The 57,671-nt window shown below is 39.2% G+C and carries 50 protein-coding genes (2 of these 50 cut by a window edge); 17 read left to right on the top strand and 33 right to left on the bottom strand.

Annotation, left to right across the window (positions count from 1 at the left end; translation table 11 throughout):
• The 5 genes from H5122_RS07580 to rppH form a co-directional block, all read right to left on the bottom strand.
• Window positions 1–821, bottom strand: partial view of a thymidylate synthase gene (locus tag H5122_RS07580; protein WP_024594909.1) — the 5' portion only. The gene continues 31 nt to the left of window position 1, outside the view; 821 of the gene's 852 nt are visible here — the first part of the coding sequence; the start codon lies at window positions 819–821; its stop codon lies beyond the left edge, outside the window.
• 13 nt (window positions 822–834) lie between these two features.
• Entirely contained in the window at window positions 835–1,638 is an 804-nt protein-coding gene (gene lgt / locus H5122_RS07575; protein WP_002958701.1) for a prolipoprotein diacylglyceryl transferase, read from the bottom strand.
• A gap of 13 nt (window positions 1,639–1,651) precedes the next feature.
• Window positions 1,652–2,461 carry a sulfite exporter TauE/SafE family protein gene (locus tag H5122_RS07570; protein ID WP_182681822.1) on the bottom strand — a complete coding sequence of 270 codons (810 nt, stop codon included), beginning with the start codon at window positions 2,459–2,461 and terminating at the stop codon, window positions 1,652–1,654.
• A 90-nt stretch (window positions 2,462–2,551) separates the two neighbouring features.
• Window positions 2,552–4,816, bottom strand: coding sequence for a phosphoenolpyruvate--protein phosphotransferase (gene ptsP / locus H5122_RS07565; protein ID WP_182681821.1), 2,265 nt, complete (start codon window positions 4,814–4,816; stop codon window positions 2,552–2,554).
• A gap of 30 nt (window positions 4,817–4,846) precedes the next feature.
• Window positions 4,847–5,365 carry an RNA pyrophosphohydrolase gene (gene rppH / locus H5122_RS07560; protein WP_002958704.1) on the bottom strand — a complete coding sequence of 173 codons (519 nt, stop codon included), beginning with the start codon at window positions 5,363–5,365 and terminating at the stop codon, window positions 4,847–4,849.
• 530 nt (window positions 5,366–5,895) lie between these two features.
• On the opposite strand from rppH, the gene mutH reads away from it, so the two are divergent.
• Window positions 5,896–6,567 (top strand): DNA mismatch repair endonuclease MutH, encoded by a 672-nt coding sequence (mutH, locus tag H5122_RS07555; protein WP_002958705.1) that lies wholly within the window; start codon window positions 5,896–5,898, stop codon window positions 6,565–6,567.
• A 193-nt stretch (window positions 6,568–6,760) separates the two neighbouring features.
• On the opposite strand, the gene eno is transcribed toward mutH, so the two are convergent.
• The 5 genes from eno to rlmD all read right to left on the bottom strand — a co-directional run bounded on the left by eno (window position 6,761) and on the right by rlmD (window position 14,259).
• Complete coding sequence (gene eno, locus H5122_RS07550; RefSeq protein ID WP_002958706.1) at window positions 6,761–8,059, bottom strand: phosphopyruvate hydratase; 1,299 nt, start codon at window positions 8,057–8,059, stop codon at window positions 6,761–6,763.
• A gap of 112 nt (window positions 8,060–8,171) precedes the next feature.
• Window positions 8,172–9,806 (bottom strand): CTP synthase, encoded by a 1,635-nt coding sequence (locus H5122_RS07545; protein ID WP_033020682.1) that lies wholly within the window; start codon window positions 9,804–9,806, stop codon window positions 8,172–8,174.
• Window positions 9,807–9,968: 162 nt separating this feature from the next.
• Complete coding sequence (mazG, locus tag H5122_RS07540; RefSeq protein ID WP_182672525.1) at window positions 9,969–10,766, bottom strand: nucleoside triphosphate pyrophosphohydrolase; 798 nt, start codon at window positions 10,764–10,766, stop codon at window positions 9,969–9,971.
• Between the two features lie 2 nt (window positions 10,767–10,768).
• Complete coding sequence (gene relA, locus H5122_RS07535; RefSeq protein WP_024594977.1) at window positions 10,769–12,925, bottom strand: GTP diphosphokinase; 2,157 nt, start codon at window positions 12,923–12,925, stop codon at window positions 10,769–10,771.
• Window positions 12,926–12,933: 8 nt separating this feature from the next.
• Window positions 12,934–14,259 (bottom strand): 23S rRNA (uracil(1939)-C(5))-methyltransferase RlmD, encoded by a 1,326-nt coding sequence (gene rlmD / locus H5122_RS07530; RefSeq protein WP_182681820.1) that lies wholly within the window; start codon window positions 14,257–14,259, stop codon window positions 12,934–12,936.
• A 109-nt stretch (window positions 14,260–14,368) separates the two neighbouring features.
• On the opposite strand from rlmD, the gene barA reads away from it, so the two are divergent.
• Window positions 14,369–17,143 (top strand): two-component sensor histidine kinase BarA, encoded by a 2,775-nt coding sequence (barA, locus tag H5122_RS07525; protein WP_182681819.1) that lies wholly within the window; start codon window positions 14,369–14,371, stop codon window positions 17,141–17,143.
• A gap of 81 nt (window positions 17,144–17,224) precedes the next feature.
• Here the strand turns inward: barA and pdxJ are convergent, their stop codons facing one another.
• The 10 genes from pdxJ to rpoE form a co-directional block, all read right to left on the bottom strand.
• Window positions 17,225–17,956 carry a pyridoxine 5'-phosphate synthase gene (gene pdxJ / locus H5122_RS07520; RefSeq protein ID WP_182681818.1) on the bottom strand — a complete coding sequence of 244 codons (732 nt, stop codon included), beginning with the start codon at window positions 17,954–17,956 and terminating at the stop codon, window positions 17,225–17,227.
• Window positions 17,957–17,978: 22 nt separating this feature from the next.
• Window positions 17,979–18,671 carry a DNA repair protein RecO gene (recO, locus tag H5122_RS07515; RefSeq protein WP_182681817.1) on the bottom strand — a complete coding sequence of 231 codons (693 nt, stop codon included), beginning with the start codon at window positions 18,669–18,671 and terminating at the stop codon, window positions 17,979–17,981.
• A 20-nt stretch (window positions 18,672–18,691) separates the two neighbouring features.
• A complete protein-coding gene (gene era, locus H5122_RS07510) occupies window positions 18,692–19,624 on the bottom strand; it encodes a GTPase Era (RefSeq protein WP_002958714.1) in 933 nt (310 codons plus the stop codon).
• Window positions 19,614–20,291 (bottom strand): ribonuclease III, encoded by a 678-nt coding sequence (rnc, locus tag H5122_RS07505; RefSeq protein WP_002958715.1) that lies wholly within the window; start codon window positions 20,289–20,291, stop codon window positions 19,614–19,616. Before rnc ends, era begins: the two co-directional genes overlap by 11 nt.
• A 2-nt stretch (window positions 20,292–20,293) precedes the next feature.
• Window positions 20,294–21,229 (bottom strand): signal peptidase I, encoded by a 936-nt coding sequence (gene lepB, locus H5122_RS07500; RefSeq protein WP_002958716.1) that lies wholly within the window; start codon window positions 21,227–21,229, stop codon window positions 20,294–20,296.
• A gap of 16 nt (window positions 21,230–21,245) precedes the next feature.
• A complete protein-coding gene (lepA, locus tag H5122_RS07495; RefSeq protein ID WP_002958717.1) occupies window positions 21,246–23,033 on the bottom strand; it encodes a translation elongation factor 4 in 1,788 nt (595 codons plus the stop codon).
• 275 nt (window positions 23,034–23,308) lie between these two features.
• Complete coding sequence (locus tag H5122_RS07490; RefSeq protein WP_182681816.1) at window positions 23,309–23,758, bottom strand: SoxR reducing system RseC family protein; 450 nt, start codon at window positions 23,756–23,758, stop codon at window positions 23,309–23,311.
• 20 nt (window positions 23,759–23,778) lie between these two features.
• Window positions 23,779–24,729, bottom strand: coding sequence for a MucB/RseB C-terminal domain-containing protein (locus H5122_RS07485; RefSeq protein WP_002958719.1), 951 nt, complete (start codon window positions 24,727–24,729; stop codon window positions 23,779–23,781).
• A 4-nt stretch (window positions 24,730–24,733) separates the two neighbouring features.
• Window positions 24,734–25,351, bottom strand: a complete 618-nt coding sequence (locus H5122_RS07480) for a sigma-E factor negative regulatory protein (protein WP_002958720.1) — start codon at window positions 25,349–25,351, stop codon at window positions 24,734–24,736.
• A gap of 1 nt (window position 25,352) precedes the next feature.
• Window positions 25,353–25,934: an RNA polymerase sigma factor RpoE gene (rpoE, locus tag H5122_RS07475; protein ID WP_002958721.1), complete on the bottom strand. Its 582-nt coding sequence runs from the start codon at window positions 25,932–25,934 to the stop codon at window positions 25,353–25,355.
• Window positions 25,935–26,179: 245 nt separating this feature from the next.
• On the opposite strand from rpoE, the gene nadB reads away from it, so the two are divergent.
• Complete coding sequence (gene nadB, locus H5122_RS07470; RefSeq protein WP_002958722.1) at window positions 26,180–27,790, top strand: L-aspartate oxidase; 1,611 nt, start codon at window positions 26,180–26,182, stop codon at window positions 27,788–27,790.
• On the opposite strand, the gene H5122_RS20205 is transcribed toward nadB, so the two are convergent.
• Window positions 27,765–28,121: a hypothetical protein gene (locus H5122_RS20205; protein ID WP_259395753.1), complete on the bottom strand. Its 357-nt coding sequence runs from the start codon at window positions 28,119–28,121 to the stop codon at window positions 27,765–27,767. The two genes, nadB and H5122_RS20205, sit on opposite strands and share 26 nt — an antisense overlap.
• Window positions 28,122–28,176: 55 nt before the next feature.
• Window positions 28,177–28,428, bottom strand: a complete 252-nt coding sequence (locus tag H5122_RS07465; RefSeq protein ID WP_002958724.1) for a succinate dehydrogenase assembly factor 2 — start codon at window positions 28,426–28,428, stop codon at window positions 28,177–28,179.
• A 164-nt stretch (window positions 28,429–28,592) separates the two neighbouring features.
• Here H5122_RS07465 and H5122_RS07460 point away from each other — a divergent pair, with 164 nt between their 5' ends.
• The gene (locus tag H5122_RS07460; RefSeq protein ID WP_002958725.1) at window positions 28,593–29,504 is read left to right on the top strand and encodes a folate-binding protein YgfZ; all 912 of its coding nucleotides are present in this window, start codon (window positions 28,593–28,595) and stop codon (window positions 29,502–29,504) included.
• A gap of 12 nt (window positions 29,505–29,516) precedes the next feature.
• Entirely contained in the window at window positions 29,517–30,002 is a 486-nt protein-coding gene (locus H5122_RS07455) for a peptidylprolyl isomerase (protein ID WP_002958726.1), read from the top strand.
• 42 nt (window positions 30,003–30,044) lie between these two features.
• Here H5122_RS07455 and H5122_RS07450 read toward each other — a convergent pair whose 3' ends face one another.
• From H5122_RS07450 to H5122_RS07440, 3 genes are read right to left on the bottom strand one after another with little or no spacing between them, the layout of a single operon-like run.
• On the bottom strand, window positions 30,045–30,527 hold the full coding sequence (locus tag H5122_RS07450; RefSeq protein ID WP_182681815.1) for a hypothetical protein: 483 nt from the start codon (window positions 30,525–30,527) through the stop codon (window positions 30,045–30,047).
• Window positions 30,528–30,552: 25 nt separating this feature from the next.
• Window positions 30,553–31,365 (bottom strand): DUF481 domain-containing protein, encoded by an 813-nt coding sequence (locus H5122_RS07445; protein WP_024597159.1) that lies wholly within the window; start codon window positions 31,363–31,365, stop codon window positions 30,553–30,555.
• A 42-nt stretch (window positions 31,366–31,407) separates the two neighbouring features.
• On the bottom strand, window positions 31,408–31,728 hold the full coding sequence (locus H5122_RS07440) for an HI1450 family dsDNA-mimic protein (RefSeq protein ID WP_002958729.1): 321 nt from the start codon (window positions 31,726–31,728) through the stop codon (window positions 31,408–31,410).
• Window positions 31,729–32,095: 367 nt separating this feature from the next.
• On the opposite strand from H5122_RS07440, the gene H5122_RS07435 reads away from it, so the two are divergent.
• From H5122_RS07435 to H5122_RS07405, 7 genes are all read left to right on the top strand, one after another.
• Entirely contained in the window at window positions 32,096–32,887 is a 792-nt protein-coding gene (locus H5122_RS07435) for a crotonase/enoyl-CoA hydratase family protein (protein ID WP_182673364.1), read from the top strand.
• 71 nt (window positions 32,888–32,958) lie between these two features.
• The gene (locus H5122_RS07430) at window positions 32,959–33,312 is read left to right on the top strand and encodes a CidA/LrgA family protein (RefSeq protein ID WP_010553207.1); all 354 of its coding nucleotides are present in this window, start codon (window positions 32,959–32,961) and stop codon (window positions 33,310–33,312) included.
• Complete coding sequence (locus H5122_RS07425; protein WP_169059746.1) at window positions 33,305–34,048, top strand: LrgB family protein; 744 nt, start codon at window positions 33,305–33,307, stop codon at window positions 34,046–34,048. The genes H5122_RS07430 and H5122_RS07425 overlap by 8 nt, the downstream gene beginning before the upstream one ends.
• 38 nt (window positions 34,049–34,086) lie before the next feature.
• Window positions 34,087–34,923, top strand: a complete 837-nt coding sequence (locus H5122_RS07420) for a mechanosensitive ion channel family protein (RefSeq protein ID WP_002958733.1) — start codon at window positions 34,087–34,089, stop codon at window positions 34,921–34,923.
• A gap of 167 nt (window positions 34,924–35,090) precedes the next feature.
• The gene (locus H5122_RS07415; protein WP_182681827.1) at window positions 35,091–38,345 is read left to right on the top strand and encodes a winged helix-turn-helix domain-containing protein; all 3,255 of its coding nucleotides are present in this window, start codon (window positions 35,091–35,093) and stop codon (window positions 38,343–38,345) included.
• 20 nt (window positions 38,346–38,365) lie between these two features.
• Window positions 38,366–38,746, top strand: coding sequence for a DP-EP family protein (locus H5122_RS07410; RefSeq protein WP_182681814.1), 381 nt, complete (start codon window positions 38,366–38,368; stop codon window positions 38,744–38,746).
• A 184-nt stretch (window positions 38,747–38,930) separates the two neighbouring features.
• Window positions 38,931–39,920: a sensor domain-containing diguanylate cyclase gene (locus H5122_RS07405; RefSeq protein WP_182681813.1), complete on the top strand. Its 990-nt coding sequence runs from the start codon at window positions 38,931–38,933 to the stop codon at window positions 39,918–39,920.
• 80 nt (window positions 39,921–40,000) lie between these two features.
• Here the strand turns inward: H5122_RS07405 and H5122_RS07400 are convergent, their stop codons facing one another.
• Window positions 40,001–40,483, bottom strand: a complete 483-nt coding sequence (locus H5122_RS07400; protein ID WP_024596882.1) for a winged helix-turn-helix transcriptional regulator — start codon at window positions 40,481–40,483, stop codon at window positions 40,001–40,003.
• A gap of 168 nt (window positions 40,484–40,651) precedes the next feature.
• On the opposite strand from H5122_RS07400, the gene putA reads away from it, so the two are divergent.
• Window positions 40,652–44,455: a bifunctional proline dehydrogenase/L-glutamate gamma-semialdehyde dehydrogenase PutA gene (putA, locus tag H5122_RS07395; protein ID WP_182673359.1), complete on the top strand. Its 3,804-nt coding sequence runs from the start codon at window positions 40,652–40,654 to the stop codon at window positions 44,453–44,455.
• 118 nt (window positions 44,456–44,573) lie between these two features.
• The gene (locus H5122_RS07390; RefSeq protein WP_182673358.1) at window positions 44,574–45,767 is read left to right on the top strand and encodes an HD-GYP domain-containing protein; all 1,194 of its coding nucleotides are present in this window, start codon (window positions 44,574–44,576) and stop codon (window positions 45,765–45,767) included.
• A gap of 53 nt (window positions 45,768–45,820) precedes the next feature.
• Here the strand turns inward: H5122_RS07390 and H5122_RS07385 are convergent, their stop codons facing one another.
• The 6 genes from H5122_RS07385 to H5122_RS07360 form a co-directional block, all read right to left on the bottom strand.
• Window positions 45,821–46,858, bottom strand: coding sequence for a general secretion pathway protein GspB (locus H5122_RS07385; RefSeq protein ID WP_182681812.1), 1,038 nt, complete (start codon window positions 46,856–46,858; stop codon window positions 45,821–45,823).
• Window positions 46,859–46,869: 11 nt separating this feature from the next.
• Window positions 46,870–47,787: an AAA family ATPase gene (locus H5122_RS07380; protein ID WP_182681811.1), complete on the bottom strand. Its 918-nt coding sequence runs from the start codon at window positions 47,785–47,787 to the stop codon at window positions 46,870–46,872.
• 165 nt (window positions 47,788–47,952) lie between these two features.
• A complete protein-coding gene (locus tag H5122_RS07375) occupies window positions 47,953–48,471 on the bottom strand; it encodes a DUF1566 domain-containing protein (protein WP_039484834.1) in 519 nt (172 codons plus the stop codon).
• A gap of 9 nt (window positions 48,472–48,480) precedes the next feature.
• The gene (locus H5122_RS07370; protein WP_182681810.1) at window positions 48,481–50,130 is read right to left on the bottom strand and encodes a DUF1566 domain-containing protein; all 1,650 of its coding nucleotides are present in this window, start codon (window positions 50,128–50,130) and stop codon (window positions 48,481–48,483) included.
• Between the two features lie 69 nt (window positions 50,131–50,199).
• The gene (locus H5122_RS07365) at window positions 50,200–50,532 is read right to left on the bottom strand and encodes a hypothetical protein (RefSeq protein ID WP_024596875.1); all 333 of its coding nucleotides are present in this window, start codon (window positions 50,530–50,532) and stop codon (window positions 50,200–50,202) included.
• A 22-nt stretch (window positions 50,533–50,554) separates the two neighbouring features.
• Complete coding sequence (locus tag H5122_RS07360; protein ID WP_024596874.1) at window positions 50,555–51,259, bottom strand: DUF2982 domain-containing protein; 705 nt, start codon at window positions 51,257–51,259, stop codon at window positions 50,555–50,557.
• Window positions 51,260–51,505: 246 nt separating this feature from the next.
• Between H5122_RS07360 and H5122_RS07355 the strand changes: the two genes are divergently transcribed.
• From H5122_RS07355 to msrA, 3 genes are all read left to right on the top strand, one after another.
• On the top strand, window positions 51,506–52,558 hold the full coding sequence (locus H5122_RS07355; protein ID WP_182681809.1) for an efflux RND transporter periplasmic adaptor subunit: 1,053 nt from the start codon (window positions 51,506–51,508) through the stop codon (window positions 52,556–52,558).
• Window positions 52,559–52,561: 3 nt separating this feature from the next.
• The gene (locus tag H5122_RS07350) at window positions 52,562–55,660 is read left to right on the top strand and encodes an efflux RND transporter permease subunit (protein ID WP_182681808.1); all 3,099 of its coding nucleotides are present in this window, start codon (window positions 52,562–52,564) and stop codon (window positions 55,658–55,660) included.
• 85 nt (window positions 55,661–55,745) lie between these two features.
• Window positions 55,746–56,282, top strand: coding sequence for a peptide-methionine (S)-S-oxide reductase MsrA (gene msrA / locus H5122_RS07345; RefSeq protein WP_024595951.1), 537 nt, complete (start codon window positions 55,746–55,748; stop codon window positions 56,280–56,282).
• 77 nt (window positions 56,283–56,359) lie between these two features.
• On the opposite strand, the gene H5122_RS07340 is transcribed toward msrA, so the two are convergent.
• Window positions 56,360–57,671: the 3' portion of a TonB-dependent receptor domain-containing protein gene (locus H5122_RS07340; protein ID WP_182681807.1), read on the bottom strand. Its footprint extends 515 nt past the window's final position; 1,312 of the gene's 1,827 nt are visible here — the last part of the coding sequence; the start codon falls outside the window, past its right edge — the gene reads right to left on this strand; the stop codon is at window positions 56,360–56,362.

Raw genomic sequence — 57,671 nt, 5'->3', positions numbered from 1 at the left:
TGACATTGATAGCCTGTTACTTCAAAGTCGTCTCGTGTTACCCACGTTTCTATGTCTTCTAATGATTTAATTTTTGGATTAATTTTTAACTGAGGTGATGCAAATGGCTCACGCGTTAACTGCACATCACGCATCAGCTCAAGTTGGTTTTCGTAAATATGTGCATTAGCAATTTTATGATACGCCTTACCCGCTTTGTGGCCGGTAATTTGAGCCACTAGCGCAAGCAATACAAAACACTGAATTTGATTAAAATTAAGGCCAAGTGGCACATCACAGCTTCGCTGGTATGACGTTAAATATAGCGTATCGCCAAGTAACGAAAAAGTGTGCGTATGCATACACGGGCGCAGGCAACCAAGCTCAAACTCACCTGGATTATAAAACGTAATTATTTCACCACGGTCATCAATGCCATTTTTTAAGTTATTAATAACTTTGGAAAGCTGATCGAGTGTTGAGCCATCTGGTCGTTGCCAACCACGGCCTTGTACGCCATAAACACGCCCCATGTCGTCCTCACCTTTACGGTTAGGATTATTAAGCCATGCATTGTTATCGTTTGCGTTAGCATCCCACGTTTTACAGCCAATTTCACGAAATTGCGCAGCGCTGTCGTACCCGCGTAAATAGCCTAGCAATTCAGCAATCGCTGCTTTGTAGTAACTTTTTCGTGTAGTGATCATCGGAAACTGATTATTAGCCACATCGTATTCTAAATCAGCATTGATAACGGTTAAACAACGCGTACCTGTACGTTTATTTTCGACCCACTGCCCTTCGTCAACAATACGCTGACATAATTCTAAATATTGTTTCATGCGTTACTTCTTATTATGCTTTAGCTGTGGTTATTTGTTTAGGTTGTTTATATGCCCAAATTAATAAGCCTAAACCACCTACAATCATAGGTAACGAAAGTATTTGTCCCATTGATATAAAGTCGGCAAATAAACCTAATTGTGCATCGGGTTGGCGGAAATATTCAATACAGAATCTAAACACGCCATAACCTAATAAAAATACACCGGCTACGCTGCCTGCTGGACGTGGTTTTTTAATAAACCATTGCAGGATTAAAAACAGCACTAAGCCTTCAAAAAATGCTTCGTATAATTGCGATGGGTGACGCGCAAGCGGACCGCCCGTTGGAAATACCATTGCCCATGGCACGTCGGTAACACGCCCCCATAATTCACCGTTTATAAAGTTACCAATACGTCCAGCTAAAAGCCCTACAGGAACCAGTGGTGCAACAAAGTCGCCCACTTGAAGAAGCGACTTTTTACGCGTCCACGAAAAAATTGCGACGGCAGTTATAACGCCAAGTGTTCCACCATGAAACGACATACCGCCTTGGTCTATTCTAAATAAATACAGTGGGTTTTCTATAAAGTAACTAAACTGGTAAAACAATACGTAGCCAATACGCCCGCCTAGTATTACCCCTAACATGCCGTAAAACAGTAAATCGCTTACTTGCTCTTTAGTCCAACCCGAATTTGGCTTCGATGCTTGACGATTTGCAAACCACATCGCAAATGCAAAACCTATTAAATACATTAAGCCATACCAACGTACGCTTAGCGGTCCAACAGAAAAAATAATTGGATCAATTTGAGGAAACTCAAGTGCCATAAAAAATCAACCTTTAGCTAAAAACCATTTTAATTGCGATAACTACAAGCAGCACCGCGAAAACTTTTTTAATTGTATTAACAGGTAAATAGTGAGTTGCTTTAGCGCCAATAGGCGCAACAAACCACGAGGTAATAACAATTCCAAATAATGCAGGTAAATAAACAAACCCAGCAAAGCCATGCTCTAAATCGGTAACATGCCATCCTGCGCTGATGTAACCAATAGAGCCAAATAATGCTATAACAATTCCGCACGCGGCTGCGCAGCCAATTGCTTTTTTTATATCAACCGAAAAATAATTAAGCATAGGTACTATTAAAGCACCACCACCAATACCAATTAAACCTGATAATCCGCCCATTATCGCAGAAAATCCACATAAAATAGGACCTGCCGGTAACGGTTTATCTGACATCGGTTTATTACGCGCGGATAGCACCATTCTTGCTGCAATAAATACAACACTTATAGCAAACACTGTACGCAATATTTGTTCAGGGATTAAACTTGCTGCAAAGCCACTAATAAGTGCACCTAAAGCCACACCCGACATAACCCATGGGGCAATATCCCAAGGCACGTTATCATTTTTATGATGAGCCAGCGCTGAAGACGTTGAAGTAAATAAAATAGAAGCGAGTGAGGTTGCAATAGCAATTACTAATACATGATCAGCTGACGTTACATTAAATGAGAGTAGCAGAGTGCTTAGAACTGGAACGATAATTAAACCGCCACCAATGCCTAGTAACCCAGCTAAAAACCCAACAATACAGCCTAGTAGTGCGCAGCTTGCGACTAACAAACCTAAGTCATACATAGTAATCTCAAATACCCTTTTAAGGTTTATATATTAAAGGATTATAAAACTAATAGCATCTGTGTATTGCAATTAATTAGGCGTATAAGCTTATTTGGGAGTGTAAAACAAATCACCTAATTTATGCTCTAGCATAAAGCTTCGCGTTAAACGTAGTACTTGTTTGGCTGTGGATTGCGCTAAGCATTCACTTAATAGTTGTTCCATGTCACTAACATTTAAACGCCTAAGTACCCATTTAACTTTATTAAGCGATGATAAGTTCATACTAAGGCGTCTGTAACCCATGGCAATAAGCAAAATAGCCCCTTCAGGATCGCCGCCTAGTTCACCACACAAACTAAATGGCAGTTCATATTGCTCACATTCGTGCGCCACTTTATTTAGTACTCTTAGTACACCTGGATGATAAGGGTTAAAAAGCTCGGCTACACGTGCGTTAGCTCTGTCTACTGCTAATAAATACTGTGTTAAATCGTTACTACCTACTGAGCAAAAATCGACTTTTTTTGACCACTCTGGAAGCATAAATACACTTGAAGGTACCTCTAGCATTATACCTATGTCGGGTCTTTCTATGGTTTGCTCTGGGTATTTTTCACTTAACTCAAAATAAGCCTGTTCAAATAACGCAAGTGACTCATCAACTTCTTCAGTGCCACTGATCATAGGGAGCATTATTTTTAAATTACCCAAACCAATATTTGCTTTAAGCATCGCTTTTAGTTGATCTAAAAATAACTCTGGGTGATCAAGGCTGATACGAATACCACGCCAGCCTAAAAATGGGTTTTCTTCGGTAATATTAAAGTAATCAAGTACCTTATCGCCTCCAATATCCAATGTACGCATAACCACAGGATTAGGATGATAGCTAGTTAGTACTTCTCGGTACCAATTTTCTTGCTCTAATTGCGAAGGAAACTGACCTTTTTGCATAAACCACGCTTCGGTTCGATAAAGCCCCACTCCGTCACAAATATGCGCGCTACTTTGCTCGGTATTAAGCTCAAGGCCTGCGTTTAATAATAAGCTAACATGCTCACCGTCAAGCGTAATTGATTCAGAGTCTTGCTCTGCTAAAAAGCGGTTATTAAGTAGGTTATCTTGATGCTGTAACTCTGTGTATTCATCCATCAACATTTGCGAAGGCGATATATATAAACGCCCAGCAAATGCATCTAAAATCATCGGTTTGCCATTAAACTGCAGTAGAGGTAAATCTTCTATACCCCAAATGGCAGGGATCCCCATCGCACGCGTTAATATAGAAGCATGGCTATTTGCAGAGCCATTTACGCTTACAACGCCTGTTAAGTGACCTTTTGGCACCTCAGCTAGCATGGCGGGTGTTAAGATATTAGCAATTAAAATAGTGTTGGCCGGATAATTTTTAACAGCGTGCTCGGTATTTACAAGATGGTGTAATACGCGAAGACCAATGTCTTTAACGTCAACAGCTCGCTCTTTTATATAAGGGTCTTGCATGGCATTAAATTGAGATATTAAACGCTCTATTACAATTTTTAGGGCGCTTTTAGCACACCAGCCTTCTTGTAATTGCATTTCAACATTATGCCCTAAACTTTTAGCGTCAAGCAGTTGTTGATACACATCAAATACCGCAAGAGCTTCGTGCGGAATAGAATCGCTTAGCGTCATAGATAGGGTATTAAATTCTTTGCGCGTTGCAGCTACAGCTTGTGTAAACAAACGGCGCTGCTCAGTAACGTCACTGTCTTTTAAAAGCTCAATAGATTTAAAATCGAGTTTTGGTAATACAACAAATGCTTGCCCTATACCTATTCCAGGCGCGCTCGATACGCCTTTTAAAACAGACGTTTGATGAGATGACTCATCTTGGCGGAGTATTTCTTTAATTTCAGCATGCGCTAACTGTGAAGCAAGCTGGGCAGAAAGCGTTATTAAAAACGACTCTTCGTCTTGGCTAAATACACGTGCCATTTTTTGTTGGACAACAATAACGCCCAGTACTTTTTTTTGATGAACAACGGGTACAGATAAAAAAGCGTTGTAGCCTTCTTCGTTTACTTCGGGGGAGAGCTTAAAACGAGGATGCGATTTAGCAAATGCAATATTAATAGGTTCTTCGCGTTGCGCTACTAGGCCAACTAAACCTTCGGTAAAACCAATTCTAAACTTACCTACCGCATCGGGGTTTAGCCCTTCGGTTGCCATAAGTACAAAATTGTCTTGGCTGTAATCTGCAAAATAAATGGAGCAGCACTGGGTTTTCATGGCATCTTTAACCATTTGCACAAAGCACACTAATGCGCTGTCTAAATTCGCTTGTCGCGATACAGACTCCGCAATAGATCTCAGTGTAGCCAGCATGTCCTGCTCCTTTATTTTATTCTGAATTAACTACCTTTTACTTCGCCAATGATCTTTATGTTGTTCTCTCTTATTAAAAGGCATGGCGAAAGGAGCAAACTCTTTCATTACTCGTCGATAAACATCCCGTTTAAACGATACAACCTGTCTTACAGGATACCAATAACTTACCCAGCGCCAATCATCAAACTCTGGATGATGGGTTTTAAGTAAATTTACATCTTCGTCTTTACAGCGTAATTTTAGTAAAAACCATTTTTGTTTTTGCCCAATACACACCGGACTAGAGTCTCGGCGGATTAATCGTTTGGGTAATTTATAGCGTAACCAATGTTTTGAGCTTGCGACTATTTCTACATCTTCTGGTCGCAACCCTACTTCTTCGTGTAATTCACGGTACATGGTTTGTTCTGCAGTTTCGCCATCATCAACACCACCTTGGGGAAATTGCCAAGAGTGTTGACCATAACGTCTGGCCCAAAAAACCTGTCCCTGATTATTGCAAATCACAATTCCGACATTGGCACGAAAACCTTCGGCATCAATCACCTTAGTGCCTCATTTGTAAGTCGATTTTTAATGATTGTTCCACATTAGCCGCAATACGGCAAATACTATTATACCCAAGCCAATTAGTGAGCTAAGTTTGAGCTTTTAGTATGTTGATAAATTAATAGAGAATAGGTAAATATTTAGAAAATAACTCAGCAAAGCTATTGCGGTTCTTGTTTTCCTCTAGTTACTCACAGTTTGTGCATAACTTTTGTAAAACACGCTCATTTTGCAAACAAATCCACAATATTAGATCTTAAAACTTAGCTTCTCCACAGATTCTGTGGATAAACATGTTCATATAGTTGTATTTATCCTTACAACTTTTAAATGGCTTAATCAAAACTGAACGTGAACATTTAAAAAAACCTGCAGAGTCAGTAACTTAAAGTAAAGTAGCTTAATTTCAATATGTGCAAAATTAACACAAACAACAGGCGGGCAAAAAACGTACAACCCTAAAGATATCCACGGCTTAGCCTATTTGCTATCATGACTATGGTATTTATACAACCGAAATTAAGAATATGCGACCTACAAAACCACACTCAATAAACGACTTAATGCAGCGCGTTAACAGTATTGCCGGATTAACACTTGGGCAACTTGCAAACCAGTACCATTTTAAAACGCCAGATGATTTACTACGTGAAAAAGGTTGGACTGGGCAACTCATTGAATACGTACTAGGCGCTACTGCAGGCTCCAAACCCCTCCCCGATTTTGAAGATTTAGGAATTGAGCTAAAAACACTGCCTATTTCTTATAAAGGTAGGCCACTGGAAACTACGTTTGTATCGGTTACACCTTTAATGAACGTAACGGGAATGACGTGGCATACCAGCTCTGTGCGTAAAAAACTAAATCATGTTTTATGGCTGCCAATTTTAAGCGAACGTGATATTGCGCCGTTTGACAGAACTATCGGCAGCGGCTTTTTGTGGCAGCCTTCACCTGAACAAGACGCTTTGTTACAACGCGACTGGGAAGAGCAAATGGAGCTAATTGCGCTAGGTAGAGTCGACGAAATATCAGGCCATTTAGGCGATGCTATGCAAATACGCCCCAAAGCTGCTCATAGTAAAATAGTCACTGATGCTATTGGCCCAAATGGGCAAATAATTAAAACCCTACCCCGTGGTTTTTATTTAAAAACCAGTTTTACAGGTGATATTTTAAAGCAGCAGTTTCAGCTATGAGTGCGTAAGAAGTTAAAGCATGAATAAAGCGTTATACTTTTGTGTTCCACTCTTTAGTGCTGCGGACATCAACAAGCTTAAAGCCTACAATTTATTTTCATCTCTTTGGAAAAAGTATCAGGCATAAAAAATCCCCGCATAGGCGAGGATTTTATCATCTAAAGTTAAAAGTTAGATTCTATATAAAATAGAATTACTGACCTTTAACTTCTTTAAGACCGTTGTACGGTGCTTTATCACCTAATTGCTCTTCAATACGTAGCAATTGGTTGTATTTTGCAACACGGTCAGAACGGCTCAATGAACCTGTTTTGATTTGACCTGCAGCCGTACCCACTGCTAAATCAGCAATTGTTGAATCTTCAGTTTCACCAGAACGGTGAGAAATAACAACAGTAAAACCAGCATCTTTAGCCATTTTGATTGCAGCTAAAGTTTCAGTTAAAGAACCGATTTGGTTAAACTTAATTAAGATTGAGTTAGCAATACCGTTGTCGATACCACGTTTTAAAATCTTAGTATTTGTTACAAATAAATCATCACCTACTAATTGGATTTTATCACCCATTAGTTTAGTTTGATGTGCAAAGCCATCCCAATCAGACTCATCAAGACCATCTTCGATAGAAACGATTGGGTACTGATTAGTAAGATCTTGTAAGAAGAAGTTAAATTCTTCAGAAGTGAATTTTTTACCTTCACCTTTAAGATCGTAGATGTTTGCTTCTTTGTCGTAAAACTCAGATGCAGCACAATCCATCGCTAAAGTAATATCTTTACCTAGCTCGTAACCTGCGTTTGCAACAGCTACTTTGATTGCAGCAAGAGCCGCTTCATTAGATGCAAGGTTAGGTGCAAAACCACCTTCATCGCCAACCGCTGTTGAATGACCATCAGCTTTAAGCACTTTAGCAAGGCTGTGGAATACTTCAGCGCCCATACGTAGGCCTTCACGGAAGTTTTTAGCGCCAACAGGTTGGATCATGAATTCTTGAATATCTACAGAGTTATCTGCGTGCTCACCACCATTGATGATGTTCATCATTGGAAGTGGCATAGAGTAAACACCTGGTGTGCCATTTAAGTCAGCAATATGCTCATAAAGCTCAACTTTTTTAGACTGTGCAGCTGCTTTCGCAGTTGCTAGTGATACAGCTAAGATTGCGTTTGCACCTAATTTTTCTTTATTTTCGGTACCATCTAAATCTAGCATCACTTTATCAACAGCGTTTTGATCTAATGCATTTTGACCAGCTAAAGCATCAGCAATTTCTTTATTAATATAACCAACTGCTTTTAATACGCCTTTACCTAAGTAACGTGATTTATCACCGTCGCGTAACTCTAATGCTTCACGAGTACCAGTAGATGCGCCTGAAGGTGCTGCTGCACGACCCCAAGAACCATCTGCTAAATGTACGTCTGCTTCAACAGTTGGGTTACCACGCGAGTCCATAATTTCGCGACCGATTACTTTTACGATTTCTGACATCTTGATTCCTCTATATTCCCAAAATGGTGAGTTCAGCTAACTTTACTACGTTTTATATAGCTTAGTCAGCCCTTAAAACAAAAAAGCCGTGCAATAAGCACGGCTTTTAAAATTACGAATTCGCTTTTTGGTGGATGTGCGCAGCTGCTACAAACCCTTCAAATAACGGATGACCATCACGTGGCGTTGACGTGAATTCCGGATGGAACTGCGCGGCAATAAACCATGGGTGATCTTTATTTTCGATAATTTCTACCAGTTTTTTATCTTCTGATAAACCAGTAAAGCTTAAGCCTGCTTTTTCAAGTATTTCTACGAAGTTATTATTTACTTCGTAGCGATGACGATGACGTTCAACAATTTCGTCGCTGCCATATACTCCATGTACTTTAGAACCAGGCGTTAAATGACATTTTTGTGCGCCTAAACGCATAGTGCCACCTAAATCAGATTTTTCGCTACGTGTTTCAACATTACCTTCAGCATCTAGCCATTCAGTAATTAAGCCAACTACAGGCGCTTCTGAATTTGCATTAAATTCTGTAGAGTTTGCATCCGTTAAACCTGCAACATTACGTGCATATTCAATTAATGCTACTTGCATTCCTAAACAAATACCTAAGTATGGTACTTTATTTTCACGTGCATATTTAGCTGCTAAGATTTTACCTTCAACACCACGTCCGCCAAATCCACCAGGTACTAAAATAGCATCTAAGTGTGAAAGTAATTCAACACCTTTGCTTTCTAAGTCTTGTGAATCTACGTATTCAATGTTGATTGTTAGGCGGTTTTTAAGACCCGCATGCTTTAATGCTTCGTTAACCGATTTGTACGCATCTGGTAATTCAATATATTTACCAACCATACCAATGGTCACTTCACCCGTTGGGTTAGACTCTTGATAAAGTACTTGTTCCCACTCAGCTAAATCAGCTTCTGGTGGATCTAAGTGAAAACGACGACATACAAAGTTATCTAATTCTTGTGTTTTTAATAACGCAGGAATTTTATAAATACTGTCTACATCGGGTAGTGAAATAACCGCTTTTTCTTCTACGTTTGTGAATAATGAGATTTTTGCACGCTCATTATTAGGTAGTTTACGGTCTGAACGACAAATAAGAATATCTGGTTGAATACCTACTGAGCGTAACTCTTTAACAGAGTGCTGAGTTGGTTTCGTTTTAACTTCACCGGCAGGGCCTAAAAATGGCACTAGCGTTAAGTGAATAAATAGCGCGCGTTCGCGACCAATTTCAGTACCCATCTGACGAATTGCTTCAATAAACGGTTGTGATTCAATATCACCTACAGTGCCGCCAATTTCTACAATAGCAATATCATAACCTTCAGCACCGTCGTATACACGTTGCTTAATATCGTTAGTGATATGTGGAATAACCTGAATAGTAGCACCTAGGTATTCACCACGGCGCTCACGACGTAATACGTCTTCATATACACGGCCTTGTGTGAAGTTATTACGACTAGTCATTTTGGTACGGATAAAACGCTCGTAGTGACCTAAATCAAGGTCCGTTTCTGCGCCGTCTTCTGTAACGTAAACTTCACCGTGTTGAATTGGGCTCATTGTGCCTGGGTCAACGTTGATGTAAGGATCCAGCTTTAAAATGGTAACATTTAAACCACGGGCTTCTAAAATAGCGGCCAGTGAAGCTGCGGCAATACCTTTACCCAACGAAGAAACAACTCCGCCAGTAACGAAGATAAATTTTGTACTCATGCGAACCCTAGAATATCAGGAATTAAAAGGAATATAACACCCAAAGAAGAGCCTAAGGGTATATCATCAAGACGGGGCGAAATTGTACCAAAACACTGCTTATCAATCCAGCTAAAATTAGCTAATACGCGCACAAAAAATGTGCACTATTTAACATTAAGCCTATTTTACTTTTTTAATCGCATCCCACGCACTATCCATCTCTTCAAAGGTTGCTGTATCTAAGCTTTTACCTTGCGCATGCAAATAAGCGTTTACCTTTTCAAAACGCGCTGAAAACTTATCATTAGCGCTACGAAGCAGTTGTTCGGGATCTCGTTTAACATGGCGTACAACATTAACAGTGGCAAAAAGTAAGTCGCCGAGTTCTTCCGCTGTATGATCAGATAGCGGGTCTTGCTCAATCGCTTCTTTTACTTCAAGCACTTCTTCACTCACTTTATCTAGTGCACCATGATACGTTGGCCAATCAAAGCCAAGGGAAGCCACGCGTTGTTGAATTTTTTTGGCTTTGCTTAAGCTTGGCATATTGCCAGGGATATCTTGCCAAAAAGAAGGGGATTCGATTTGCGCTTTAGCACTTCGCTCCTGTGCTTTGATTGCTTGCCACTGCTGCGATAATTGATCGTCTGTTAACTCTTTTTTTTCACCAAACACATGCGGATGACGACGGGTAAGCTTATCGTTTAATTGCTCTACTAGATCATTAAAATCAAATAGATTTTGCTCTTGTGCAAGCTGCGCATAAAAAACTATTTGAAATAACAAATCACCCAATTCACCTTTAAGCTCATCTAAGTTGCCTGATTCAATACAGTCAGCAACTTCGTACGCTTCTTCAAGTGTATGCGGCACAATAGATTTAAAATCTTGCTTGAGATCCCACGGACAACCGCCCTTGGGATCTCGCAGTGTTTTCATTATGCTAAGAAGTTGTGTAAGCGCTGTATTATCATTCATGATTAATGACCACGCTTGGCATCGTGTACACCTTCAATTTGGTGTAATTTAGAAAGAACACGGTTAGTACCCGATAAATCATGCACTTCTATTTGCATTGTAAATATAGCTAACTGATTATCTTCAACCGTATTTACGTTCATGTTTAAAACATTTACTTTTTCATTAGCAAGTACTGAGCTTATATCGCGTATCAGCCCTGAACGGTCGGTGGCTTCTATTTTAATACTTAGTGCGTACGAGCCGTTAATATCATCTGACCAACTTACCGAAATAACACGCTCAGGATGCTGGTTTTTTAAGTTATTAAACGAATCACAGTCTTCTTTATGAACACCTATTCCTCGACCTTGGGTTATATAACCTATTATTTCATCGCCAGGTACAGGGCGACAGCACTTGGCTACATGGCTCATTAAGCTGCCAACGCCATCAACCACAATGCCGTTTTTATCACCAGTTACTTTACTTGGTGCTTTAATGCGAATAACCGGCTCGTCTTCTGTCCGATCACTTACAAAGTTAAGCATTTGATTGAGGCGAACATCGCCCGCACCAATCGCAACCATTAAGTCATCCAGCTCTTTAAAGTTAAAACGCTTAATGGCTGGCTCTAAATCTTTGTATGTTAAATTGAGCTTTTGTAGCTCACTGTCGAGAATTTCTTTCCCCGCACTTAAGTTCTTGTCGCGGTCAAGCTGTTTAAACCAGTGATGGATTTTAGCTCTAGCACGGGATGATTTAATGTATCCTAATGACGGGTTTAACCAATCACGACTTGGATTTGGTTGTTTTTGGGTCAGTATTTCTACCTGATCCCCTGTTGTAAGTTGATGCGTAAACGGCACTATTTTGCCGAATATTTTTGCACCAATACAACGATGCCCCACATTTGAGTGAATATAGTAAGCAAAATCAAGCGGTGTAGCGCCAAGTGGTAAATCGATAATATCGCCGCTTGGGGTAAATATATATACGCGATCTTCTACTACTTGGTTTTTAAGCTCTTCTGCTAAATCGCCGCCATCGACTACTTCTTCTTGCCATTGGAGTAGCTTACGCAACCAGCTAATTTTTTGCTCATAACCCGATCCGCGCCCTGGTAATGCACCTTCTTTGTACATCCAGTGTGCAGCCACCCCTAACTCAGCATCTTGATGCATGTCGCTGGTACGAATTTGTATCTCTACCGTTTTACCTTCAGGTCCAAATACCACGGTATGAATTGACTGATAGCCGTTTTGTTTTGGGGTTGCTACATAGTCGTCAAACTCTTTATTAAGATGACGCCAATTGGTGTGCACAATGCCCAGCGCACCGTAGCAGTCTTGCAATCGTTCAACGACGATACGCATTGCCCGAATATCAAAAAGCTGATCAAACTCGTAGTTTTTTTGCTGCATTTTTTTATAAATGCTGTAAATGTGCTTAGGACGACCATAAACTTGGGCTTCTATGCCCGCTTCACTTAAACGGTTTTTTACTTGCTCAACCATATCTTCCATGTAGGCTTCGCGTGTAAGGCGTTTGTCGTCAAGTTGTTTGGCTATGCTTTTATAGGTGCCTGGGTGCAAATATCTAAACGATAAATCTTCCAGTTCCCATTTTAATTGCCCTATTCCTAATCTGTTTGCCAATGGTGCAAAAATATCTGCTGTTTCTTTAGCGGCAATAACGCGGTCTTCTTCATCCGCATTTTTTACATTGCGTAAATGACATACCTGCTCGGCAAGCTTAATGACCACGGCGCGCACATCTTCAACCATGGTTAATAACATTTTTCGAATATTATCAACCTGCATAGTGCCTTTACCTTGATGCGATAAAGTACTAATAGTGGCCATTTGTGCAACCCCAGTTAACAGCATGGCAATGTTATTCCCAAGCTGCTCTTCGATGGTTTCAAGCGATATTAAGTCGTTTAAAAAATACGGGGTTAAATACGCAGTAGCTAACGATTCGGGGTCGAGATTTAGCTCAGCTAAAATTTCAACCATTTCGATTGCAGTAGTTTGCCTGCTTTCACTATCACATTTTACGCAGAGCGCTTGGGCTTTAGTAAGTAGCTCTGTTTTTTCTTCAGACAAGGCAAGAAATGAAAGCCGAGTGCTAAAATCTGTTGTCTCATCTTGTTGATGTGATTGTCGTGTAGCTACCATAATGCGTTCTACCTCCGTTGAAATAACGCCATAGTTTCAATATGCCCTGTATGAGGAAACATATTCATTAGCCCAATTTTATTAAGATCAAAGCCAGCTTGTGAAATAATTGCGCTGTCACGGGCTAAAGTAACAGGGTCACAAGAGACATATAAAATAGTTTTAAACTGCTTTAAAGGTAATTGCTCTAATACAGCCATAGCACCAGTCCTGGAAGGATCGAGTACAAGCACATCTAAGTTTTTGCTAAACCATGGGGCGCTCTGTATGCTTTGGGTTAAATCAAAGCAATGAAACTGCGCATTGGTAATAGAGTTAGTTTGCGCATTTTGAGCAGCCATTGCAACCGCTGAAGTCACACCTTCTACACCAATTACAGATTTTGCTTGTTTTGCTAACACTAATGAGAAATTACCAATCCCACAAAATAAATCCAATAAATTTTCATCACCTTTTAAATCAAGCCAATTTACAGCTTGCTTTAACATAGCTTCGTTAACTTGCGCATTTACCTGAATAAAATTACCTAAACCAAATTCAAATTTTAGATCAAATTCTTTAAGATAATAAAATGGCATGGCTAAGTGTGAATGTTCTATTGCATCGCTCTCGCTTTGCCATACAATTTTAAACTGCTGGCTTTTTGTTATGTGCTCAACCAAAGCCTTTGTATCATCATTAATTGCTTTAGTGTGACGAATAACAACAAAGTTTTGTTTATCACTTTGGCATAACTGTAAATGGCTTATACTGTGCAGTGCTTTGTGTTGATTAATTAAATCATCAAAAAGTGTAAAAACATCTGTAAATACTTCATCAAGTACTGCACATTTATTAATACTCACAATATTTTTTGAGCCACTTGCTCTGTAACCCACGCGCATTTTTTTAGCTGCTTTATCAAACATAACAGCTATACGAGCGCTGCGTCTGTAATGCACAGGTTTACTTAATAATGGGGTTTGCCAGTTTAAGCTGTTTAATTTAGCAAACTTACTAAATAACTGAGTAACTGCAGTTTGTTTTTCTACAACTTGTTGGCTTACTTCTAAATGCTGTAATTGGCAACCACCACACTGATTATAGTGCTCACAAAAAGCATCTACTCTTGATTCACTCGCTTGAATAACTTTAGTTACTTTTGCACTACTGTATTTAGCTTTATCTTCGACGAGTGTTGCTTTGACTGTTTCGTTTGGTAATGCACCGCTTACAAAACATACTTTATTGTTATGTTTAGCAATGCCACGCCCTTGATGATCCATTCCCGTTATAGTTAATTCTAGTGTTTGTTGCTTTAACGGTTTTTTTTTCGCTTTAAAAATTTGCGCCATTAGGCATTACCTTAACTTTATTTATGAAGCACCTATATTTAGATGCTTTAGAATGCGTGTTGAACCGTATATACTCAAGTCATACTAATAACGATAAAACGCTCTCATTATGACCAAATTAGGCTTACGCGATTCTGTTTTAACACTGACCCTGATCCCAACGGTGATCATAGGATTACTACTTGGTGGCTATTTTACAATAAATCGTTACATTGAGCTTGATGAAATTTTATATCAGCAAGGCACTACTATTTCTGAGCCCCTTGCTATTGCGCTTGAGCAACCCATGCTCGAAAAAAACAAACAGCTATTGAATCGCCTTATAAGCTACACACATAACAAGCACTCCCCTACAATTAAGTCGATTGCAATTTTTGATAAAAATAATGCGCTATTAATGACCAGTAATTATCACCGCTCATTTGAAAAGTTAATTAGTCAAAAAACGCTCATAAATTTAAAAACCACCCATGTGCAAAAGTCAGATGAGCTTGTTACATTTTTCACCCCCATTATTAATCATACAAGTCACGATTCTAAATGGGACCCGTCGGCTTTTCAGTCATCTCTGGGCACAGTTATTATACAGCTAAACAAAGACCAAGCTGTTATAGGACAACAACGTGCTTTATTAATTAGCGGTATTGTAATTATTTTATCATTGGTGTTTGCAGCTATTTTAGCTTTAAAGTTAAGCCGCATGTTTATGACGCCGCTTAATAAGTTAGTACTTGCAACCGACAAGTTAGTTGAAGGTAAAAGAAGTACTGGCCTTAACGACAACATGATTGGTGAGTTTGAGTTACTTCGAGAAGGCTTAAACACCATTGCTCACACTATGGTGATGCAAAAAGATGAAATGCAAAAAAATATCGATCAAGCAACAAGCGACTACCGCGAAACACTAGAGCAATACGAAACGTCAAATATAGAGCTCTCGTTTGCAAAAAAAGAAGCGCAAGATGCTAACCGTGTAAAATCAGACTTTTTAGCTAAAATGAGTCACGAGCTTCGTACTCCGTTAAACGGTGTTATTGGATTTACACGCCAGCTTTATAAAACACCGCTGAATAAACATCAAAAAGATTACCTCGACACTATTATGCTCTCAGCAAATAGTTTAATGACTATTATTAGCGACATTTTAGACTTCTCCAAACTAGAAGCGGGGGCAATGGAGCTTGAGTCGATTCAGTTTCAACTTCGTGATGCTGTAAATGAAGTAATGACATTACTCGCTCCTAGCGCACACGATAAGCAATTAGAGCTATCCATTTACATTAACCAACAAGTACCGGATGACTTAACAGGCGATCCCACTCGCTTTAAACAAGTCTTAATAAACCTGTTAAGTAATGCGATTAAATTTACCGAAAAAGGCTCTATTAAGGTCGACATAAGCCATCGGTTACTCGACGACGAACGCACTTCTTTACTTGTGTCAGTAACAGATACTGGCGTGGGTATACCTATGGATAAGCAAGACTCTTTATTCACTCCATTTGGGCAAGCAGACTCAAGCATTACACGTAAGTTTGGTGGTACAGGCCTTGGTCTTATTATTACCAAGCATATTGTTGAAGCAATGAGTGGTCGTATAACGTTAAATTCTGCGCCTGGTAACGGTACCTGCTTTACATTCAATAGTGTGTTTAGCTTGCCAAATCACGTATTTACAAATGACTTACCGACTAAATCGCTCATTGGTAAGCGTATCTTATATTTAGAGCCACATGAGCATACGCACCATGCCGTACTTTCGTTATTAACCCAGTGGGAATCAAACGTTACGGCATGCTTTAACGAAACTAGCTTTTTAGACGCTATAAAAAATCCTGAACATAAATATGACGTTTGCTTAATTGGCCATATGGCATCTGTTGATGATATGCAGCAACTAAAAAGCTATGTAAAAGCCGTGCGTGAATCTACTGATTACTTATATTTAATGCTTAATACTGTATCGCACAATATGCGAGAAGCCTTTATAGGCAGCGGAGCTGATGCATGCTTAAGTAAGCCACTTAATCACCGTAAGTTATGTGAAGTACTTGCAGCACCTTACAGACTTGACCACCCTACTCATAATATTGAACAAAACGATCAAGCTCTACTGCCGTTAAAAGTATTGGTTGTTGATGATAACGATGCCAATTTAAAACTTCTCCATACTTTGTTAAGTGAACAGATTGAAGTAATAGAAACGGCTCATAATGGTTCACAGGCATACAGTTTAAGTAAAAGTCATAAATACGACATAATTTTTATGGATATACAAATGCCAATTATGGACGGTATAACCGCATGTAAGCTTATACAAGAATCATCACTTAATGAAGACACACCCATTATCGCTGTAACGGCACACGCCCTTCAAAGTGAAAAAGAGCAACTGTTAAAAGATGGCTTTAAAGGCTATTTAACTAAGCCTATTGATGAAGATATGCTTAAACAAATTATTAGCGACCATAGTCCACAGACTCCTGTTAATCGTGACAAAGCTAAAACAGATACACCCCAAAGTCCTGCACCATTTCAAAGTAGTCGAATTGATTGGGCACAAGCCCTGCAGCGTGCTGGCGGAAAGAGCGAGTTAGCGCTAGAGATGCTTAACATGCTACTTTTAAGTGTCCCTGAGACCCTTACATTACTCGCTAAAGCAATAGAGAGTAACGATTGCCAGCAAGTGTTAAGTATTGTCCATAAGTTTCATGGTGCATGTTGTTACACTGGTGTACCTAAACTTAAATCACTCGCAGAAATAATCGAAACATCGCTTAAAAATAAATGCTTGTTAGAGAATATTGAACCTGAATTATTTGAGTTACAGGACGAGCTTGAAAACCTACTTGCAGATGCAAGTGTGACCGAACTACAAAGATAAGCTTTGAATTTTAGATACAAAAAAACGCGGTATTTACCGCGTTTTTTTATTAAGCTTTTTAAATGCTTATGTTTGCTTATCTTACATTCTTGCTTCAATCATTAATCGTTTCATGTCCCGTACGGCTTTTTCAAGCCCATCTATCGCTGCACGAGCAATAATAGCGTGACCAATATTTAGCTCATAAATCTCAGGCATTGCAGCGATTGGTTTCACGTTATGATAATGAAGACCATGGCCAGCGTTAACAATCAAACCTAAGCTTGCTGCGTATTTAACACCTTCACGAATGTGCTTTAACTCTTTGTGTAAATCAGTATCATTTGTTGCATCAGCGTACGCGCCTGTGTGTATTTCTACATAAGGAGCACCACATTCTTTGGCTGCATCTAACTGTGCTTTATCTGCATCAATAAATAGCGATACTTTAATACCCGCTTCGGTAAGCGTTTTTGTTGCTGCTTTAATTTTATCTATATTACCGGCTACGTCTAAGCCACCTTCGGTTGTTAATTCTTCGCGCTTTTCAGGTACTAAACACACGTACTCAGGTTTTACTTCAAGCGCTATTTTTATCATTTCATCGGTAACAGCGGTTTCAAGATTCATACGAGTTTGAATGGTTTTAGCCATTACGTAAACGTCGCGATCTTGAATATGGCGTCTGTCTTCACGTAAGTGAATCGTAATACCGTCTGCGCCTGCATGCTCTGCTACACTGGCTGCATGAGCGGGATCTGGATAGCTTGTTCCACGCGCTTGGCGAAGTGTTGCAATATGATCTACGTTTACACCCAAAAGAATATCTTTCATTTTCTTACCTGTAAAATTACGTTTATTGAGAGGCCATAAATAGCTCGCGGCTTTTTAATGGTTTACTACCTAATAAGGGTTTTAATAAATAGCGACTTAATTGCTTTGCCATATATAGCACATCATTTTGGCTAAAGTCATGATTTGCTATGGCGTTGAGTTGTTTGCCACCAAATCCAGAACGTGTATCTTCTTGTACTAAAAAACCAAGTTCGGGGAAATAACTATACGTCTGCTTTTCATCTATTGGTTCACCACTGGCGTCAAAACTAAAATCCACGCCATAACCGAGTAATTCCAATAGTTGAAACTCGTATGAGCGAAGCACCTCTTGTAAATTAGCCCCGCTGTTTAGGTTTGATAGATGAGTTTTATATAGCTCAAATATTTGTTCAATTGGCTCGTTAACAGGAACGATACGATTTGTAAGCTCATTTAAATAAAAACCACAATAAAGCTCATCACCTTTTAAAAAGTGCGAGTTCCCATGCAGTTCAAACTTATTGATATATTTTAAATCGTACTTGCCACTGTAATTAACAAGCAGTGCCTGAAACGGCTGAAGTTGTGCTTTATGTTTAGTGGCCTGGCGACCACTAATTCGGGCCAGCATTCTTAACTGACCAACGCCTTCTACAAGCATATCTAACATTACTTGGGAGTCACTATAAGGACGCCGATGTAATAAATACGCGGTGTAGAAGTCGCTATCCATTCACTAAGCTACTGCTTGGTTTAGTCTTCACTGTAACCTAAGCTTCTTAGTGCACGTTCATCGTCAGCCCAACCCGACTTAACTTTAACCCAAAGCTCTAAAAACACTTTGTTATCAAGCATTTCTTCTATGTCTTTACGGGCTTCACGGCCAATGGTTTTTAGCTTTTCGCCTTTATTACCAATAACCATGCGTTTTTGTGTTTCGCGCTCAACAAGAATCAACCCGTTGATATGCCAAATACCGTTGTCTTGCCATTTAAACTGCTCAATTTCAACAGTTACAGAATACGGCAATTCTTCGCCCATAAAACGCATTAGTTTTTCACGAATTACTTCAGCTGCCATAAAGCGCATTGAACGGTCAGTTACATAATCTTCCGGAAAGTAAAATTCGCAAGGAGGTAAGCGTTTAGTAACTTCTGCTTTGATTAAATCAACATTTTTACCTTGCGTTGCCGATACAGGCATAATTCCAACAAAATCAAACTTGTCACTTAACCACTTCATATGAGGCAACACAAGGTCACGGTCTTTAACTTGGTCTATTTTATTAATAACCAATAATACCGGCTTACCACTTTGCGATACTTTATTAAGTACCATGTCGTCATCGGCATTCCAATGAGTGCCCTCAACTACAAAAATAATAAGCTCAACATCACCAATAGAGCTAGACGCGGCACGGTTCATTAAACGGTTAATCGCACGTTTTTCTTCAACGTGTAGACCTGGTGTATCTATGTATACCGCTTGGTGTTTACCTTCGGTATGAATACCCATAATACGATGACGCGTGGTTTGTGGTTTACGTGAGGTAATACTCACTTTTTGCTCAATAATTTCATTAAGCAAAGTCGACTTACCTACGTTTGGGCGCCCTACAATAGCAACCATTCCACAAAACGTATCTACATCACCTTCATGAGGCTGTATTAGGGTATCAAGGTTCATTTTTAAGTATCTTCAATGCTTTTTCAGCAGCTTTTTGTTCGGCTTTACGGCGCGAGCTACCTACAGAAATTATGCTATCCATTCCATCAACAATACATTCGACCGTGAATGTTTGATTGTGTGCTTGGCCTTTGGTATCAACCACAGTGTAACCCGGTAAAGATAATTTACGGGCTTGCAAATACTCTTGCAGCAGGGTCTTCGGATCTTTTTGGTTAAGCCCTGGTGAAATAGCATCTAATCGTGATTCGTACCATGACAATATAAGATCGCCACAGCTATCAATACCTGAATCTAAAAATGCAGCGCCAATAATAGCTTCTACTGCATCAGCAAGCGTTGACTCACGACGGAATCCGCCACTTTTAAGCTCGCCCGGCCCTAAGCGCAAATAATCGCCTAGGCCAAATTCAAGACCAAACTCGGCGAGTGTTTGACCACGCACAAGGGTTGAGCGCATGCGGCTTAAATCGCCTTCACGGGCTTTAGGGAATTTGGCATAAAGTGCATTGGCAATCACAAAGCTTAAAATAGAGTCGCCTAAAAATTCTAGTCGCTCATTATGCTGACCTTTGTGGCTGCGGTGCGTCATTGCTTGCTCAAGTAAACCTTGATCGGCAAATTCATAGCCAATTTTTTTATATAATTCTGTTACATTTTTTTTCATCGTTACTGAATATTACCTAGGCGCTCAAAGCGAACACCAGTTGGAACCCATCCTGGTAAAATATCATCAGGGCCATTCTCAAATTCAAAACTCATCCATATAAAGACAGCTTTACCCACCAAGTTTTCTTTTGGTACAAAGCCCCAAAAGCGACCATCTTGGCTGTTGTCGCGGTTATCACCCATCATAAAATAATGATCAGCAGGAACAGTCCATTCATCAGAAGGCGTGCCCGGTTGCTGGTAGTAACGCCCTTTTCTCTCAGGCGCTTGTGGGTTGATTAATATATCATGCGTAACTGTTGTTAAATTTTCATTTACACGAGCTAGAGGCATTGGGCCTTGTTTGAATTCGTTATCATTAATTAGTTTAAAATCAATTTTATTGAATTCATTACATAAAAGCTCACCCTGCTGGGTTTCGCCTTCTTTACAATTTGGCTGAATATATAAACGTTTATCGCGATAAACAATTTTATCGCCAGGTAAACCAATTGTACGTTTAATATAGTCAACATTTTCATCTAAAGGGTATTTAAAAACAACAATATCACCACGCTCAGGCTGCCCAATATCAACTAATTGAGTACGCCAAACAGGGTCTTTTATTCCATATGAATACTTTTGTACTAAAATAAAATCACCTACTAATAATGTAGGCATCATTGAACCGGATGGAATTTGAAACGGTTCAAAGATAAATGATCTAAAAATAGTAATTGCTGCAATCATCGGGAAAATCGACTTTGCTGTTTCTGTTAGTACTGGTTCTGGTGCAATTAATGCCGCCGTTTCTTCATCTAACGGAGCTCCAGCAGACGTTTGCGCTATCGCTAAGCGCTCCTGTCTTTTAGGTGCATACATTAAGTGATCTATTAACCATATTAAGCCTGAGCCTAAAGTTAATAACACCAATAAAACTGAAAAATAACCAGCCATTTATAATCCTTTGTTTTTATTTGCCAACTTTTAAAATAGCTAAAAACGCTTCTTGAGGCACTTCAACATTACCTACTTGCTTCATACGTTTTTTACCATCTTTTTGCTTTTTAAGTAGCTTTTTCTTACGGCTCACATCACCACCGTAACACTTAGCAATTACGTTTTTACGTAATTGTTTTACCGTGGTACGGGCAATAACATGTTGTCCGATAGCAGCTTGAATCGCTATATCAAACATTTGACGTGGGATAAGCTCTTTTAACGCATCAGCTAACTGGCGACCACGAGACTGTGCACCATCTCTGTGAACAATTATCGCAAGTGCGTCAACGCGCTCACCATTGATTAAAATATCAACACGCACCATATCTGATGTTTGAAAGTGTTTAAAGTTATAATCAAGCGACGCAAAACCACGGCTAGTTGATTTTAATTTATCAAAGAAATCCATCACCACTTCAGCCATAGGTAGCTCGTACGTTACAGCTACTTGCTTTCCGTGATAAGTCATTTTTGTTTGGCTACCACGTTTTTCAATACACAAAGTAATAACGTTACCTAGGTATTCTTGTGGTACCAAAATATTAGCTTCAACAATCGGCTCTCGAATCTCTACAATATCGTTTACTGCAGGCAAATCAGATGGATTATCAATCTGAAATGTACCTTCTTTAGTAACTATCTCATAGATTACCGTAGGTGCTGTTGTAATTAAATCAATATCGTATTCACGCTCTAAACGCTCTTGAATGATTTCCATGTGTAGCATACCTAAAAAGCCACAGCGGAAACCAAAACCTAGTGCAGTTGAATTCTCTGGTTCAAAGAATAACGACGCATCGTTTAAGCTTAATTTATTGAGTGCATCACGGAACGATTCATACTCATCGGATGCAATTGGGAACATACCCGCATAAACCTGAGGCTTAATTTTTTGAAAGCCAGGTAAGCGAAGTGGAGCTGCATTTTTTTGATGAGTAATAGTGTCACCTACTGGCGCACCATGTATCTCTTTAATACCAGCAATAACAAACCCTACTTCACCTGTTCTTAAAATACCGGTGTTGGTTTGCTTAGGTGTAAACACACCTACTTGGTCAGCAGTATGTATATGCTCGTTCGACATTATTTTTATTTTGTCGCCAGTGCGTAATTCACCGTGCTTAATACGCACTAGTGATACAACGCCTTGGTATGGGTCAAACCAAGAATCGATAATAAGTGCTTGTAAAGGTGCATCTTTGTCGCCTACTGGCGGCGGTACATCTTTAACGATCATTTCAAGAACTTCGGCAATACCTACACCTGTTTTAGCGCTACACTGCACTGCATCAAGGGCATCAATACCAATAATCTCTTCAATTTCTTCTGCAACACGTAAAGGATCCGCTTGCGGTAAATCGATTTTATTAAGTACTGGAATTACTTCTAATTCCATTTCAATAGCGGTGTAACAGTTAGCTAGAGTTTGTGCTTCAACGCCTTGGCCTGCATCAACAACAAGCAACGCGCCTTCACAAGCAGCTAAAGATCGTGAAACTTCATACGTAAAATCAACGTGTCCTGGAGTATCAATGAAATTAAGTTGGTAGGTTTCGCCGTCGTTCGCTTTGTAATTCAACGTTACACTTTGCGCTTTAATGGTAATACCACGTTCGCGCTCAATATCCATTGAATCCAAAACTTGTTTTTGCATTTCACGGTCGGTTAAACCGCCACAAACTTGGATCAAACGATCTGAAAGGGTCGATTTACCATGGTCAATATGGGCGATGATCGAAAAATTACGGATATGCTTCATAAACTGGATTCTATACTTCTATTTTAATGGACTAAATATGAATACCTAAGTGACTTGAAAATACTTGCTTTAGGATGCCATAAGCTAAATTTGTATATAACAAACTGTACTTACGCTTTTTAAGATGGGTTACAACCATTTTATGTATTGAATAACAATAAGTTATATTTACTTAACTTAAATAATTCAGCCAGATAAAATAATTTAAAAAACCACGGTTCCCTGTATTTCCAAGTTACTTTGGTATAAAACGGCAATTTTACATTTAATTGGCGTCAATCACCATCTATTTGAGTTAAAGGGATACTAATTGGGTGAATTTTTATAACTTTTATATCGTGCTTTAGAGATTTCACGCGAGCTTTAGCTATAAAAAAGCCAGTAACGCCACCTAGAGCAGCAGCTAAAATCTGCCAGCCTTCGGAAGCTATAAACAATTGCGCCGCAACAAATGCAAAAACAAGACTCAAAAGGAGCGGTAGCATGTAAACCGCAAAAGCATGCTTAACAACATGACTATCATCTAGTGACAAAGTGACCTTTTGCCCTATTTCTACAGAAGATTCAAATTTATAAGGAAAGGTTTTTTTTGCAGTGCCAAATAATTTACTAAACACTTGTGAGCCGCAACGACCATTGCAGCCTTCACAAGCTTGTTTTTGCTGTGCTTCTAAATGAGCAATGTGGCCATCGAGGGCCACAACAGTGAGGGTTTGTTCAATCATAACAATCCTTACGGAATCGTCTATAGTGCGCGGGTAACTGACTCTGCAATCGCTTTTGCGGTCATACTCGGTACATTACCAACAACCGAAACATCAAAATTACCGCCATTATGCACATATACTGTCGTTGCACCAGAAGTGAGTGCTCCACTTAAACGCTTACCTGGTAATGGGCGCTGAATAAATACAGAAACCTCAACAAAACCATCAGAGAACAAATAATAATCAGTTAACTCGTTATTTAAATCGAGCTTATGTCTGTCTGATTTTAGCAACTCAAAGCCATCTGGTAACCAGCTAATTTTCCAATTAGTGGCAGTACTATCTTCATTTATAAGTGCATCGTTTGGCAAAGGCGTTGGAAAGTTTCGATTGAGCACTTCAACTAGCATACCGGCTGGCTGCTCTGTCACACTAATATGTGTAAGCTGTAACTGCTCTAAGGCTTCACCTTCATGGTTAACGTACGCGGCTTTTAGCAACAACGACGATTCCATATCCAGCCAAATCCAATAATTATATTTATACTCGTCTTTAGATTCAATGCGAACAAGTTGCGCTGCGCGCCCTGCAATACGCCCTTTACCGCCTAGTACAAAATCATAGTGCGCACTTAAGCGATCTATATCTTTAAAAAGTACTTCAGGGATTGGACCTGCTATTGAATCTGTTTTTAGAGAATATGGTTCAGACTGAGGTTCAAAATAAGTAACTTGATTATCGATACGGACCATTTCAAGTCCAGCACCGTTAAGTAAACTTAAATGCTCAAGTTCGGTGTCACCTTGTAAAGCATGCACCCATCGGTAAGGTTCCATTGTTTTACCTTTGACAACCACAAACGAAGCGTCAAAATTACGGGTGTGAACGGCATTAGCCATTTTGAGTAATAAATCTTTGGCAGGATTTGTGTCGTTGGCAAATGCATTAAAGCTTACTACCAACGACAGAACAAAAGTGATTACTTTCATTTAATTAGTTTTTTTCCTCAGACGCTTTGGTATTAGTTTGCGCTGTTTCTAAAGAATTCGCAACTCGTGCTTGGCGTTGATGCTCAAGAACTAACGCACCAATACGCTGTTGCTGTAGTTCACGTAAACCTTGCTCAGCATTTTCAAGCGCAGGCTCAGACGAATAACTTACTGGCGAGGCCATACCTGCTAGCGGTGTGGTTTGCAGTAATGGAATTTCACTTTGCTGCTCATTGTTACTTTGAGGAAGCGTATTAACGCCCACAATAGCAAACATCGCTACACTTGCTGCAATAGCTAATTGGGCAACTGGTTTGCGCCAATTAAAAGCGACTACTTTATTATCTTGTACTGTTTCAGTGATTGCTTGAGGCTGTGTTTTTGACTGACTAAAGTCAGCATAAACAGGCTCGCTTTCTAGTGCTAATGCAACGCGATCGCTAATATCAATATGTATGTCGTTATTATTTTTTTGAGCACGCATCGCATCACCAATTAACGCATAACGGCCAAACGTAGTTACATCTTGCTCAGCAATTTTTGCATCAGTTAGATGTTGCTCGCCATCAAGTAATGCCGATAACGCTTCGTTATCTAACTTGTTAAGGTGTGCTTTTGTCATACTAAGACTCGCCTATTAATGGGTTTAATTTGTTATCTATTGCTTCACGGGCACGAAATATACGCGAACGCACAGTCCCGACTGGGCAATCCATTACCACTGCTATTTCTTCATAGCTCATCCCTTCTATTTCTCTAAGGGTGATTGCGGTTTTAAGATCTTCAGGCAAACTATCAATCGTATTAAAAATAACAGCGCGTACTTCTTCGCTTAAAAGTAGGTTTTCAGGAGATGCATTCGATCGCATTGAATCAGCACAATCATAAAACTCGGCATCTTCAGCGTCTATATCATTTGCTGGCGGCTTACGCCCCTGGGCTACTAAGTAATTTTTAGCACAATTAACGGCAATACGGTATAACCACGTGTAAAAGGCGCTGTCACCTCTAAAGTTAGGAAGTGCACGGTAAGCTTTAATAAAAGCTTCTTGTGCTACATCAGCAATATCGCCTTGGTTAGATACATAACGTGAGATCAAACCTGCAATTTTGTTTTGATACTTCTTTACTAATAGGTTGAAGGCGTTTTTATCTCCTTGCTGGACCCTTTTTACTAGCACTAAATCTAATTCCTGCTCGCTCATTCGAGCCGGTACTCCTATGTCTGATTTTTGCTTGTTATTCATATTGTCGTCATTGTTCACAAATACTCTGACCTCTTTATGAATAAAAAGTTCTGCTTAATATTATTTTTTTATAAAATAGATGATAATAACGGCGCTAAGCCTTTAAAATCACTACGTAGTAGTATGACAAATATGATACAACTACAGATATTAAAAACAAATATTGCTCTATATGAGCATTGTAACCGCAAAGTACCTCTGACATGAACCAAAATAAACATCACATTGCAGATGTCGCTATTATAGGTAGCGGCGCAGCAGGCTTATCACTTGCATTATCTCTAGCTAATTATTGTAACGTTACCGTGATCAGTAAAGGAGCGCTTACCGAAGGTTCTACTTTGTATGCCCAAGGCGGTATAGCTGCTGTATTTGATAAACAAAACGACAGCATAGAATCTCATGTTGAAGATACACTCGATGCAGGCGGCGGTTTATGCGATAGAGACGCTGTTCATTATACCGCCAGCAATGCCCACGATTGCCTACAGTGGTTAATCGACCAAGGCGTACCCTTTGATATGGAGTTTGATAGCAAAGGAAAAGAGCGTTTTCATTTAACACGTGAAGGTGGTCACAGCCATCGCCGTATATTGCATGCAGCCGATGCAACAGGCAAAGCGGTGCAAACAACACTTATCAGCCAAGTTAAAATTCATAAAAATATAACGCTTTTAGAGCAATACAACGCCATTGATTTAATCACAGATAAAAGCGCCGGAAAAACAGGCTCACACATTGAAGGCATGTATGTGTGGAACAAAAAAGCTAAAAAGGTAGAAACCATTTCAGCTAAATTTGTTGCTCTTGCAACCGGTGGTGCAAGTAAAGTGTATTTATATACATCCAATCCAGACGTATCAAGTGGTGATGGTATTGCAATGGCTTGGCGTGCAGGTTGTAAAGTTGCCAACATGGAATTTAATCAATTTCATCCAACAAGTCTTTATCATCCAGAGCTACAAAACTTTTTAATTACCGAAGCCATGCGCGGTGAAGGGGCTTATTTAAAGCGCCCTGATGGAACTCGGTTTATGAAAGACTTTGATAGCCGTGAAGAGCTTGCTCCACGCGATATAGTGGCACGCGCAATCGATTTTGAAATGAAGCGCTTAGGCGCTAACTGTGTTTATTTAGATATTAGCCACAAAGATAAAGACTTTATTATTGAGCACTTTCCTACTATTTACGCAAAATGCTTAAGTGTAGGCCTCGATATAACGAAAGAAGCAATCCCAGTTGTGCCTGCTGCGCATTACACCTGTGGTGGTGTAATGACTGACTTTAACGGCAAAACAGATCTCGATAACTTATATGCTGTAGGTGAAGTTGCTTACACAGGCTTACATGGTGCAAACCGTATGGCAAGTAATTCACTATTAGAGTGCATTGTATTTGCCCACGCTGCAGCTAAAGATATTTTAAGTAAAATTGAACATGCACCAGAGCCGATGGCGCTTCCTCATTGGGATGAGAGCCGTGTTAGTAACTCAGATGAAGAAATTGTTATTACCCATAACTGGCATGAACTACGTTTATTTATGTGGGATTATGTAGGTATTGTACGCTCTACTAAACGCTTAGAACGAGCACTGCATAGAGTTGAGTTGCTACAGCAAGAAATACACGATTACTATGCAAACTTTAGAGTTAGTAACAACTTGCTTGAGCTTCGTAATTTAGTGCAAGTATCAGAGCTAATTATTAGAAGTGCTATGGAGCGAAAAGAAAGCAGAGGCTTGCATTACACTATTGATTACCCTGAACAAAGTGAGAATCCAACGCCGACTATTTTGACTCCAAAACGCAATTAATTGCGCCGACAGTGGCACGTTTTAGACGCGCATAACTTTGCTCATTAACGCCATTGGCTGAAATTATAAGCCAATGGTTGTTACTAAAACCTTTAATATGAAGCCATATATTATTACCATAAAATCGGCTTTTGTTACTTATTTCACCCTGAATTTTTAAGCTCTCGCCCTCAAATCTAAATAACTTTGGTTCTAATATTATAATTCCCTCATTTGGGTGAATTGCTAATACTTTGCGCCACATTATCAAGCCAGCTAGTGCATTTATTATTAAACAAAAAAGCATAGATAATAGTAAATCTAAAAATAAACATAATATAAAACTGAGCATACAAAAAAAGACCACAATTGGTTTGTGGTCAGCTTTATTATTTGTAACCGTAAACCTATACACGAACTCGGTCTAAGATCAGCGAAACCATACCGTTTAACTGCTCGTCTTTACATTCTTCATGACCCATAAACCATGCAAATAAGTCAGGGTCTTCTTCTGTTAGCAAACGCTGAAAGATAGCCTGTTGCTCTGCGCTCAAAGAGTCGTATGCTTCTTCTACAAACGGCATAAACAAAACATCTAGCTCTAACATGCCACGACGACAAGCCCAACGAATACGTGCTTTACTATGAATTTCAACCATTTTAAACCTCATACTTAATTGACTCGAGTTTAACAAACACAAGCCTATTTAGCAGCTATTAATCTCTCATTAAATAATAAACCCGCACCAATAAGCGCTTGTCTGTACCATACGTAACAACTGCGTTATTATGTCACTTCATTTATATTGCAAAGAAGGTTTTTATGTCGAGCGTTTATGCATGTCCGTTATCTCATCAACTTATTAGCCTCTGCGGTGCTGATAAATTATCTTATTTGCACGGACAAATCACTCAAGATCTAAATAAATTAACCAGCAGTAATTATTTGTGGGCTGGCCATTGCAGCGCCAAAGGTAAACTTTGGGGTGTATTTAAATTATTTTCTTACCAAGATAGCTACTACCTTGCGGGTAGCCAAGCTGAAGTTGAAAAATCATTAGCTGAACTTAAAAAATACGCTGTATTTGCAAAAGTTGATATTACTGAATGCTCAAAGCGTTTAATTGGTTTAATTGGTGATGATTTATCTGATGTACTGGCACAACTTGATATTAGCTTTGAAGGCGATGCAAGCGCGTGTGATTTTACGAATGGTAAAGCGCTAAAATTAGCTGATAACCGTGTTTTAATAATGGTTGATAACCAATTTAGCATGCCTGATAACGTATCCACACTTGATAACGAAGCCCCTTGGCAACAAGCAGCGATGCTTGCCGGTGAGCCTCAGCTAAGTGCAGATGCAATTGGCGAGTACGTTCCTCAAATGGTAAACCTACATGCTATTGGCGGTATAAGTTTCAAAAAAGGGTGTTATACAGGTCAAGAAACCGTAGCCCGTATGAAGTACCTTGGTAAAAATAAACGTGCAATGTATATCGTTTCAGGGCAAAGCGAAGGGATTCTTTCAGAGCCTGATTTAGAAACCCAATTAGGCGAAAATTGGCGCCGTGCAGGTAAACTTATTGCACAAAGCTTTGATGAGCAAACAAATAAATTAACAGGCCTCGTTGTGTTGCCAAACGATACTGATGTAACTCAGGTACTTCGTGCAAAACACACACCTCAGGTGGAGCTAAGCATTCTGCCTCTACCCTACTCTCTTGAAGATGAATAAATAGGAATGACTATGATCGTTGCGGCAAACAAAGTGGTAAAAATGCATTATTCAGTAATGGATAATGATGGCAATAGCATTGATAACTCGTTCGGTGGAGAGCCACTACACTTTATCATTGGCACAGGCTATTTAATTTCAGGCCTAGAAAATGCTTTGCTGGGCAAGCAACCAGGCGACACGCTTAGCGTAAAGGTTGAACCTGAAGAAGGTTACGGCGAGCGCCACGAAAACCTAATGCAAGCAGTACCTAAATCAATGTTTGAAGGTATGGAAATTGAAGTTGGCATGCAATTTCGTGCATCAACAGATGATGGTGACCAATCAGTAATGATCATCGATATCCAAGATGAAGAAGTGATTGTAGATGGTAATAACCCACTTGCAGGTATTACACTTAACTTTGATGTAGAAATACTAGAAGTACGTGATGCTACAGAAGATGAATTAACTCACGGCCACGTACATGGCGAAGGTGGGTGTGGCCACGACCACTAATGCACTGCTAAACAAATAAAAAAAGCGCCTAAGGCGCTTTTTTTATATCATATTGTTACGCTTAACCGTTTCAGCTTTTGGCTTACTAGGCAGCGCGATTGATACGTTTTTTTCTTTTAAAGCAGCTAGTAAACCTTTTTGATCGTTTGTACCAACTCTATACAAGGTGCCATCTTTGAGCGTTAACTGTATTGCACTAAAGCCAGATACTGTATACACCCAACCATCATGAGTAATTCGCATACCAATACCGTGCCTGTAAGAGTTTTGAACTGATTTTGCTTCTGCTACTTCGCTAAGCTCAATACTTTGCCCAGCAACGCCTGGACCAAACGCCCAGCTAATATTTTTATCATCTACTTTTACTGTTAAGCCATGAAACAAAAAGCCCACCAGCACTAAAATCCCAGTAAATATTATTAAAGGTCCATCAGCGCCTAACAAGTTCCACGCAAGCGCCACAAAACCGCCAATCCACGCTAATACAAAAAAGATAAACACCGCATACTGTTTATGCTGATACATAATATTCTCTAAATTAAATAAATACTTAAAAGCTGTATACCAATGTAGCACTCAGCTCTGAGTCAAACTTGAGTTTATCATCTTCGGGTTTTGAATTATAACGATACATGTAGGTAAATTTGAGTGATACCGCGCCAATCACTTGGCTTATCAGTGCGGTTTCCGATTTTAAGCGAGAATTAAGACCTGAAAGCGACTGCTCTATACTCACATCTTGATTAAAACGAGTACGCTTAGAAACTAAACGTTCCCACTGCATTGCAACACGTACTAAATAACCGGTTTTATCAATTTCATCTTCGCTCACATCCGAATCTTCATCGGCGACTGAACGGTATAAACCAGGTCCTATATCAATATCTACTTTGTTTTTAGAGCCTTGATATACACGCGCACCATAGCCTGTCGCCACCGTGCTTTTAAAATCAAGTCCACTAAACTCATCTTCTTCGTAATCACCGTAAATAAAAAATGAGGAGTTTTTAACACCTACTTTATAGTTACCTTGCGCTGATACAAAAATACGATTAGCTGTAACATCAGTGCCACCGCTTTCATCGTTTTCATCACGCTTATAAAGAGAGTCTATTTTAAATTGGTTACGCCACTTTTCAAAATCTTGGTATAAATTACCTTTGAGCTTAAAACTGGTCGAATTGGTGTTACCTTTACTTAGAATAAAACCAAATTCAGTATCACCGTAAAGCATATCACCTTTGTGTAACTCATGAATTTCTTCATCAGAGAGCTTGCCATATTCATGAAAATCTTCAAATGGATCAACAGCCCAACTTGGGCAGCTAATTATTAAAAAAATTAAAAATAAATACTTACGCACAACACTCTCTCTGCACACAATTATAAAAATAAGCGGTATTGCTTATTCACTCTCTTTCCATAAAATATGACAAAACGGAGCATCTTTATCACGACTAATCAAAATTTTAGCAAACAAAACATCATCATTTTCAAATTCTAAACCAACTAGCACCTGAATAAAGTGCTCTGGCTCAATCTCAAGGGCAACAAAATCTTGCCACTGATCGTCTGGCTCGTCTTCTTCGATAAAGCCTAGGTCTTCTCTAAACTCATTAAAGTCTTCAACATCTTTATCACTCAAGTTATTTGGCGCTAGCTCTAAAAAAATATCATAAGCTTGGTGAGTAGCTTCTTCTACCGTATATAAACGTGGACCCGACATATGTGCTTAACCTTAAGCTTTTAAGTTGCGCTATATTATCAAATCTCATCATCATTTTGATAAAAAAAAGCGTAAAACACAGACTTTTTTGTAACTGAGTCATGCTTTATTCAGCATACAACTCAAACAATAAATAATAATTTAACTAACCCATTGAATATCAAGATTAATTTTTTAATTTAAGCTTAAAATAACAACGTAAAAAATTTTATTATCTCAAGTTCTAATTGTTTAGCTTTTTCTCATCTAAATCTAACCCTTTAAGACTACAGCTTTAGCAATAAATTCCATTTATTTAAAAAATACCGTCACTTTACTTAATTCTTATAACAACATAAGCTCAACTAACAGGTCAGAGGAGTGTGTAATGATAAAACTAGAAAAACAAAATGGCATTGCAACCGTCACGCTTAGCAGAGCAAAAAAACAAAACGCATTAAGCTTTGAAATGTTTGTAGAGCTAAACAAAGCCATCAAAAACATAAAAAGAGATCGCAGTATTCGTGCTGTAGTAATAAAAGGCGATGGCGAGCATTTTTGTGCAGGCCTTGATATATCAGCCGTAATGGCGGCACCATTGAATATTATAAAATTATTGCTTAAATGGTTACCTGGCAATCAAAACTTAGCGCAAAAAGTAGTATTAGGCTGGCAGTCACTGAGCGTGCCTGTTATTGCACAAATTGATGGCAACTGTTTAGGGGGTGGTTTACAAATAGCGCTGGGTGCCGATTACAGGATTGTTCATATTGATGCCAAGCTTGCCATTATGGAAGCGCGTTGGGGGTTGTGCCCCGATATGGGCGCAAATGTAATGATGAGCGGTTTAGTTAAGCGTGACCAAGCCCTTTGGCTTGCAAGCCACGCAAACCCAATCACAGCACAACAAGCAAATGAGCTAGGTTTAGTTACTCAGCTTACCGATGATACTCAACAAGCCACGCAAAACATGCTCAATACATTACTTGAGCGCTCACCCGATACGCTTGCTGCTATTAAACGTGTTACACAACTTAGCTATAAACCAAACCAACGAAAAATACTCGCTAAAGAAACCTTCAGCCAAATTCGCTTATTGCTAAACCCAAACACTAAAAAAGCAATTGCTAAAGCAAAAGGAAAAGTGGATATAACCTACGCAAATACAAAGCACTGGTAGACTATTGCACAATGCATAAAAGAGTTTGATTTGTTAAAGTTAAGCTCTTATCTTTTCTGTGAGCCACTTTGATGAAATATCTGCTCAGTAGCGCTATTATTTTACTATGTTTAGCCTGCGCTAAACTCATTATGCACTTTATTGGTGGAAGCTTTCCTGCGCCGTTACTCGCTATGGTTATTTTATTAGTTTTACTCTTATCGGGTATTGTAAAAGAGCAACATGTAAAACCATGCGCCTCCCCTATTTTAAATATTATGCCTATCTTTTTCATTCCAGCGGGTGTGGGATTTATTGAGCATCTCGGTCTTATAAAATCGCACTGGGCATTTTTAGCATCAGTTGTGGTGCTTGTCCCTATAACTACCTTATTGCTTGTTAGCAGTGTAATTGCGTACTTTAAGGGAAGAGAAAATAATGACTAATTTTACTTTTTCCGCTATTTCAGAGCTACAGCCTAATTTATGGTGGCTAAGTATTCCTTTTATTATTGTATTATTTTTAGCACTAAGGGCCGTAAACCAAAGTATAAAAAACAGCGTATTTAAATCGCTCACCAACCCCGTATTTTTAAGTATTAGTATTATCGCTTTACTACTCGTTAATCTAAATTTGCCTTATACGCAATTTGCCACGCACAGCAAATTACTAAGCTGGTTATTAGAGCCCGCAATTGTGGCTCTAGCGCTTCCTTTATATCAGCAGTTTACACACGTACGAAAAAATCTATTACTCATAGTCGCAACATGTAGCTTAGGCATTGTTAACGCAACCGTTGTGGCATTTTTGCTAAGCATATTATTTAACGCACCTGCACAGCTAAGTGCATCTGTTGCCGCACTCAGTGTGACGACCCCAATATCTTTAATTGTTACTGACTCGTTAGGAGGGATTAGCTCACTTGCTGCGGCTTTAGTTATTTTTATTGGTTTACTAGGCGCTTTATTTGGTTTTATGCTTTTTAAACTCATTAATATTTTTAATCACGAATCTCAAGGCGTTGCCATGGGCACAGCTTGCCATGCAATTGGGACCGCTGCTGCTATTGCTGAGCATCCAAAAGTAGGCGCTTACTCATCAGTTGCAATGGCACTAAGTGCTTTATTAACAGCGATTATAGTGCCGCTGTTATATCCATTTTTAGTCAACATTTTGCTATAGTTGGAAAAATACAACATAGCCCTAACTTAGAGCGCTTTATGATCAGTTCTGAAATCGAACAGTTTGAAAAATATTACACCATGCTTACTGAGTATATGGTTACCTACAGTATGCAAATTGTTGGCGCTATTTTTATCGTCCTCATTGGTTTGTGGATAGCACAAAAGCTTGCCAAATTTGTAGCCGCGTTAATGACCCGTCATAACGTTGATATTACGCTCACAAACTTTGTCAGTAGCGTGGTAAAAGTACTGCTAATTGTAATGGTTATAATTATTGCACTTGGCAAAATAGGTATTAGCGTTACGCCATTTGTAGCAGCCATTGGTGCTGCATCTTTAGGTGCTGGTTTAGCGCTACAAGGAATGCTTTCTAATTATGGTGCAGGCCTTGCCATTATAGCCACTCGACCTTTTGTTGTTGGTGATACTATTGAAGTTAAAAATGTAAGCGGCCAAGTTAAAACAATTGAGCTTGGCTACACTATTTTAATCAATGAAGAAAAAGTAGAAATCACCATTCCAAATAAGCACATAGTGGGTGAAATACTTCATAACTCATTTAGTTACTCATTGGTCAAAGGTGAAATAGACATAGCCTATAGTGCTTGCTCTGATAACGCGATTAGCCTCATTGAAGACGTACTTAAAGCACATGAATTAGTCGCACAAAATCCGTTATCACAAGTGGGTATTGAACGCTTCGCCGATAGCGGTGTTACAATAAGCTACCGATACTGGGTGCCTACTACTAAAATTATCGAAACCAAACTGGCTATTAACGGTGGTGTTTATAAAGCAATTAATAACGCTGATATTGAAATTCCATTCCCTCAACGCGTCATTACAATTAACAAAGCCGACCTAGAAAGCTAATTTATTTTTATTTTGAGCTTGCATATCTGCAAGCTCATCCTTTACTCCCCCCTCTGCTCAGAATAAACTCAAATAGTTGTGTTATAGATTTATTTGCCATATAAATAGTGTTAATAAATATCAATACGCACTTAATTTTAATAATAAAAAAACAATAATGAGTAATGATGATGCGCAACCCCTTCTACCTAGGCGATTGGCAAGTAACACCTTCAACTAACTCAATTCAACTCACTGGTAAAGCTAAACAGTTAGAGCCCAAAGCGATGGAAGTTTTATTGCATTTGTGTCAACAAAATGGCGACATTGTAAGCAGCGACGAATTGCTCAATAAATGCTGGAAAAATACTGATATTGGCGATAATCCATTACATAAAACTATCACTCAGCTAAGAAAAGCGCTCGGTGATAAAGCCAATGAACCACATTATATTGAAACTATCCGTAAACGTGGCTACCGCATTATTGCAAAATTATCTTTTCCGTTAGCAGATCCTATCCCAAGCACTAAAAGTACATGGCAGGGAGGATCCCCTTTCTTAGGCCTGCGTGCATATAACCCAAATGATACCCACGTTTTTTTTGGCCGTACCCAACCTATAGCTACCCTGCTGGAAAGGATATCTAGCCAGGTAAATTACGGTCGTGCTTTTTGCTTAATACTTGGCCCTAGTGGTACAGGTAAATCCTCGCTTGTTAATGCTGGAATTTTACCAAGACTGCTAGATGAGCGAGGCTATAATGGCATCGGGGTTATTTCCTACACCCAGATCGACTTTGCAGATGTGCATAAAAATAGACTTTTTTTAGATTTAGCTTCTGCATTACTTGATTGGGATATAAACGCCCAGCCTGTGTTTGAAGGATTAAGCGCGCAAACACTTGCAGAGCAACTAGAATTGGCAATAGATGGCGTAATTAACGCCATACAAGCTGCACTTAGTAAAGCCTCTACACAACTTAAAACACCCCAGTTATTTTTATTTATTGACCGCTTAGAAGTACTGCTTTCTTCTCCTATATTTAGTAGCGAAACACGCAGCCATTTTTTATCGGTTATTGAACGCTTAGCAATCTCTAAAGCTGTGATTGTATTTAGTGCGTGTCGTAACGACTTTTACCCTTTAGTGGTTGAACAACCAAGTTTAATGGCAGGCAAAGCTCATGGCGCGCACTACGATTTAACACCGCCAAACCGCCAAGAACTCCAACAAATTATTCGCCTGCCAGCGTTAACCGCTAATTTAACGTTCTCCAATGACCCACAAACTCAAACACCACTGGATGAAATATTGTGCGCCGATACCGCCAATAACCCCGATGCATTGCCCATGCTGCAATACACATTGCAAGAGCTGTACTTACAGCGCAGTGATAATAACGAGCTACTGTACAGTGTTTACAAAAAACTCGGGGGTATTGAGGGCGCCATAGGCAAAAAAGCAGAAGATATATTTATTGACCTTAGTAATGAGCAACAGCAGCAACTAAAAAGCGTATTATCACAACTGATCACTTTAAACCCAGATGGTAAAACCATTACGAGCCGCGCTGCCCGCTGGCAAACATTAACAAACACAAGCCAAAAAGAGCTTGTGCAAGCCATGGTCGATAGCCGTTTATTTGTATCGCATTTACAAAACCAAGAAGCCTGTTTTAGCCTTGCTCACGAGGCATTATTGCGTCAATGGCCGCGCGCAAAACAATGGATTAATGACCATAAAGATGCCTTAGCAATAAAAAGTCGTTTACAACATCAAGCACAAAATTGGGTAGATGAAGGTAAAAGTAGTGCTTACCTCCTAGCGCCAGGTAAACCGCTACAAGAAGCGCACCTATTACTTAACGACAAACTGTTTAAATTAGATGATAACGAGCATGCTCTTATCAAAAGCTCTGTAAAAAAAACAAAAACAAAAATAAGAGCAAAACGAGTGACCGTTACTTTATTGTGCTTACTTACATTTACCGCGTTATTAATGAGCTTCACTAGTTTTAAAGCCCAACAACATGCGCAAAAAAAACAGCTTGAGGCCGAAAGCTTACTGGGGTTTATGGTCGGCGACTTTGCCGATAAATTACGTAGCGTTGAACGTATGGACTTACTTGATGGTATTAGTAATAAAGCACTTGAGTATTTTACTGATCAAACTGACGATTCAAGTTCACTTTTTAGCTTTAGCGATAATAAAGCACAATTTAACAACCGTTTTCAGTACGCACAAACCCTCGAAGCAATGGGTGAAGTAGCTTATTCGCGAGGTAAAACCGATGAAGCCTTTACCGCCTTTGAAAACGCCCGCACCCGCCTTGAGGCATTATTACAAATACAGCCTGACAACTTAGAGCTACTAACGCTTGCAGGCGCCAATGCCTTTTGGCTTGGTCAATTAGCTTATGATCAAAATGATCATCAAGTTACTGAGCAAATGTTTAAAAAATACCACGCTTACAGTAAAAAAATGTATGCGCTGGCAGCCAATGATTTTAACTCCATTATGGAATTATCGTATTCATCTAATTCTTTAGGTTCTTTATACATAAAAAAATCCAACTACAGCGCTGCAAAAAAGAACTTTGCAGAGTCACTTTTACTTAAAAATAAAGCGCTTAAACTGAAACCTAATAACAAAGATTTACTTCGAGATAAATCCGATACGATTAGTTGGCTTGCAAAAACAGAAGAGAAGCTAAGTAACTTTAATGAAGCAGTTAATATATTGGAAGGTGCAGTTGGCGTAATCACAAAATTGATTGCTGACTACCCTCGTGATGCAAGCCTTTTTTACACGTCAGCAAACCTATATATGCAACAAAGTTATTTACTGAGCTATTTGAGTGATAAACGGATGGCCCATAAAAAAGCCAGCTTGGCTAATCAAGTTATCAATGAAGCTTTAGTACAAGATCCAAAAAACAATAAATTTCAGCTTATGTATTATCGCTCTTTAGCACATTCACTAATGCTATCTACTGATGAAGCTACTGGCTCAACAATTGAAAAAATAATTAATTTTTTAAAATCTCAAAATTTTAAAAATACCAGCACTATTAATACACAAATTACACTGATTCAATATTTTATAAATAGACAATCACCACTCAAAGCGCAGGAGTTATTAACTGAGCTTGAGAATAATGAAAACTACAAACATCAATTAGCCAGCCTAACTAAAACTGGTGATTACTTAGTATATACAAGAATAAACTTAATCCAAGCAAACTTAGCTACAACTAATAAACAGCGAGAGCAATTTTGTTTAAGTGCTATCAAAGCAATTTCTGAAGCTGCAAAAATAAGTCAGAGCGTAAAAATAACATACCCACTAGTACAAGCTTATACCTGTTTAAACAGAGAAGACGAGATATCAGAAATAAAAACAAGCCTAGGTAAATTAGGCATTACGAACTTCCAACTATAATTACTCATAAAGGAAATGATATGAATAACACCCTAGAAAATGTCGACTTTCAAGTAAATATTAAACTTAACAACGGTGAAGCTATTTTTAGCTATACAAAAAATGGCGAACCCGCTACTGGCGGTGGTGTTGTAAGAACTGAAACCGCTGGCAACTACAATTTAGACGACGCCACAATTCAAAATGGTTTCGTATTTACTGGCGCTACTATCACCGATATCGACACACAAAAACCATGCGCCCAAGACTTCAGCTATAAAGTAAGTGACAACAGCCACACAATTATCATTACCGACACAGATGAAAATAATGGCTCTGTATGCTTAATCTTTAACGTTGAGTGTAATGGCAATAAATATGAAAGCGCTGATCCTCAAGTTAAGAATGAAAAAGAACTCTAATTAGTAATACTTATTTTTAAATTGCACAGGCATATTAATTGCGGTGCAATTTATTTAAAAGCGCCCCTTAAATAAACATAAATAACAACAACTTAAATCAGAAGGTTACCGAAAGGTTTAAAAACGATAAACTGAATAAACTGCTAGACATAAAGTTTCATTAACAATAAAAATGAGCAACACCATGCCTAACAATAATGAAAATAGCAGAGCAAACAACACCGACAGCGCTGTATCTGCATTAATCAGCAGCATTTCTAATACCGTTAACAATGAAAAAATAAGCGCAATTATTAATGTCACTAATGTCATGGCCGATGCTATTTTTATTGTTAATGCAGATGGGGTGTTTGAATCAGTAAATCCCGTAGCAGCACGTTTTTTCAATGTAACGTCTGATTCATTAATAGGTAAAAAATGGCAAGATTGTTTACAAGAACAGTATCGCGATGACTATAAATACATGTTTGAAAGTTGGAAAAACAACTATCAAACACCACTCAACCATGGTCCGAAAGAAGTTAAAATAAGAAAAAATAATGGTAACTGTTTAGATGTTGAGTTATCTATATCATGTTTACCCGAATCGGTAGTCGCAAGTACCCCACTTTTTATTTGTATAATGCATGATATTTCAAAGCACGTTAAAAAATATAAAGTACTGGAAAACGTAGCCAGACTTGATCATCTCACTGGTATTGCTAATCGCTGTACTTTAGAAAAAACCATCATAAAAAATTGGCAAGAGTGCATAGTTAACAAGCAGCCTCTTAGCTTTTTACTTATTGATATTGATTACTTTAAATTATTTAACGATAACTTTGGCCATGTAAAAGGTGATAAGTGCCTTCAAAAAGTTGCTCGTACAATTGAAGAGTGCTTACCATCTAAAGACAGTTTAGTAGCACGCTATGGTGGTGAGGAGTTTGCTGTTGTGCTGCCTCGTTCGCACATTTCAAATGCACAAATGATTGCTAAGCGTATTCAAGAAAAAATACTCCACATTAATTTTAGAGATCTCGGTTTACCAGCGAATGTAAAAATAAGTGTAAGTCAGGGTTTAGCATGTGAATACAATAATCAATACAGAACATCTGAGGCATTAATATGCGCGGCGGATACTGCCTTATACAGAGCGAAGTCGGAAGGTCGTAATAAATTATGCATAAGGTGATGTACTAACTATTTGGTATAGCATTTATCTACTAAAATAAAAAAACCGCAATTGCGGTTTTTTTATTACTTGAGAAAAGCTTAAATATCGATTAACAATCCTTCATCCTTTTTAATCTTTTCGATCACCATATAAGTATGATGAGTACCCACGCCGGGAATATCTACTAAGTCGCCAAGAACTTGTCTATATTCTTCCATATTAGAAACGCGAATTTTTAATAAGTAATCATAACCACCAGCAACCATGTCACATTCGACTACTTGTTCTATCCTTAATATGTGCTCTCTAAATACTTTAAATACAGCTGTATTTGAAGCAACAAGCGATACTTGAACATGCGCTACTAAGCTCTGATTAAGTTTAGCTTCGCTAAGCTTGGCATAATAGCCTTCAATATACCCTTCTTGCTCTAATCGTTTAACACGATCTAGGCACGGGCTGGCACTCAAATTAACCTGTTTTGCGAGGTTAACATTAGAAATTCTGCCGTTCTTTTGAAGAACGTCTAGTATGGCTAAATCAATACGATCTAGCATGCGTAATCTATTTGGAATTGTCATAACAGAATTTTATGCGGATAAGTTAAATTTATACCCTGTAAATTATCGTAAATCGCGAAATTTAACCAGCATATTCTGCTGAATTTTAATTAGAATGCACTCACAATATCACTGGTAATTTATTGGTAATTAATTTTACTTTAATTCTTAACATCCTGAGGGTTGCTTATGTTATTCAACGGCGATTTAACTACTACTTGTCCTATCAGACAAAGAATCCGTGACTTCTACCGCATAGATGAAAATGCAGTTATTGATCATATTTTACCGCTTGCAGAAGTAGGCGTAAAAGCACGAAGTCGTGCCTGGGAAAGAGCCCGCCAGATTGTTTTGAACATTCGTAAAGAGCAAGATGGGCAAGGCGGTGTTGATGCGCTTTTAAATGAATTTTCACTCTCTAGTGAAGAAGGCGTTGTATTAATGTGTTTGGCCGAAGCACTGCTTCGCGTACCAGATAAAGCAACTCAAGATGTACTTATTCGTGACAAGTTAGCCAAAGGTGATTGGAGCTCTCATTTAGGAAGCAGCGATTCTTTATTTGTAAACGCATCTTCTTGGGGATTATTAGTTACCGGTAAAATGGTTAACTACACAGACAAAACTAAAGAACAACAGTTCGGCATGCTTAAAAAGACCATTGGTCGTTTAGGTGAGCCAGTTATTCGTAAGTCTGTAAACTTTGCTATGAAAATTATGGGCAAGCAATTCGTAATGGGTCGTACCATTGACGAAGCAATTGAACGTGCTGCCGAAACAGAGCAAAAAGGCTATGTGTATTCTTACGATATGCTAGGCGAAGGCGCGCGCACAATGAAAGATGCGAAGCGTTACTTTGACAGCTACATGAATGCTATACACTCAATTGGTAAAGCGGCTAATGGTCGTGGTCCAATTAAGAGCCCGGGTATTTCAGTTAAGCTTTCTGCTATTCATCCACGCTATGAGTTCACTCATAAAGACCGTGTGATGGAAGAAATAGTACCAAAGTTAAAAGAACTTGCGCTTGCCGCTAAAAAATACGATATCGGCTTTACCGTTGATGCAGAAGAAGCAGACCGTTTAGATATTTCATTAGATGTAATTGAAGCGGTATTCAGTGATGAAGATCTTGGTGATTGGCAAGGATTTGGCTTAGCGGTTCAAGCCTATCAAAAACGCGCTATTTTTGTAATTGAATGGCTAACAGACCTTGCAACCCGCGTTGGTCGCAAGATGATGGTACGTCTAGTAAAAGGCGCATACTGGGATACTGAAATCAAAACCACACAGCAAGATGGTTTAGATCATTACCCAGTATTTACCCGTAAAGCAACAACAGACGTTTCTTACAAAGCGTGTGCTATTAAAATGCTTGAAGCGCGCGATGTGCTTTATCCGCAATTTGCTACACATAACGCTTACACTGCCGCAACTATTTTAGAAGTAGCAAAAGGCGACAACACTGGTTTTGAATTTCAACGTTTGCACGGTATGGGTGAGTCATTATTCGACCAAATCGTTAACGAAGAAAAAATTCAATGCCGCGTATATGCCCCAGTTGGTCAACATGAAGACCTCCTTGCGTACCTTGTTCGTCGTTTATTAGAAAATGGTGCTAACTCATCATTTGTGAACGCAATTGTTGATACAACAAAACCTGTTGAATCACTACTACCAGACCCTGTAGAAACATTGCAAGGCTTGCGTAATAAGTACAATACGCAAATCAAAATGCCAATTGATTTATACGGTGAAGAACGTGCTAACTCAAAAGGCATGGATTTAACCGACATTAATGTTATCACTCCTTTCAAAGAGAATCTTGAAACATGGTTTAACGAGCACTTAATTGAGCAAAGCCAAGTACCTGAAGGCTCATTAGCTGTTAAAAACCCAGCAAATCACAAAGAAATCATTGGCCACGTTAAATTGCAAACTGGCGAAGAGATGAAAGTATTACTGGCTAACGCTGAAGCTGCACTTGAGTCATGGTCACAAACACCAGTAAGAGAGCGAGCTAACTTACTGCGACGCGTTGCTGACATATTAGAGCGTCATCACGACGAACTTGTTGCCATCTGTATTAAAGAAGCAGGTAAAGTAGCGCAAGATGGTATTGATGAAGTACGTGAAGCGGTTGATTTTTGCCGTTACTACGCGGCGCGCGCTGAGGAGCTATCGCAAGATGAGCGTTTTGAAGCCCGTGGCGTTATTTTATGTATTAGCCCGTGGAACTTCCCGCTTGCAATATTCTTAGGCCAAGTTGCCGCTGCGATTGTTACAGGTAACACTGTAATTGCAAAGCCTGCTGAGCAAACAAGTTTAATAGCCCTTCGTGCTATTGAACTAATGCTGTCTGTTGGTTTACCTGAGCATGTTGTTCAACCGGTTATTGCTCGTGGTTCTGAAGTAGGCAAAACAATTGTTCCTGATGAGCGCATTCAAGCGGTTATGTTTACAGGCTCTACTGAAACAGGCACATTAATTTCTCAAACACTTGCTGCACGTAACGATATTCAAGTACCGTTAATTGCAGAAACAGGTGGCCAAAACTGTATGATTGTCGACTCAACGGCGCTTCCTGAGCAAGTAGTTGACGATGTGATCAGTTCTGGTTTTCAAAGTGCTGGGCAACGTTGTTCTGCTCTTCGTGTGTTATTCATTCAAGATGACGTAGCAGATGGCATTATCGAAATGCTTAAAGGTGCCCTAGCTGAGCTACACATTGGCGACCCATCGTTACTATCAACTGATGTTGGTCCGGTAATTGATGAAAAAGCACTTAAAAACTTAAACGAGCACGTTGAGTACTTAAAAGGTAATTCTATACTTCATTACGAGTGTAAAATTCCGGATAACACGCAAAATGGCGCATACTTTTTTGCACCTCGTTTATACGAAATCAAAGATTTATCAGTACTTAAGCGTGAAGTATTTGGCCCATGTGTTCATATTGTTCGCTTTAAATCGAGCGAACTTGATGATGTGATGGATCAAATTAACAACACAGGTTATGGCTTAACAATGGGTGTACATTCACGTATTGAAGAGCGCTGTGAGTACCTTGCTAAAATGTCACGTGCGGGTAATGTTTACATTAACCGAAACATGATTGGTGCTATTGTTGGTGTGCAACCATTTGGTGGCCGTGGTTTATCAGGTACTGGCCCTAAAGCCGGTGGCCCTAACTACCTTCAACGTTTAGTAAAAGAAAAGGCATCACCAGATAACGTGCAAATGACAAACCTGACGCCAGATGAGCTTGATTTACACCACTACAGCGGTGCAGATGAGCAAGTTAAAAAGCTAATGGCTAACTCAATGCGCGATGAAAAAATCTGGCGTGCAACACCACTAAACGACCGAGTTTCGGCTGTACGTCAGTTGCTTGCTAAAATCGCGACGGTAGAAATTATCGACGATTTAGCAGACGATTTAGCATTAACATTATCAGAAGCTCGTGCACAGCTTAACCGCCTTGAAAAGCACATGCGTAAATTTACTACCCTGCCAGGGCCAACGGGTGAGTCTAATACACTTCATCTAGAAGCGCGTGGTTGTGTAGTGTGTTATGCAGATAAGAGCACATCATTTAACTTCTGGGCATTGTCTATCATTACCGCTATTGCCGCAGGTAATACGGTAATTACTGTAGCGTCTGAGCTGTTTTACGATGAAGCTGTTGCCTTTAAAGATAAATTTATCTCTACAGGTGTTGCTGAAGGTGTTTTCCAAGTAGCTAAACCTAATCAGTTACAAGCTATCTTAGCTCACCCTCATTTAGCTGGTGCGGTAGTTGCCGCTCGCTCGTCTCGTTTAGGCTACTTCAGCCAACAGCTTGCACAGCGTAAAGGCGCAATTTTACCGGTAATTAGCTCTGAGTATTACGATACATTAATCAAGCGCTTAATTACTGAAAAAACAATTAGTATTGATACAACAGCATCAGGCGGTAATACCTCGCTAATGACGCTTGTTGAAGATGATGAATAATTAAGCTAATAGTTTTTCACTAAAAAATAAAAAAAGGCACTGTAAAGTGCCTTTTTTATTTGGTCGTTACGTATAAGTTTGTTAGTTTAAAAGTAGATTAACAACTGAAGCCGTGAAATTGAAAACCATTCCTATTACTAAGTTAGTCCCAGGTATGTTTGTGCAAAGCGTTACCAAACAAACTGGCAGCATTAAAATTAAAAACCAAGGCTGGGTTAAAACTCAAGCTGGTATTAATAACCTGATAAAAGCAGGTATTTTAGAAGTAGAAATCGACCCAGATAAAACCCTCATTGATTCAGTCCCTGAAAAAGATCCTATCGCTACACCTACAACAAAAATAAAGCGTGATCCTTGGCAAAAAATAAACAGCGCTGAGCAAGAAATGGGAAAAGCAAAAAAGCTTTATGACGAAGCAAAAACACTGCAAATAAAAGCATTTAAAGATATAAAAGCTGGCCGTGATATAGATATAACCCCGTTTAGAGAACTGGCAAGTGGCTTTATGGATTCTGTTTTTAGAAATCAAGATGCCCTAGCCTGCCTTACCCAAATGCGCCAAAAAGATGCCTACCTACTTGAGCACTCAATTAATGTATCAATATTAATGGGTATTTTTGCAAAACACTTAAATATAGAGAAAGACACTATTGTTGAGCTGACTACCGGCGCACTATTACACGACATTGGTAAAATAAAAATCCCTGATGAAGTGCTAAACAAACCTGGCCGCTTTACAGACGACGAATTTAAAATAATGAAAATGCATTCGCTTTTCAGTAAAGAGATATTAGAAGACTCTGGCTTAACAGGAATCGCGGTAGATATTGCAGGTATGCACCACGAAAGACTCGATGGTAAAGGCTACCCGTTTGGTAAAAAAGGTGACGAGATAAGTCAGTATGTGCGTATGGCGTCAATTGTAGATGTTTATGATGCACTTACCGCAGAACGTGTTTATAAAGCAGGCATGGAGCCAATAAAGGCGTTTAAAATATTAAAAGACGGGTGCCCTGATAGCTTTGATCCTGTGCTGCTTAATAAATTTATTCAATGTATTGGCATCCATCCGGTAGGAACGCTTGTAAGGTTATCGAGTCAAAGAGTGGGTTTGGTCACCGAGAGTAATCCGGGGGCACCACTAAAACCTGTCGTTAAAACATTTTACAGCGCTAAGCATAGCCGCTACACCGAAGTAAAAGATATTGATTTATCTAATAAAAAAACTGTAGACACTCTTGAGTCAGCGATTAAACCTAAAGAATATAACATTGATTTAGAACGCTTTTATAAAAATTCAATATTATCCTAAGCACTATTGAGAGCTCAATATTCTACCGAGCTCTCAACATGATAACTAAGCGCTTACTGCGGCCAGTCTTGCAAAGCTTTTAAGCTAAACTCATAACCATCAAAATCTAGCACACTTTGCTCAGGTGTAATTTCTGTGACTGTTAGAGCTCCTATGCTTTCTCCTTCGTGTAATTCTCGGCCATTTAGCTTGATCCAACGTTTATCAGCACTCGATGAATATATATGCGCTTGATATTTAATACTAGGTAACATTGATTGCAAACCATCAGGTAATAACTCAACAGGCTCAACACGTGATGACGTTTTTGACGCTTGAGTAACTTCATAATCTTGGTTTTTTTCGACATCTTGTATAGCTTGCGCAAATGCATTTTTAAGAGTTGTAGGCACAGCATCAAGCTCAGGGTCACTCGTCTGTTGAGATTGGGTGCTGCCATTAATTGGCTTACCCAATACTTTATATTTACTCATATCAAGTTGAGCCGATGCGGTATTTTGATTTTGCCCAAATACCGAAGTGTTTTGTGCATTATTTGGATTGTAATTACTTTGTGGGTTAAACGCCGGCTGATTGTAATTTTGAACAGGCATTACTTGTTGCATACTTTGCTGATTATAACCTGCTGCGCTCGTGACTTGGCTCGACGGTATAGGAATATACTGACCATTTGGGGTTAATAACATTTGCTGTACACCATTGGGGGTTTGCACATGCACAAGTTGCCCTTCAATCGTTGCAGTATTTGTTGGAGCTACTTTAGCAGGCTCTAGCTTAGCTACTTGCTGTTTTTCAGCTTCAACATCTTCCTCTTTAACGTCTTTGTTAGGCGATGATTTTTCGCTTTCCACCACCTTAATTACAGCGGGTTCCGCTGCGTTTAATAAAGTCGTACTCTGGAACCACTTTCCGGCGGTAAAGCCACCCGCTACCGCAATAAAAGCAGCTAAGCTTGTACCAAATACTAATGCTAATCGTCTATAACGCTTAAGTGCTTGCTGTTGCTTTAACTGCTCAGATTGTAAGTCGTACTGTTCAGCACTCATATCTGATTGCTGCGACTGCTTTAGCGCATCTAATAAATAAGACATAACTTACCTAACTATAAAATAAATGAAAGCCCAATGCCTACGGCAAATAAAGCAGCGAATGCAAGGCTATAGGGTACAAATGACGTTGCTTTGTTAGCTTGGTTAACCGGTGCTACAAAATCCATGGGTAAAGACTCATGGGCTGATTTTTTTATTATATCGCTATCAACTATCAACTGCTGCTTTGCAAAAGTCCCAACTAAAGCACGCTCACAGACCAAGTTCATTAATCGTGGCACACCGCCAGTTAATTGATGAACAGCTTGCATGGCATCCATCGAAAAGATTCCTTTATCACACCCTGCAATATGTAACCGATGCTTTATGTAAGCGACTGTTTGGCCTTGCGTAAGTGGTAATAAATGGTAACGAGCCGTTATCCTCTGGGCAAGTTGCCTTAATTCGTTGCGCTTCAAAAGATCTTGCAGCTCAGGTTGACCAACCAATACTATTTGTAATAATTTTTTATGATCGGTTTCTATATTTGTCAGCAAACGTAATTGCTCAAGCACGTTAGGGGCAAGTAATTGTGCTTCGTCAATAATAAGTATAGTGTGCCCGCCCGATTTATTATTAGTCTCTAAATGCTTTTTTATAATATCGGTAAGGCTTTTAAGTGTCGCATTATGAACATCGTAACTAATATTGAGCTCATCACAAATACTGGCTAATAACTCCAGCTCTGAAAGCGCTGGGTTATGGATCATCGCTACTTGAGTGTTTTCAGGAAGCTGCTCCAACATACTGCGGGTAATTGTAGTTTTACCTGTACCTACTTCACCTGTTAATAATACAAAACCACCGTCTTCACCTAATCCATAGGTAAGGTGTGCTAAGGCTTCTTTATGTCGTTCACTTAAAAATAAGTAATGAGGGTTGGGCGAAATCGAAAAAGGTTTTTCGTTCAGGCCAAAATAGCTTAAATACACCGTGATGTTCCTTCGTAATTAAATCACGGCCTATAATGGCAAAAAAATGCGCTGAGTGACAACGTTGTAAGCGCTTTATTATTGAAATAACGTAAATTTATGTAAAACAAAAAAGTGCAGCTGTTTTAAGGCTGCACTTTTGTCTGTCTAATCTTTGTATGCATTTTACTCTTCGTAGCGCACTAATCGTAAATACACATTACTGGTTTTAGCATGTAAGCTATTCAACCCACTATCAAATTGATAAACCCACGCTGAGCTCATTGTGCTTACACCCGATGTATTTGACCAATAGTTTTGAAGCTTAGTGCCCAAAAATACGTTTTCATTAATACTCGGCTCTGTGCAACTGTGCTCTAAAATACTCGCCAATTCTTTAATGTTAGGCATTTGCCAATCATCGTAATCTGCGGTTGTATCATTTTTAGCACCACGAAGTGCTTCTTGCCAAGTAAGAGAAGGTGTTGAGCCTTCACAAAGTTGTGTCTCTGTATTATAAGTTTGCCCATAACTACAGCGTTGCCACATAAGGCCTGTTTCACTATCAGACACTGTGCCATCTGCATTTATGGTAAATCTATCTGTCGGTGTTGTGGTATCTGCACCGTCGTAGCACGTTTGCGCCGCTGCAATATTAAAGCTCAAGCTTATAGTTGCTAGTGCATAGAGTAATTTTAATTTCATTATTTTCTCCTAACGACTTCTAACTAAACGTACATAAGCAGTATTTTCTTTTGGATAAGCAAGGTCGTTACCATCACTCATATCAATGATATACGCTTGAGATAAACTGGTACCATCAGCTGCTGTTTGTGAGGTCCAGTAACGTAAATGGCTTAATGCACTTTCACTTGGAATATTAGGAAAAAATGCCTCATCAATTAATATGCTTTGCCCTTGTTTACCGTAATCAATTAAGCCCAAAAGCTCTGTATAAGTAGGTAATCGCCAGTTTGTACCACCACAAAAATCTAAATCATTAACTTCGTTTATATAACTTTGTACTCCACAACTTGTATTGTCCGGACACGTTGAATTGGCTGTACTGGTATCGGTAAAAGTCGTATTCCCTACATCCCAAAAGTAATGATTTTGACCATCACGTAGCGAAGTATTTGGTACCGTGCCAGATGCCACACTTTTCACCTCCCATACAAGCCCAGTAACATTATCGCGTATACAGGTAAAGTCACTACTATCATCACCAACTTCATCAGCAAACTGATTAAGTTTAGTGTAATCAAACGCTAAATTACCTTTGCCAACTTTATCTAAGCGGTTTGCATAGCTATCGCGTCCAAGCTCTGCATCTTGCGCTGGAAAGTCATCACTCTCACAATTAATACGTTGAGTATTGTTATAACACTCACCAACACCACTATCGTTGATGAATCCAAGTGCTTTGGGTGATACATCAACAAATAAGGAGTCTGTATCTGTGCGTCCTTTTGAGTCGGTTACCGTGACTTCAAAGCTCAATGTAGACTCAGTATCAACATCTGAGGCAAAAAATGTTGTTGTACATTGGTCACTATTGCTTAATGTTTCGCTATTACCGGTAAGTTGTTGCCATTTACACTTATAGGTATCGGTAACTGTTTCGCTATTTGTAGCATCAAGCGTTACTTGTTCAAACTCTTCAACATTTTGATCTGCGCCTGCATTTGCATCCACTAACTCATTTGTTTTGTTGAGTGTCATTGAATATTGAGTGCTCGCCTCGCCACCTTCATCATCAATGACAGTTAGCTGCCAAGATAAATTCACGTTACTTTCAAGTAATGGATGAGAAAAACTAAGAGTTGATTCATTAAAACTCTCAATATCTAAATCAGGACCCGATAGCAATTGCCACAAATAACTATCAATTTGGCCATTATCATCAGGATCGCTCGACTCTAGGGCACTCAAAGTCACTGTATCTTTGTATACAGAGGGAAGTGTTTCAGGAGATGTTTGTGTAACAACAGCAAGAGGTAGTTGGTTATTAGAGCTCACTGAAATAGAAATGTCGTCACTAACAGCGCTACTACCTGTACTTTGATAGCTCACTCTTAATATTATTTCACTATCAGTTTTTACGTCAGGTGCAGTAAGTGTTTGCTCAGCTCCTTCAAGGGGGAAACCTTCTATGCTTGGGCCACTAACTTGTTGCCATGAAAACGTACCATCAGCGGGGGAACCTTGTGCTGTGATGGTAAATTCAGATTTTTCGATAATTTGTAAATCGGCTCCAGCATTAACAGACGTTTCAACAACTGTATTATCGCTATCACCGCCACCGCCTCCACACGCACTCAGTAAACTACAAGAAATGAGGGAGATTAAAGCAAACGCTTTCATACGCAGCACCTTATTATGTCAAATAATTACTATAGTGTAATCACTAGCAATAAAGATGCCATTAAAGTACTACATATATGTGTCTTGATGAATACGTACAAACAACTTCGTACCGATTTTACTGTAATCTATTTTGTATTCACGCCCGTCTAGAGCTTGAATAAACAGCAACTGCTTTTCTTCGCCAAATACATCAGCGCTACTTACATAAACCATTTCTAAATAACGCTCTTTTGCATCACGGCGGTTTTTAGGTAATTCTTCTTTAAATGGCTCCAGACCATGTTGCGTTACTTTAATTCGAGGATGAATTTCAGAGTTTACAATCACTAAATCATGCTTTTTATCTTTATGTATTATGGTGTTTCGACCACTTTTTAAAAAGGCTCTCTCTTGACTCATTTTTCTTTCCTACAGTCGTAGCTTAATTACTAAGCTGCGACGCTATAAACTGACTAGGCTCGCGCTTCCACTTATTTAAGTTAGCACTAAATGCCCAAATATCTCTATCTAACACGCTGGCAGGCAATAATAAATCGTAACCTGTTAGCTGCTGAAGGTGCTTAGTTCTATTAGCAAACATGGCTATAAGCCCAGTATAGCTTATCCCTTTATGGGATGTGTAATGTGTATCTTCTATTAACCATTCTGATGGGCAATTGCCATTTTTGCAATGCTTTTGAACAACTTGCATAAATAAATTACGCTGCTCTATTAATAATTTCCCTGCAATTCTAGGCGCTATGCTTGATAAAAAGTCGTCTATATCATTTACCTTAACGCCAACCGCATTTAATTCTAAATAGTCAAAGCCATCTTCTACTTTGGGTATTCCACTGTGATGAAAGTTACTATGAGGCATACACCAAGCTCCGTACTTGTGGCAATAAACGAGCTCAGATTCGCTCAATATAAGGCTATGGTATGGTTCTTGAGATTTTAAAAATCCAATAAAAATAGCCACAAGGCACAAGCTCACTAAAAATATTTCAAGTATGCTAATCTCACCCGGCCTCAGTAAATTAAATAACATAATAAAGACTAAGCCTATAGCACCTACAACAATCGCCTCAATTGCGTTTCGCGCGCCCTGTGCCCGAAACTTAATGACATTGTCAGATTTATCCATATCGGTAAAACACCATATAAAAAACAAACATAATAATGCCCCAAATTATGACCTTTCTTGTTGTTATACATAAGTTACAGCTAGTTTTAAATTTCATACATTACCGCTTTTTCCTCAACAAAATAGGAACAATGAATAAATCTTATTTACTTTTACGCTTAACGCACAAATTTATGAGATACATAACCGTCTTTTCACGGTCTTATTTCGTACAATACTTACAATTCATTTTCAGGTATGAAATCAATGTACTCAAGACAATCAGGTAAAGCACTTTTTCCATTTATTATTACGTTACTTCTAATATTTAGCGTTTATTTATATCTACCCGCTAGCCACGGCGAACAAGCCGATTCATCACAAATGTCTACCGAAGTAACGGCTCATACTGTTACCTCTGAGGAAAACGCAGTGATGATAGAGGCCATCGGTAGTGCACGTGCAAACCAAGCTATTTATATAAAAAGTGCGCAAAACGATTATGTCACAGATATATATTTTAAAGATGGCGACTTAGTCAGTAAAGGACAAAAATTAGTACAGTTACAAAGCCAACAAGAGCAACTCGCAGTTAAAGAACTCGGTATTAACTTACGTGAGGAAAAACGCCAGTTAGATCGCCTTACCGAACTTTCACGCTCGCAATCAACGGCAAAGTCATTACTTGAAGAACAATTATCTCGTGTTGATGCCACTGAAGCTCAACTAGAAAGCGCTAAAACAAAGTTAAATGAAATGACTATTACCGCGCCATTTTCAGGCCTGTTAGGTAAGCGTGAAATATCAGTTGGCGCCTACGTAAGCAACACAACAATAATCACCACACTTGATGATATTAGTATTATTAAAGTTGACTTTAAAGTACCTGAAAAATATTTAGCACAATTAAACATGGGTATGAAAGTACTTACCCAAAACGATGCCTACCCAGGGCAGACATTTAACGGCAAGGTAACGCATATTAGCTCGCGTATTGATTCGGTAACACGCAGTGTTGAAGTAACTGCAAGTTTTGCTAATAAATCAGGATTACTTCGCCCAGGTATGCTACTAAATACAGCACTTGAGCTAAGCAGTAACCAAGCTTTAATGGTGCCAGAAAAAGCGGTTATCCCTTTACAAGACAAACACTTTGTTTTTCAAATTCAAGACGGAGTAGCCAATAAGGTTGAAGTGCATGTTGCTGGCAGAAATAATGGCTGGGTTGCTATCGATGAGGGTTTAAATGATGGCGAGCAAATTGTTACTGAAGGGCTAATAAAAATTCGCTCTGGTAGTAAAGTAAGCGTAAAGGGGTAATACGTGAAAATTACTGATACTAGCGTTAAACGCCCCGTTTTTGCCATAGTAATTAATTTACTACTCCTTACTTTTGGTCTGGTTGCATTTACTATGCTGCCACTTCGTGAGTACCCTGATATTGAAACGCCAATAGTAAATATCAGCACTGAATACACAGGTGCTTCTGCCGAAATTATAGAAACCAAAATAACGCAAATAATAGAAAATCGAATTTCCGGTATTGAAGGTATTAAAAGTATTAACTCTTCGAGCCGTAATGGGCGCTCAAACATTACCATTGAGTTTGATATTAACCGCGACATAGATGCTGCATCTAACGATGTACGTGAACGTGTAGCACGTGCACTTGATAGTTTACCCGATCAGGTACGCCCACCAGAAGTGTCTAAATCAAATAGTGATGAAAGCCCAATCGCATGGTTTGTATTAAACAGCGAAACAATGGACTCGTTACAGCTCTCTGACTACGCGCAGCGTTTTATTGTTGACCGCTTAGCCGTAGTAGATGGTGTATCTAATGTACGTATTGGTGGTGAGCGCCAATACGCTATGAAAATTTGGCTAAACCGCCAAGCAATGGCTGCACGCGGTATTACCTCAAGCGATATTGAAAATACACTGCGTACAGAAAACGTTGAATTACCTGCCGGCGAAATAGAATCAATAGATCGTGACTTTACCGTGCGTACTGCACGTAGTTATAAAGATCAGCGCGATTTTAAAAATCTTGTTATTAAACGTGGTGAAGAAGGTTATTTAGTGCGTTTAGGTGAAGTTGCCGACGTAAAATTAGAAGCTGCCGATGACGAAAGCTTATTTCGTGGTAACGGGCGCAACATGATTGGCCTAGGAATTGTAAAACAAGCTAAAGCAAACACGCTTACCGTAGTAGACAACGCACGCAGCGAACTTGAAAAAATCAAACGTAACCTACCTGAAGGCACAACAATTCAAGACAGCTACGATTCATCAGTATTTATTAAAGAATCAATTAGTGAAGTTTACAACACACTTGCCATCTCTATGGGTTTAGTCGTACTCGTTATATTTTTGTTTTTAGGCAATATACGAGCAACGCTTATTCCTGCGGTTACCGTACCGGTCGCACTTGTTGGTAGCTTTATGTTTTTATTAGCAATGGGCTACTCAATCAACTTACTAACTTTACTTGCCTTAGTACTGGCTATTGGTTTAGTAGTAGATGATGCCATTGTAATGCTTGAAAACATTCACCGTCGTATTGAACTGGGTGAGCCGCCATTACTAGCTGCATATAGAGGTGCGCGTGAAGTTGGTTTTGCCATAGTAGCAACCACGCTTGTACTAATATCGGTGTTTGTCCCATTGGTGTTTATGGATGGCCGTATAGGGGCATTATTTACTGAGTTTGCAATGGCGGTGAGTGCTGCCGTATTTTTCTCAAGTGTTACAGCGCTTACTCTTGCACCAGCCCTGTGTTCTAAAGTACTTAAAGTATCAGACAAACCAAATAAATTTAGCCAATGGATGGACCGCCAGTTTACTAAAATTGAAGTAAGTTACCGTAATTCGCTCTCCACTAACATAACCCGTAAATGGGGCTTAATGGTGAGCTTATTATTAGCGGGCTTTGTAAGTTACTCGTTGTTTTTACAAGTTCCCTCTGAGCTAACGCCAAAAGAAGACCGTGGCACGTTCTTTATTATGATGAGCGGCCCTGAGGGCGCAAGTTACGAAAATAACGCCGCTAATATGGCTAAAATTGAAGAACGCTTAATGCCTTACTCGCAAGCAGGTGAGCTAAGTCGCGTACTTGTTCGAGTACCTGGCTGGGGTGGCAGCGGCGGTGTTGCTATTGTTGGTATGGCCGATTGGGATAAGCGCAAACGCTCAACATGGGAAGTAATGGACGAAATAAGCGGTAAAATGCAAGAAGTTACCGATGTTCGTGCATTTGCCATTATGCGCCGTGGTATTGGCGGTGGTGGTTCATCTCGCCCTATTGAGTTTGTATTGCAAGGTAATGATTATGCACAACTTGCCGATTGGCGTGACCGTATAATTAAACGTGCCGAACAAAATCCTGGTTTAGTAAGAATCGATCATGATTATAAAGAAACCTTTCCGCAATTTTTAGTCAGCATAGATAAAAACAAGGCTGCTGATTTAGGTGTTTCGGTATCTGATGTAGGCCGTACACTTGAAACAATGCTTGGCCAGCGCCGTGTTACAACCTTTATTGACCGTGGTGAAGAATACGATGTAATTTTAAAAGGGACAAAAGAAGACTTTGCTAACCCTACTGACATTTCAAATATATACCTTAAATCACGAAGCGGTGAACTAGTCCCACTTGATAGCCTTATCAGCTTAAAAGAAGAAGCAACCGCATCGCGCTTAAACCGATACAACCGTATGCGCGCAATTACATTAAGCGCCAACTTAGCCGACGGTTATACGCTTGAGCAAGCGCTTAACTTTTTAAACGAAGTAGCCGCGCAAGAAAACGATATAGATGGCGCCGTAGATTACAAAGGCGAATCGCAACTTTATTACGAAGGCGCATCAGCGATGACCTACGTATTTATACTTGCACTCACTGTTACCTTTTTAGTACTGGCAGCGCAGTTTGAAAGCTTTATGCATCCGTTCGTCATTATGCTTACCGTACCACTTGGTTTAATGGGCGCTATGTTCGGACTTTGGGCTACAGGACTTACCTTAAATATTTACAGCCAAATAGGTATTGTCATGCTCATTGGGTTAAGTGCTAAAAACGGTATTTTGATTGTAGAATTTACTAACCAACTGCGCGATAAAGGCGTTGAATTTAGTGAAGCTATTTTGCAAGCAGCAACTCAGCGTTTGCGCCCTATTATTATGACCTCGCTGACTACGGTTATGAGTTCGGTACCTTTAGTACTTGCTTCAGGTCCGGGCGCTGAAAGCCGTATGGTGATAGGTGTAGTCGTGTTTACTGGGGTTATTATATCGACCCTACTAACTCTTTTTGTTGTACCTGCTGCATATTATGCACTTGCACGTAACACTCAATCACCTGAGTTTTTACAGCAAAAATTAGACAAACAAGCTGCTGAAAAACCTTTCGAAGAGATCTAGCCTCTTAATTGCGCCGTAACCTTGTTGTTGCGGCGCATACAATTTATGCTCGCCTTTAAACCCCATATACATTTTAGGAATACTTATGAGCTCAACAACGCAAGTAGCAACATTTGGTGGCGGCTGTTTTTGGTGTATAGATGCTGCATTTAGACGTGTAAATGGCGTACTAACCGTAAGCTCTGGCTACACCGGCGGTGAAACAAATAACCCAACATATGATTCTGTATGCTCAGGCACAACCGGTCACGCTGAGGTTGTTAAAATTGAATTTGACGCGACTGTAGTTAGCTTTGAAACACTCTTAGCAATGTTTTTCACACTGCATGATGCAACACAATTGAATCGCCAAGGTAACGATATAGGCACACAATATAGAAGTGTGGTTTACTATCACGATGAAGCTCAACTTAAGCAAACCAACGAAATGATAGCTCAACTGCAAAGCCATGTCGCTGAGCCAATTGTGACAGAAGTCAGCCCTGCCACTACGTATTATCCAGCAGAGCATTATCATCAAGATTACTATAACGAAAACCCACAGCAGGGTTACTGTAGTATTTTAATAGCACCTAAGTTACACAAGTTTGAAACCGTATTTAAAGAGTTCTTAGCTGACTAGCTAATTTTAGTAGTTAAACTTAGCTACACATTAAAAAGCCCGACATATATCGGGCTTTCTAATATTAATAAATACCGTTAAAACTGGTAGCTTGCGCCTGCAAAAAAGCGACGCTCTGGCGTGTTGTAGTAATACACTTCACCCGTTGTAAAATCAGTGTTTGAATCAACAGCGTTATATTCTTTATCAAATAAGTTTTCTACACGAAGTGAAACTTCAATATGTTCATTTACTTGATAATTACCCGCTAGGTTCCAGAGTGTATAAGAGCCTAAGCGCGTCACAGCACCTTGTCGGTCGCTACGGTATTGCATGTCTAAGCTTGCATCAAAAGCACCAAACTGTTTTGCAAGTTCCCAGTTAAAAGTACGTTTAGCAACATTACGCAACTCTGCGCCAGTTTCTTCGTCTTCAGCGCTTAAGTAAGCAAAGTTAAGGTTGCTATCAAAACCAAAAAACTGCTGAGATAAGCTAAATTCAACCCCTTCGTAGCGTGCTTCATCGATATTAGCCAATGCAAAGTTTGCATCGTAATCAATCTTATCTTCTATATTGTTTCTAAATATTGCAATATCAACTTGCGCGATATCAAAATCCACACTCAAACCTAACTCACGGTTTACTGATTTTTCAGGTTGTAAATCAGGGTTACCATAAAGTGGATAATATAAATCGTTAAATGTAGGAGCTTTAAAGCCAGTACTTTGGCTTATACGAAATATTGCATCTTCAGATAAATGATAACCTGCAGCGGCGGTATACGTTGTTTCATCGCCAAATTGCTCGTCATCATCTTGGCGAACAGTTAAATTAGCCAGTACTTTATCTGCATCGTAGTAAGCACCTACAAACACAGCAAGTACATCGCGGCTGTCTTCAACAAATAGTTGCGAACTATGCGACACATCATCGTTGTACCAATTAACACCACCACTAATGTTAAGTTCATTAGATAACAGGTACTGGCCGTTATAATCAATTTGTGTGCGTTTAGTTATAAATGTACTTGTTGTTGGCCCAACTGAAAAATCAACATAAGTGTTATCTGAATCATCTGTTGAAAGCGCTAAATCAATACTATGCGTTTGGTTAGTGTAGTTTTTACTCCAACCTGCAGAAAGTTGATAGTTTTTAAAATCATCTCGTTCAATCGTGCTGTCTGCTGGGCTAAAGCTACTGTCGTAATCTGCATAACCTTCACTGTATTGGCCTAATAACTTAAAGTCGCCGTAATGTGCATCGGTGTAGTTTACTTTAAACCCAAGGTTTTTATTTTCATAGCCATCTTCATCAGGTGCTACGCCTTGCAGTACATCAAAGTTATCTGTTTTTTCAAAGCCTGCGTTAAATGCTGTTGTTATATCATCTGATTTTACAGAGCCTGCAACT

It is taken from the genome of Pseudoalteromonas sp. SG43-8 (assembly GCF_014164245.1).
GTDB classification, from domain to species: Bacteria; Pseudomonadota; Gammaproteobacteria; order Enterobacterales; family Alteromonadaceae; genus Pseudoalteromonas; species Pseudoalteromonas distincta.
This window is presented reverse-complemented; position numbering and strand designations above follow the sequence as displayed.

What these genes read in the sequence shown, in the direction of transcription:
- lgt (WP_002958701.1), bottom strand. Translation starts at nt 1,638, where the DNA reads ATGGCACTTGAGTTTCCTCAAATTGATCCAATTATTTTTTCTGTTGGA.
- H5122_RS07570 (WP_182681822.1), bottom strand. Translation starts at nt 2,461, where the DNA reads ATGTATGACTTAGGTTTGTTAGTCGCAAGCTGCGCACTACTAGGCTGT.
- ptsP (WP_182681821.1), bottom strand. Translation starts at nt 4,816, where the DNA reads ATGCTGGCTACACTGAGATCTATTGCGGAGTCTGTATCGCGACAAGCG.
- mutH (WP_002958705.1), top strand. Translation starts at nt 5,896, where the DNA reads ATGCGACCTACAAAACCACACTCAATAAACGACTTAATGCAGCGCGTT.
- eno (WP_002958706.1), bottom strand. Translation starts at nt 8,059, where the DNA reads ATGTCAGAAATCGTAAAAGTAATCGGTCGCGAAATTATGGACTCGCGT.
- H5122_RS07545 (WP_033020682.1), bottom strand. Translation starts at nt 9,806, where the DNA reads ATGAGTACAAAATTTATCTTCGTTACTGGCGGAGTTGTTTCTTCGTTG.
- mazG (WP_182672525.1), bottom strand. Translation starts at nt 10,766, where the DNA reads ATGAATGATAATACAGCGCTTACACAACTTCTTAGCATAATGAAAACA.
- relA (WP_024594977.1), bottom strand. Translation starts at nt 12,925, where the DNA reads ATGGTAGCTACACGACAATCACATCAACAAGATGAGACAACAGATTTT.
- rlmD (WP_182681820.1), bottom strand. Translation starts at nt 14,259, where the DNA reads ATGGCGCAAATTTTTAAAGCGAAAAAAAAACCGTTAAAGCAACAAACA.
- barA (WP_182681819.1), top strand. Translation starts at nt 14,369, where the DNA reads ATGACCAAATTAGGCTTACGCGATTCTGTTTTAACACTGACCCTGATC.
- pdxJ (WP_182681818.1), bottom strand. Translation starts at nt 17,956, where the DNA reads ATGAAAGATATTCTTTTGGGTGTAAACGTAGATCATATTGCAACACTT.
- recO (WP_182681817.1), bottom strand. Translation starts at nt 18,671, where the DNA reads ATGGATAGCGACTTCTACACCGCGTATTTATTACATCGGCGTCCTTAT.
- era (WP_002958714.1), bottom strand. Translation starts at nt 19,624, where the DNA reads ATGAACCTTGATACCCTAATACAGCCTCATGAAGGTGATGTAGATACG.
- rnc (WP_002958715.1), bottom strand. Translation starts at nt 20,291, where the DNA reads ATGAAAAAAAATGTAACAGAATTATATAAAAAAATTGGCTATGAATTT.
- lepB (WP_002958716.1), bottom strand. Translation starts at nt 21,229, where the DNA reads ATGGCTGGTTATTTTTCAGTTTTATTGGTGTTATTAACTTTAGGCTCA.
- lepA (WP_002958717.1), bottom strand. Translation starts at nt 23,033, where the DNA reads ATGAAGCATATCCGTAATTTTTCGATCATCGCCCATATTGACCATGGT.
- H5122_RS07490 (WP_182681816.1), bottom strand. Translation starts at nt 23,758, where the DNA reads ATGATTGAACAAACCCTCACTGTTGTGGCCCTCGATGGCCACATTGCT.
- H5122_RS07485 (WP_002958719.1), bottom strand. Translation starts at nt 24,729, where the DNA reads ATGAAAGTAATCACTTTTGTTCTGTCGTTGGTAGTAAGCTTTAATGCA.
- H5122_RS07480 (WP_002958720.1), bottom strand. Translation starts at nt 25,351, where the DNA reads ATGACAAAAGCACACCTTAACAAGTTAGATAACGAAGCGTTATCGGCA.
- rpoE (WP_002958721.1), bottom strand. Translation starts at nt 25,934, where the DNA reads ATGAGCGAGCAGGAATTAGATTTAGTGCTAGTAAAAAGGGTCCAGCAA.
- nadB (WP_002958722.1), top strand. Translation starts at nt 26,180, where the DNA reads ATGAACCAAAATAAACATCACATTGCAGATGTCGCTATTATAGGTAGC.
- H5122_RS20205 (WP_259395753.1), bottom strand. Translation starts at nt 28,121, where the DNA reads ATGCTCAGTTTTATATTATGTTTATTTTTAGATTTACTATTATCTATG.
- H5122_RS07465 (WP_002958724.1), bottom strand. Translation starts at nt 28,428, where the DNA reads ATGGTTGAAATTCATAGTAAAGCACGTATTCGTTGGGCTTGTCGTCGT.
- H5122_RS07460 (WP_002958725.1), top strand. Translation starts at nt 28,593, where the DNA reads ATGTCGAGCGTTTATGCATGTCCGTTATCTCATCAACTTATTAGCCTC.
- H5122_RS07455 (WP_002958726.1), top strand. Translation starts at nt 29,517, where the DNA reads ATGATCGTTGCGGCAAACAAAGTGGTAAAAATGCATTATTCAGTAATG.
- H5122_RS07450 (WP_182681815.1), bottom strand. Translation starts at nt 30,527, where the DNA reads ATGTATCAGCATAAACAGTATGCGGTGTTTATCTTTTTTGTATTAGCG.
- H5122_RS07440 (WP_002958729.1), bottom strand. Translation starts at nt 31,728, where the DNA reads ATGTCGGGTCCACGTTTATATACGGTAGAAGAAGCTACTCACCAAGCT.
- H5122_RS07435 (WP_182673364.1), top strand. Translation starts at nt 32,096, where the DNA reads ATGATAAAACTAGAAAAACAAAATGGCATTGCAACCGTCACGCTTAGC.
- H5122_RS07430 (WP_010553207.1), top strand. Translation starts at nt 32,959, where the DNA reads ATGAAATATCTGCTCAGTAGCGCTATTATTTTACTATGTTTAGCCTGC.
- H5122_RS07425 (WP_169059746.1), top strand. Translation starts at nt 33,305, where the DNA reads ATGACTAATTTTACTTTTTCCGCTATTTCAGAGCTACAGCCTAATTTA.
- H5122_RS07420 (WP_002958733.1), top strand. Translation starts at nt 34,087, where the DNA reads ATGATCAGTTCTGAAATCGAACAGTTTGAAAAATATTACACCATGCTT.
- H5122_RS07415 (WP_182681827.1), top strand. Translation starts at nt 35,091, where the DNA reads ATGATGCGCAACCCCTTCTACCTAGGCGATTGGCAAGTAACACCTTCA.
- H5122_RS07410 (WP_182681814.1), top strand. Translation starts at nt 38,366, where the DNA reads ATGAATAACACCCTAGAAAATGTCGACTTTCAAGTAAATATTAAACTT.
- H5122_RS07405 (WP_182681813.1), top strand. Translation starts at nt 38,931, where the DNA reads ATGCCTAACAATAATGAAAATAGCAGAGCAAACAACACCGACAGCGCT.
- H5122_RS07400 (WP_024596882.1), bottom strand. Translation starts at nt 40,483, where the DNA reads ATGACAATTCCAAATAGATTACGCATGCTAGATCGTATTGATTTAGCC.
- putA (WP_182673359.1), top strand. Translation starts at nt 40,652, where the DNA reads ATGTTATTCAACGGCGATTTAACTACTACTTGTCCTATCAGACAAAGA.
- H5122_RS07385 (WP_182681812.1), bottom strand. Translation starts at nt 46,858, where the DNA reads ATGTCTTATTTATTAGATGCGCTAAAGCAGTCGCAGCAATCAGATATG.
- H5122_RS07375 (WP_039484834.1), bottom strand. Translation starts at nt 48,471, where the DNA reads ATGAAATTAAAATTACTCTATGCACTAGCAACTATAAGCTTGAGCTTT.
- H5122_RS07370 (WP_182681810.1), bottom strand. Translation starts at nt 50,130, where the DNA reads ATGAAAGCGTTTGCTTTAATCTCCCTCATTTCTTGTAGTTTACTGAGT.
- H5122_RS07365 (WP_024596875.1), bottom strand. Translation starts at nt 50,532, where the DNA reads ATGAGTCAAGAGAGAGCCTTTTTAAAAAGTGGTCGAAACACCATAATA.
- H5122_RS07360 (WP_024596874.1), bottom strand. Translation starts at nt 51,259, where the DNA reads ATGGATAAATCTGACAATGTCATTAAGTTTCGGGCACAGGGCGCGCGA.
- H5122_RS07355 (WP_182681809.1), top strand. Translation starts at nt 51,506, where the DNA reads ATGTACTCAAGACAATCAGGTAAAGCACTTTTTCCATTTATTATTACG.
- msrA (WP_024595951.1), top strand. Translation starts at nt 55,746, where the DNA reads ATGAGCTCAACAACGCAAGTAGCAACATTTGGTGGCGGCTGTTTTTGG.